Below are 55806 nucleotides of genomic sequence, written 5' to 3'. Positions count from 1 at the left end.
GCGGCTGCGACTCAGGCTCCGGATGCGGCCACGCCTGCGCCGGCCAACGAGGCGGCGGTGCCGGTCGGCCAGCGCGCGATCTTCTACGAGGAGCGCACCAGCGTCGCGCAGGGCTCGGCGGAGCCGGGGGCCACGGTCTGGTCCCTGATTCAGGAATCGCCGGGCAACGACCTCCCGCCGGAACCTGCGATCCGAGCCGAGGCGAGCGTGCCTGGCAGGGACATCCAGCTTCGGATGACGATCCGTCGCAACGCCGACAAGTCCTTGCCCGCCAGCCACATCGTCGAGTTGATCTTCATCACCCCGGAAAATTTTGCCGGCGGCGCCATCGACAATGTGCTTCGCATGACGATGAAGGAGACGGAGGAATCGGCCGGAAGTCCGCTCGCCGGCATGACGGCCAAGATCGCCGACGGCTTTTTCCTTCTCGCTCTCAATGACGAAAAGCAGGCGCGGGACGCCAACAATTCGCTTCTGAGCCGCCAGAACTGGATCGACGTGCCGATCGTCTACAAGTCTGGCCGCCGCGCGCTCATGACGATGGAGAAGGGCATTCCCGGTGAGCAGGTGTTCGAACAGGCACTGCGGGCCTGGCAGGAAGCGGACAGCGGCTGACGCGGGAGCGGCCCGCTCGGACGTATCGTCAGGCGGCGAGCCTGATCTGCCTGGGCGCTGGAAGGCTCATGAAGCCTGGGCGTGCGATGACGTAGCCCTGCAGATGGTCAATCCCCAGGTCGCGCAGCACCTCGTATTCTTCCGGAGTCTCGATGCCTTCGGCGATCAGCGTGATTCCCAGATCCTTCGCCATCACCACGATGCCGCGCACGATGGCGCGGCGTGCCCGGTCGGCATTGATGTTGCGGATCAGGTCCATGTCCAGCTTGACGATGTCCGTCTGGAAGTTGGCGAGCAGGCCAAGCCCCGCATAGCCCGCGCCAAAATCGTCGAGCGCTGTCAGGAAGCCGAACGAGTTGTAGGCGCGCACGATCTCCTTCACGTGGCCGGGGTCGCGGATCATCTCGTTCTCCGTGAATTCGAAGATGATGCTGGACAGCGGGAAGCCGGTTTCGCGAGCAGTCTCCAGCGTCACCCTGATGCAGGCCTCGGCCTTGTAGACCGCATTCGGCATGAAGTTGATCGACAGCCGTGCACCGAGTTCAGCGAGGCCAAGTCCTGCCGCGCTCCTGATCGCGGTACGGCGGCAAGCCTGGTCGAAGGCGTAGCGGTTTTCCTCGGACACCCGCGACAGGATTTCGCTGGCACCTTCGCCATTCTCGCCGCGCACCAGCGCCTCGTAGGCGAAGATCGAGCCATTGGCGGCCGCAACGATCGGCTGAAAGGCCATGGCGATCCCGAAGGAAAGGGCTTCTCCATCGCGGCATCCCGCACAGGCCTGATGGTGGGATTTCATCGGTCGGGCGATCCTCGGTTACATGGCGCCGGACGCGTTCGGTCGCTTCACAACAAGTGATCGCCCAGAATTCTGAAATCCTGGTTAGCAACACGGGAATCTTTCGCCGGAAGCAACGGTGGCGCGAGCCGACTTCAGGCCGTCACGAAAACGCCGCCGGATCGTTGATCCGACGGCGTATGAATCACATGAACATCGGCTGGCAAACCTCGCCAGGGTGGGTCAGGCTTCGGCGCCAGCGTCGATGGTGCGCAGCGCCTGCGCCTGGCGCCGGGCGGCGGCCTTGACCGCGTCCTGCACCTTTTCGAACGCGCGGACCTCGATCTGCCGGACGCGCTCCCGGCTGATGTCGAACTCGGAGGACAGTTCCTCCAGCGTCAGCGGGTCTTCGGAAAGCCGCCGCGCCTCGAAAATGCGGCGTTCGCGTTCGTTGAGCACATCGAGCGCGCCGGACAGCATGCCGCGGCGGTTCTCGAGCTCGTCCTGCTCGACCAGCATGTCTTCCTGGGACTGGCTGTCATCGACGAGCCAATCCTGCCATTCGCCGGATTCGCCTTCTGTCGCGCGGATCGGGGCGTTCAGTGACGCGTCGCCCGAGAGGCGACGATTCATCGACACCACCTCTTCCTCGGACACATTGAGGCGTGTCGCGATTTCCGTGATCTGCTCGGGCTTCAGGTCGCCTTCCTCGAGCGCCTGGATCTTGCCTTTGACCTTGCGCAGGTTGAAAAACAGCCGCTTCTGATTTGCGGTCGTGCCCATCTTCACCAGGCTCCACGAACGCAGGATGTACTCCTGGATGGAGGCCTTGATCCACCACATCGCATAGGTGGCGAGACGGAAGCCCCGATCGGGCTCGAACTTCTTCACCGCCTGCATCAGGCCGACATTGCCTTCGGACACCACTTCGCCGATCGGCAGTCCATAGCCGCGATATCCCATCGCAATTTTCGCTACGAGGCGAAGATGGCTTGTGACGAGCCTGTGCGCCGCCGCGGTGTCGGCGTGCTCGTTGAACCGCTTGGCGAGCATGTACTCTTCCTGCGGCTGGAGCATCGGAAAGCGACGGATTTCTTCCAGGTAGCGGGCAAGCCCGCCTTCACCGGAAACGATACTGGGCAATGACTGGGCCATGGAGCACCCTTCCTCTTTTCCTGTCGGTCCCCGGAAACCGGCGGACCAGCGGTCGCGGTCGTGCTTCGGACGCACCACGACCTCGACGTCATATAGGGACGAATTCTGGCGATTTCACGGTGAATGTCAGGATGACACGCTGTGTCACCTGCACGTGAACGAGCCTGACCGGTTGTCTGGGCCGACGACCTTCAGTTTCGGCGCTTGGCAGACAAACCCTCGAACCCCGCCACGAGTTCCGACATGTCGGGCGGCAGGTCCGTTTCGAACGTCATCGCTTCGCCCGTGGCGGGATGGCGGAACGCCAGCAGGCGGGCATGCAGGGCCTGGCGCGGAAAGCCGCTTGCTAGGCTCCTCAACGGCTCGGGCAGGCGATTCGCCTTGGTGCGGAAGGCGCCGCCATATTCAGGATCGCCGATCAGCGGATGACCGATATGGGCCATGTGTACGCGGATCTGATGAGTGCGCCCGGTCTCCAGGCGGCATTCGACGAGCGAAGCCACGTCTTCCTTGCCGGCCAGCACGAAGCGCTTGTCCACCCTGAAATGCGTCACCGCATGGCGGGCGTCCTCGCGGTTTTCGTTGACGACCGCCCGCTTGGTGCGATCCTTCCCGGATCGGCCGAGCGCGGCGTCGATCGTGCCGGAATTGCGCGGCGGCACGCCCCAGACCAGCGCGGCATAGGCTCGTTCCAGATCGCCGCTGCGTCCGTGGTCGGCGAAGGCGTCCGACAGCGCGCGGTGTGCCGCGTCGGTCTTGGCGGCCACCATCACGCCGCTGGTGTCCTTGTCGAGCCGGTGAACGATGCCCGGGCGCTTCACGCCGCCGATGCCCGACAACGAGGCGCCGCAATGATGGATCAGCGCGTTGACAAGCGTTCCGGTCCAGTTGCCCGAGCCCGGATGGACGACGAGCCCGGCCGGCTTGTCGATCACGATCAGGTGCTCGTCCTCGAACAGGACGGTCAGCGGAATGTTCTCGCCCTCGGGCTCGGCCGGTTCGGCTTCAGGCACTGCCAGCGTGATGCGGTCGCCATCAGCAATCTTGCGCTTGGGCTCCGTCACCACGGCCGGCCCCACGCGAACCGCTCCGTCCCGGATCAGCGACTGGACGCGACTGCGCGAGAATTCGCCGCCCAGTCTCGCGGTCAGCCATTGGTCGAGCCGCTCGCCTGCTGCGGTGGAATCAGCGACGAAGACGCTTTCGCCTTCCAAAACGGGTTCGGCTTCGATATCAGGGGCTCGCGACAGGGACTTGGCTCCGGAAAAAATGCAGAAACCGACCCTCGATCATGAACTCGACGAACAGCCGCTCGATCCGGCTGCCGAGCGGGTTCAGCGCAAACTCATGCGCTTCGTCGTCATCAACATCGGCATTCTGCTGGCCGCCGTTATGGCCGTGCTGGGCGCCGTTGTCTACAAGTCTGGTGTCTTCTCGTCGACGAGCGCGCCATCGCCGTCCAGCGCCGCCGTTCCGTCCTCGGCCGACATGCCGTTCGTGGAAGGCGTCATCGCCCTGCCGGCCGGCGCACGCGTCGTCTCCCAGGCGCTGTCCGGCGACCGGCTGACGCTGCATGCCGAACTGCCGGGCGGCACCACAGCGATCTATCACTACGACCTGGCCCAGCGCCGGATGCTCGGCCGCTACGTCATCGCCGAATGACGGCCAAATCTGCGCGGCGCATCGCCACCGTTGCCTTGCTCGTCGCCGACTATGGCGCGGCGATCGACTGGTATCGCGATTGCCTGCGTCTGGACCTCCTGGAAGACGTCGACCTGGGCGGCGGCAAGCGCTGGGTGGTCATGGGAACGCCCGATGGAGGCGCCCGCGTGCTTCTGGCGAAGGCCGACGGAGACGCGCAGCGGGAGCGCATCGGCGACCAGACCGGCGGCCGTGTCTTCCTGTTTCTCGAAACCGACGATTTCGGCCGCGATCATGCGGCGATGGCCGCCAAAGGGGTTGTCTTCCTCGAAGCGCCGCGCCACGAATCCTATGGCACGGTGGCCGTCTTCGCGGATCTTCATGGCAATCGCTGGGACCTGATCGAGCCGAAGCACGGCGCCTGAAGCCTGTTTTTCTGGACCTTCGCCCGCAAACTAACTATAAGCCCGCCAAATCCTGAAAAGACCACGACAGGGGTGCCATGGCTGGCCATTCACAGTTCAAGAACATCATGCATCGCAAGGGGCGTCAGGACGCCGTGCGGTCGAAGATGTTTTCCAAGTTCGCACGCGAGATCACCGTCGCCGCCAAGATGGGGATGCCCGATCCCGACATGAACCCGCGCCTTCGCCTCGCCATCCAGGCGGCCAAGGCGCAGTCGATGCCGAAGGACAACATCCAGCGCGCCATCAACAAGGCGGCCGGCGGCGACACCGAGAACTACGAGGAAGTGCGCTACGAGGGCTACGGCCCCGGCGGCGTCGCCGTCATCGTCGAAGCCTTGACCGACAATCGCAACCGCTCCGCCTCCAACGTGCGCGCGGCCTTTACCAAGGCCGGCGGCGCGCTCGGCGAAACCGGCTCCGTCTCCTTCATGTGGGACCGGGCCGGAGAGATCTATTACCCGGCCTCCGCCGGCGACGCGGACAAGGTGATGGAAGCCGCGATCGAGGCGGGTGCCGAGGACGTGCAGTCCGACGAGGAAGGCCACACGATCTATTGCGCCTTCGCCGACATCGGCGAGGTCTCGAAGGCGCTGGAAACCGCGCTTGGCGAGGCCGAGACGGTCAAGACGATCTGGAAGCCGCAGAACACGATCCCGGTCGACGAGGAACGCGCGCAATCGCTGATGAAGCTGATCGCCGTTCTCGAGGATGACGACGACGTCCAGAACGTCTACGCCAATTTCGAGGTCGACGAGGAGACGATGGCGAAGCTCTCCGCCGCATGAGCGGACGGCCGCGCATCGCCATCACCTACTGTACCCAGTGCCAATGGCTCCTGCGCGCCGCGTGGATGGCGCAGGAGCTTCTGTCGAGCTTCGGGGCGGACTTGGGCGAGGTGGCGCTGGTTCCGGGCACGGGCGGCGTCTTCGAGATCGCTTGCGACGGAGTCACGATCTGGGAGCGCAAGCGCGACGGCGGCTTTCCGGAAGCCAAGGTTCTCAAGCAGCGCGTGCGAGATCTCGTCTGGCCCGAAAGGGATCTCGGGCATTCCGACGCCAAGCCCGCCACCGCCTGAGCGACGGCATCGTTCATCGTCCTGTCTTGCCTGCAACAAAAAACCCCGCCGAAGCGGGGTTTCCGAAATCCGACCGGTTGTGTGCGGCTCAGAGGCCGAGGCCGGCGAACTTGCTCTTGAACTTGGTCAGACGGCCGCCGCGATCGAGCAGGGTCTGCTGACCGCCGGTCCAGGCCGGATGCGTGGAGGGATCGATGTCGAGGTTCATCGTGTCGCCTTCCTTGCCCCAGGTCGACTTCGTGAAGTACTCGGTGCCGTTGGTCATCACCACCTTGATGGTGTGGTAGTCGGGATGGATCTTCTCTTTCATCGCTCTCGTCCTGATGCTTGCGGCTTCCGCGCGGCCGGCGCGCCTGCGGCAATCTTGCCTGTGTGAAATGGTTGAAGCCGCGGCCAGCGAGGGCTACGGCTTCCAAAAACGTCGGCGAGCCTATACATCAGCCGAAACGGAAGCACAAGACCGGGCGCTCCAGCGCGCGACCGGCGGTCAAGGAAGCGAGGTCGGGATGGCGGATCTATCGGGCGAGGCGGAAAGACGCCGCCGCTCCCTAAAACCGCTTCGCAAGCTGTTTCCCTATCTCCTGCACTACAAGGGCCTCGTGGCCGGGGCTCTGGTCTTCCTTGCGGTTGCTGCCGGAACCACGCTGACGCTGCCGATCGCCGTGCGACGCATGGTCGATCATGGCTTCTCGGCCTCCGATTCCACCTTCATCGCGAATTATTTCTCGATGCTGATCGTCATTGCCCTGGTGCTCGCGCTTGCCTCGGCCTGCCGTTACTATTTCGTCATCACGCTCGGCGAGCGTATCGTCTCCGACGTCCGCCGCGATGTCTTTCAGCATGTCACCATGCTGTCGCCCGGCTACTTCGACACGGTGCAGTCCGGCGAAATCGTCTCGCGGCTCACGGCCGACACCACGCAGATCAAGTCGGCCGTCGGCGCCACCGCGTCGATGGCCCTTCGCAACACGATTCTGGGCATCGGCGCGCTCGGCATGATGGTGGTGACCAGCCCCAAGCTGTCGATGCTGGTCATCGGCGCCATTCCGATCGTGGTGCTTCCGCTGGTCGCCTTCGGCCGCTCGGTCAGGCGCAGGTCGCGGCTTGCGCAGGACACGCTGGCGGCCGCCTCCGCCTATGCCAGCGAACAGATCGGCTCGATCCGCACGCTGCAGGCCTTTACCAACGAGAAGCTCGTCTCGACGAAGTTCGCCGGCGCCGTCGAGATCGCGTTCCGGGCCGCGCAGTCTTCGGTCTTCGCGCGATCCTTCCTCACCTTCTTCGCCATCTTCATGATTTTCTCCTCGGTCGTGGCGGTGCTCTGGTTCGGGTCACGCGACGTCCTTGCCGGCACCATGAGTGCCGGTACGCTGGGACAGTTCCTGCTCTACTCGGTCTTTGCCGCAGGTGCGCTCGGCGCCCTGTCGGAGGTGTGGGGCGAACTCAGCCAGGCGGCTGGCGCTGCAGAGCGGCTGACCGAGCTACTCGCCGAGGAGCCGACGATCGCCGCGCCCGCCAATCCGACGCCCTTGCCGGCGACGCCCATCGGCTCGGTCGAGTTTCGCGACGTTCAGTTCGCCTATCCCACCGCGCCGGAACGGTCGGCCTTGCGCGGCTTCTCCTTCGAGGCCAGGCCCGGCGAGACCATCGCCATCGTCGGGCCGTCCGGCGCGGGCAAGACGACGATCTTCTCGCTCCTGCTGCGCTTCTACGACCCACAGGGCGGATCGATCCTCATCGACGGGGTCGATCTCGCCAAGACGGATCCGATCGAGGCCCGCTCGCGCATTGCCCTCGTCCCGCAGGACCTCACCATCTTCGCCGCCACCGTGCGCGAGAACATCGCCTTTGGCCGCCCTGGCGCGACCGACGCCGAGATCGAGGCGGCCGCAAAGGACGCGCTGGCCGACGAGTTCATCCGCGCCCTCGACAAGGGCTACGACACCCCGGTGGGCGAGCGCGGCGTGACGCTGTCCGGCGGCCAGCGACAGCGCGTCGCGATCGCCCGCGCCATCCTGCGCGATGCGCCGATCCTGCTCCTCGACGAGGCGACCTCGGCGTTGGACGCCCAGAGCGAGACCCTGGTGCAGGCCGCGCTCGAACGCCTGATGGAAGGCCGCACGACGCTCGTCATCGCGCATCGCCTCGCTACCGTGCTCAAGGCGGACCGCATTCTCGTGCTCGACGAGGGCCGCGTGGTCGAGGAGGGCACGCACCAGAGCCTCGTCATGCAGAACGGTGTCTATGCCCGGCTTGCCAAGCTGCAGTTCGAAACCGGCGCGGATGCGTTCAGGAAGGCGGCCGAGTAGGAACCGGCCACTGGCGGCGCCTCCTCTTTCCCCTACCCCAGCATCGTCCGCGCGACGCGCAGGAAGATGCGTGCGCCGATCGGGATCAGGTCGTCGGGAAAGTCGTAGTCGGGATTGTGCAGTTGCGGATGGGTTTCGCCGCTGCCGAGGAACAGCATCGCCGACTTCGCGCCATGGCCGAAACGGCCGAAATCCTCCGACGCGCGCATCGGCAATTCGGCCTCGTCGTGGACGATGCCTTCCGCGTCGAGCGCCGCCCTCAGCCGTGCCGTCGCATCCGGATCGTTCAGGCTCGCCAGGAAGATCTCGTGGTAGTCGACCGATGCGCTGAGGCCCGCGATTTCTTCCCGGTGAACGAGCGCTTCGGCTGCCGCGACGAGGTCGTCCATCCGCTCGTCCAGCCTTGTGCGCAGCGTGCAGAAGATTTCCGCCCGGCCGGGCGCAATACCGAACACCGCCTCGCCCATCGAAACGTGGCAGACCGTCACGAGGGCGAAGTCGTCGCGGCTGAAGTGCCCGGCCGACAGTCCGGTCAACGCCGGCATCAGACGGCTCACGGCCATCATCGGCGACACACCGGTCTCGGGCATGGAGGAATGCGCGGTTTTTCCCGACAGCACGATGCGCATGCCGCGCGAGGCGCAGTTCACCACCCCGGATTTCAGCCGGACATGACTGAGCGGCGTGCCCGGGAGATTGTGCAGCGAGAAGGCGAAGTCGGGCTGGATCTCGCCAAAGCGCGGATCGGCAATCACGCCGGCCGCGCCCTCGCCGGTTTCCTCTGCGGGCTGGAACATCAGCACCACACGACCGGTCTTCGGCCGCTGACGGGCGAGCTGGCGCGCCATGGCGGCCAGGATCGCGGTATGCCCGTCATGGCCGCACATGTGCGACTTGCCCGGCACCCGCGAGCGGTGCGGCGCGTCGGAAAGCTCCTCGATCGGCAGGGCGTCGAGTTCGGAACGGAAGAGCAGTGTCGGTCCCGGCGCGCCGCTGTCGAAAACCACCGCCACGCCGTGTCCGCCCATCCTCGTCAACACCCGATCCGGAGCGGTGTCGGCGAGGAAGGCCACCACCTCACGAGCCGTCCCCTCCTCCTCGCCGGAGATCTCGGGGTTTTCATGGAGCTTGCGTCGCCACGCCGTCAGTTCGGCGATGTCGGCATTGGTGAAGCCGTGATTCATCAGGTCCATACCGGTCTCCTCATCCCGCCGCGTGGCGGCCCGCATTCCTGCCCGAGAAGATGCAGCCGCCGAGGAAGGTTCCCTCCAGCGCGTTGGTGCCGTGGTAGCCGCCGCCACCGAAGCCTGCAACCTCGCCGGCCGCATAGAGGCCGGGGATCGGCTCGCCTGCCGCATCGAGCACCTGTCCGTCGAGGTTGGTGTGAAGCCCGCCCAGTGTCTTGCGCGTCAGAATGTTGAGCCTGACGGCGATCAACGGTCCGTTTGCCGGATCGAGGATCTTGTGCGGCTTGGCCGTGCGGATCAGCTTGTCGCCGAGATAGGCGCGCGCCCCTCGGATTGCCGTCACCTGAGCATCCTTGGAGAAGGGGTTGTCGATTTCCCGGTCGCGCGCCTCGATCTGCATCCGCAGCCGGCCGGCATCGATCATCGGCTCGCCGGTCATCGCGTTCATGGCCTCCACGAGCGCGCCCAGATCCTTTTGCACGATGAAATCGGCGCCCTTTTGCTTGAACGCCTCGACCGGCGGCGGAGCCGACGCGCCGCGACGGTTCTTGAGCACCGCCCGCCAGTCCTTCGCGGTGAAGTCCGGGTTCTGCTCTGAGCCCGACAGCGCGAACTCCTTCTTGATGATCTTCTGCGTCAGCACGAACCACGACCAGTCATGGCCGGTGGCGAGGATGTGTTTCAGCGTCGAGAGCGTGTCGAAACCTGGCATGCAGGGCGCCGGCAGCCGTTCGCCACGCGCGTCGAACCACATCGACGACGGCCCGGGCAGGATGCGAATGCCATGGTTCGGCCAGATCGGATCCCAGTTCCGAACGCCTTCGGTGTAGTGCCACATGCGGTCGCCGTTGATGACCGCCGCCCCTGCGGCCTGGCTGATGGCGACCATGCGGCCGTCGACATGATGTGGCACGCCCGCGACCATGGTCTTCGGCGCTGGCCCCAGCCGCTCGACCGGCCAGGCCTTGCGCACGAGATCGAGGTCGCCGCCGATGCCGCCGGATGTCACCAGCACCGCGCCTGCCGACAGTTCGAAGTCGCCGACGATGTTTCTGCCGGACTTCTGTCCGCGCGCCACCGTCGAGGGTTCGAGGATCTCGCCCGCGACCCCCGTCACCGCGCCGTTCGTCCGGATGAGCCTCGAGACACGGTGGCGGAACTTGAGCGTGATCAGGCCGGCGGTCGCATGCGCCCGAACGCGCTGCTCGAAGGGCTCGACGACGCCCGGCCCGGTGCCCCAGGTGATATGGAAGCGCGGCACCGAGTTGCCATGGCCGTGCGCGTGCCCGCCGCCGCGCTCGGCCCAGCCTACCACCGGAAACCATCGCATTCCCATCGCATGCAGCCATGGCCGCATCTCGCCTGCGGCGAAATCGATGTAGGCCTCGGCCGTCTTGCGCGGCCAGTGGTCTTCCGGCCGGTCGAACTGCGCCGAACCCAACCAGTCCTGCAGCGCCAGGTCGCGGCTGTCGCGGATCCGCAGCCGCCGCTGTTCCGGACTGTCGACGAAGAACAGCCCGCCAAGCGACCAGAAGGCCTGTCCGCCAAGCGAGTTCTCGCCCTCCTGCTCCAGGATGGTCACGCGCTTGCCGCGGTCGGCAAGCTCTGCCGCGGCCACGAGCCCCGCGAGCCCGCCGCCCACGATGATGGCGTCGCAATCCATGGCCGTTCCTCCCCATGTCACCGGGTCGAGTTACGCATGCGGCGCAAAGCCGATCAAGCGTGGCTCCCGCGGTCGATGCGTTGTGCACCGCCGCGCGACGCGCGCGGAGGGGGCAAACCCCTGCGGCTGCCCAGCGGGTCCTTGACGCGCGCATGACGCCAACGTCATGTCATCACACCGACAAAGGGGGGAGGGGAATGATCTCGACGATCCTGATCGCGCTGGTGGCGGCGCTGCACCTCTGTTTCATGTATCTGGAGATGATCGCCTGGGACACGCCGGCCGGGCACAAGGCCTTCCGGCTCGAGCCCGAATTCGCCGCACGCTCGAAGGCGCTGGCGATGAACCAGGGCCTCTACAATGGCTTCCTCGTCGCCGGGCTCGTGTGGGGCCTATGGCTCGGCGCGGACGGTTTCGCGATCAAGGTGTTCTTTCTCGGCTGTGTCATCGTGGCGGGCCTGTTTGGTGCCGCCACGGTGTCGCGCAGGATTCTCTACGTGCAGGCCGTCCCGGCGGCGCTGGCCCTGGCGGCGCTGCTGATCGCCAGCTGAGACTTCACCGCTCCGTCAGCTTGAGCTCGATGCGGCGGTTGCGGTTGCGCGCGTCGGGCGTATCGCCTTCGACCAGCGGCTGGAACTCGCCGAAGCCGGCGGCCACGAGGTGCACGGCGGGCACGCCCTGAGCGATCAGATACTTCACCACCGATACGGCGCGCGCCGAGGAGAGTTCCCAATTGTCGCGATAGCGGCCGGTGCCCGACAGCGGAACGTTGTCGGTGTGACCGTCGACGCGCAGCACCCAGTTGATCTCCGGCGGGATTTCGCGCCGCAGGTCGATGATGGCAGCGGCAAGCTTGGCCATCTCGTCGCGCCCGGCCTCGTTGATCACGTCCGAGCCGGACGGGAAAAGCACCTCGGATTGGAACACGAAGCGGTCGCCGACGATGCGGATGTTCTCCCGATCGGACAGGATTTCGCGCAGGCGTCCGAAGAAGTCGGAGCGGTAGCGGTTCAGTTCCTGCACGCGCTGCGCCAGCGCCACGTTGAGGCGGCGGCCCAGATCCGCGATCTTGGCATTCGATTCGCGATCCCGCGACTCCGAAACGTCGAGCGCGTCCTCGAGCGCGGCGATCTGGCGACGCAGTGCCGAAATCTGCTGGTTGAGCAGTTCGACCTGCGACAGCGCCCGCTGCGAGATCTGCCGTTCGTCGGCCAGTTCGCCGGTCAGCGCGCCGATCTGCTCGCGCGCCGCGGAGTCGGCTCCCGACCCGGCGGCAAGCAGGTTCTCCAGCCGCGAACGCTCGTTTTCAGCAAATGAGAGCGACGCCTGGAGACTGGCGAGCTGGTCTTCGGCGTCCTGCGTGTTCGATCGCTCGAGCGCGAGCAGCTGGGTCAGTTCGTTGATCTGCGAGTTCAGGCGATTCAGGACCTCGTCCTTGCCGGAAATCTCGCGCGACAGCAGGAACTGCGCCAGAACGAAGACCGACAGGAGGAACATGATCGCGAGCAGCAGCGTCGAGAGGGCATCGACGAAGCCTGGCCAGTAATCGACGTTGCGTTCGCGCCGCCGCCCGCGTGCCAGCGCCATGTCAGGTGTCTCCCCGCTTCTTCAGCGAATCCGCGATGCTCTCCAGAACCTCGCGGGTCGCCCGCTGTTCCTCGGCCTGCGCCTCCACCCAGTCGCGCATCATCTGCTGTTCGCTGCGCATGTTCTTGACCAACCCCGAGATACCCTCGGCAAGGTTTGCCATCGAGGTCGCGACACGCTGGCTTGAGCCGCCGGTCTCGCTGATCGAGCGAAGCTGCTCGGCCATGCGCCGCATTTCTTCCGACGTGGAACTGCGACTGGCGTCGAGGACCGGCGCATCGGAATCGAGATCGGTCACCGAGGAAAGCCAGTTTTCCAGTTCGGTGTAGAAGCGGGTTTGCGCCCGGCCGGCCTGCAGGTCCAGGAAGCCCAGGACGAGGGAACCGGCGAGGCCGAACAGCGATGACGAGAACGCGGTGCCCATGCCGGCGAGCGGCGCCGCCAGGCCGGATTTGAGCGCGTTGAGCACGTCATTGGTGTCGCCCGAGCCGGGATCGAGCGTCTGGATGGTATCGCCGATCGAGCCGATGGTCTGCAACAGGCCCCAGAAGGTGCCGAGCAGGCCGAGAAACACGAGAAGGCCGATCAGGTAGCGCGAGATGTCGCGGCTTTCATCGAGGCGGGTCGCGATGGAATCGAGGATCGTCCGCAGCGAGACGGTCGAGAGCGCCGTCGCTGAGGATCGGCCGAGCAGCACCTTCATGGGCGCGAGCAGGACGGGGTCGCGCGCCTCAGAGCCGGCGCGAAAGGAGTTTACCCAACGCACTTCCCGAAACAGCCGCACCACTTGGTTGAAGGCCAGCAGCACGCCAACTGCGAGGACGCCGATGATCAGGCCGTTGAGCCCGGGATTCGTGGTGAAGGCGGAGGAGATCTGACGGTAGAGAATCGCGGCGACGAAACCGGCGATGGCGACGAAGATCAGCATCGACAGAAGGAAGACCTGCGGACTGGACAGCTTCTGCGGGTCGTACTGCCCGCCCGAAAGCGCGTCCTCCGCCGTTGATCCGAACCATGCCATGCCAAGCCTCAGTCTCTGTCCCGCACCGATGGCGACTTTATCCGGAATTGTGACGAAAATGAAAGGACAGTCCCGCCGGTCATCACAACCGACACGGTCCTTCTCGCGTCAGAGGCGGTGGACGACCAGCAGGTCCATCATCGCCGCCAGGTGCAGACCCGCGCCCGAAACCACAAAGCCATGCCAGACCGCCGATTGAAAGCGGAGATTGCGCCAGACGAAGAATATCACCCCTGCCGAGTAGCAGATCCCGCCGGCCGTGATGTACCAGATCGTGCTGGGTGGGACGATCTCGGCGAGATCGCCCGCGACGACGATGCCGCTCCACCCGATTGCCAGGTAGAACACGATCGCCGCGCGGTCGAAACGGCCGGGGAACCGGAGTTTCAGGGTGATTCCGGCGATGGCGGCGCCCCAGACGAGAGCGAGCATGAGGCCTGCGGTCGTCCCATCGAGCTGGGCCAGCAGCGGCGTGTAGGTTCCCGCGATCAACAGGTAGATGGCGGAATGGTCGAAGCGCCTCAGGATCCATTTGGCGCGCGAGGCGGGCCAAAGGTTGTAGGCGCAGGAGACAGAGAGCACGGTCAGCAGCGAAACGACGTAGAAGATCGTCGCGATGTACTCCGCCGCGGCCGTGCGGCCAGCGGCGAGCCAGAGAAGAACGGCGCCGGCGGTGATCGCGAACACGATGCCGATGGCATGCACGATGCCGTCGGCCAGGAGTTCGGCACGCGTGATTCGCCGCCAATCGGCGTGAAGATGGAGATACGGGTGGCGGCGGGTCAACGTCATGCAGGAACCATATCCAGCCGGTATGACCGAATTATCGTCGCGGCCATGAGTGCGCGTCAACGCCGCAAGCGCCGAACCCGTTCCCGTGAATCTGTGATGGTCAGGCCGGGCGCGGGGAGAGTGGCTTCCTGAGCTGTCTGAGCAGGACGCGGTGGATCGTTTCGTTTCCGGCAACGACGGTGCCGGTGTCGAACATCTCCTGGCCTCCCTCGCGATCGCTGGCGAAGCCGCCTGCCTCACGAACCAGCAACAGCCCGGCGGCCATGTCCCAGGGCGACAGTCCGCTCTCCCAGAAGCCGTCCAGGCGACCGGCCGCGACATAGGCGAGATCGAGCGCCGCGGCGCCCATGCGGCGGATGCCGGACACCTCGCCCATGACGTTGCGCAACTCGATCAGCGCATTCCCGTGGTGGCCTCGGCCCAGATGCGGGATGCCGGTGCCAATGACACTGTCCGTCAGCTTGGTGCGTCCGGCAACGCGCAGTCGGCGGTCGTTCATGAAGGCGCCGCCGCCGCGTTCCGCGGTGTAGAGTTCGTCCATCGCCGGATTGTAGACAAGGGCCGCCTGAAGCTGCCCCTGGCGCTCCAGCGCGATGGATACCGCGAAGATCGGAATGCCATGCAGGAAGTTCGTCGTGCCGTCGAGCGGATCGACGATCCAGCGGTGCTGGGCATCGTCGCCTTCGACCACGCCGCGCTCCTCCATCAGGAAGGAATAGCCGGGCCGTGCGCGCGACAGTTCGGTGAAGATGATCTCCTCGGCCTTGCGGTCGGCCTGGCTGACATAGTCTCCCGGGCCCTTCATCGACACCTGGAGGTTCTGCACCTCGCCAAAATCGCGCGACAGCGAGCGGCCTGCCTTGCGGGCAGCCTCGACCATCACTCTCATGAGCGCGGAATACGCCATTCAATCGGTCCCGTTCGACTTTTGAGCGCGTCAGTCGGCGCGGCGGACGTAGGTCAGTTCGTTGGTGTCGACGAGAATCCGCTCGCCCGACGAGATGAACGGCGGCACCAGCACGCGGATGCCGTTCTCCAGCACCGCCGGCTTGTAGGACGACGCGGCCGTCTGACCCTTCACGACAGGATCGGCTTCGGTGATGGTGAGCACCACCTGGTCGGGCAATGAAATGCCGATCGGCTTTTCCTCGTAGAGCTCGACGGTGACGGTCATGCCGTCCTGCAGGAACGCGGCGCGGTCGCCGACGAAGTCCTTCTGCAACTCCAACTGCTCGTAGCTCTCGGAATCCATGAACACCAGCGCTTCGCCCTGTTCGTAGAGAAACGAGAAGTCCTTCTGCTCGAGCCGAACCTTCTCCACCGTTTCGGCGGAGCGGAAACGCTCGTTGAGCTTGGTCCCGTCGATGAGGTTCTTCAGTTCCACCTGGTTGTAGGCGCCGCCCTTGCCGGGCTTCACGGCATTGGTCCTGACCGCAACCCACAAGCCGCCATTGTGCTCGATCACATTGCCGGGACGGATTTCGTTGCCGTTGATCTTGGCCATTCTCGCATCTTTCAGAAGAGCTGGGCCCCGGAAGGCCGTTTCGGCGCTTCCAAGACCATAAAACGCACCGGTAGGCAAGAGTTTGCGGTGACAAGCATCGGCGGACAGGTCAGCGGAGCCGGTTCGCCCGCTCGATCGCCTGCTTCTGCTGTTCCGACGTCAATCCCTGGAGAAAGTCTTCCATCTCGAGGTCGCGCAGCCCGGCGCGGCGTGCCTTGATGTACCAGGCGGCTGCCAGGATCGGATCGGGATCGGTGCCGAGGGCGTAGACGTAGAGCTTGGCGAGCCGGTTCTGGGCGGCCACGTTTCCGGCTTCCGCCGCCCGCCTCATCCACCCGAAGCCGGCTTCATAATCGGTCCGTCCGCCACGTCCCTCGACCAGCCATGTGGCGAGGTCCAGCTGCGCCGAATCGAAATTCTGCATCGCGGCCAGCGCCAGAAAGTTGCGGGCCTTCAGGTCGTCGGGCGGGCCAAGCACACCTGCCGTATGGATTTGCGCCATGGCATATTGCGCATCGGCGAGGCCGGCGCGCGCGGCCATCTCGTAATACGGAACGGCCTTGTTCATTCCCGTCGGCCCCGGCTCCCGGTCCACCAGCATCTGGGCATAGTTGAAGGCGGCGAGACGGTTGCCGAGGTCGGCAGCTTCCTTCATCAACTCGAAGGCGCGCTCGCCGTCCTGGGGAGCGTGCTTTCCGTCGATCATCATCAGCGCATACTGGAACTTCGCTTCGGGGATGCCCGCATCCGCCGCCTTGCGATACCAGTCCGCTGCTTCCGACGGCTTGCGCGCCATGCCGAGCCCGCGCGAAAGGAGTTCGGCCACGAGCGTCTGCGCTGCGGGATCGCCGGCCTGAGCGCGGGGCAAGGCAAGATTGTAGGCGGTGATGTAAAGACCGCGCTGAAACGCCCCGAAAGCGTCGTCGGGCGCCTTCGTGCCGAAGCGCGACGGAAGCGCGGGCGCCGCCGGCAGCAGGCCGGCGGCTGTGCCGGGCAAGATCCGGGGTTCGACGGCCGGTCCGGCGTCGGGGCTGAGATTCGGCGGTTCGAGCTGTACAGAGGCCGGATCAGGCGGGCTTTCGGCGGCGCCGGCCGGGACCGGGCCGAAGGCCGCGGCCAGAACAAGCGCTGCCAAGGCCAGCCGGTTTGTCGTCATGCATCTTCCTCGACCACGGGGATGGCCTCGTCGAGCAGGCGATTCGCTTCGGCGACCGCTGCGGCCGGGTCTTCGGCGCCAAACACCGCGGCGGAAACGGCAACGAACTCGACGCCCGTCGATGCGACCTCGGCGACAGAGGCGAGTTCGCTGCCGGCCATCACGATGCAGGGAACCTCGATCATCTCGGCCCACCACGCTCCGAGCGTCAGGTTGCGATGATGCGGAGCAGGCGTGTTGTCGTAGCCGAAGCGCCCGAAGAACATGTAGTCCGGCCGCAACTCGCCGAGATCGAGCGCATCGTCGCGCGTCTTGGCGCCGCCCGCCCCGACCATCATCTTGTCCTGCAGCCGGTCGATGGCGTCGGCCAGGACCGGCGGCTTTCCTTCGACATGCACGCCGTCGGCCTTGACCCTGGCCGCCACGCGTGTGTCGCCGGCAATCATCACGGCGGCGCCCCGTGCCTGGATCACCGGCACCACGCTCTCGGCAAGCTTCTGGAACGTCGCGTCGTCGAGGCCGAACTGGGGCAGGATGACAGACGCCACGTCTCCGCCGGACAGCGCCGTCTCGATCAAGCGTACGAGGACCGAGGGTTCGGCGACGTCTGGAGCGATCAGCACGAGGCGGCAGCGGTTGGGGGACTGGTCGGTCATCTTGTCCATCTCGAACGAGGCTATGAAGCCGGATCGTGGTTTCAATTTGGCATAGAGGAGAGCGAGAGGCATTGCCAGCGATGGCATCGGCGCCTCATCGGCTCCGGTCACTGGCGGCCTGAAACCAGAACGGCGGGCCTAGGCCCGCCGTCCAGGTAACGGACGTTGAACGCCGCTCGCAATCAGGAGGCGGCTTCCTCGGCGGCGGCCCGCTCGGCAGCGAGCTTCGCGGCGAGTTCGTCCTCGGCCTTCTTCAGCATGGCGGCGCGCTCCTGCGCCTTCTTGCCCGGCTCGGCCTTCTTCGGGTTCGAGCGGGCCGGGCGCTTGACGATGCCGGCCTCGTCGAGGAAGCGCAGAACGCGGTCGGTCGGCTGGGCGCCATGCGAAAGCCAATGCTGGACGCGCTCGGCGTCGATCTTCACCCGCTCGCCGTCCTTCGGCATCATCGGGTTCCAGGCACCGATCGCCTCGATGAAGCGGCCGTCGCGCGGCGAGCGGGCGTCGGCAACGACGACATGGTAGTAGGGGCGCTTCTTGGAGCCCGCGCGGGCCAGTCTGATCTTCAGCGACATTGTTGGTTCTCCTGATGTCTTGCTTGGGTTTCTGGGCCTGCGGGCCCGATGCTCACGCGCCCGCCGTGGCGCTTTCCTGGTCGTTCGCGGCGCTTGCCGCGGCGATCATCTCGTGGTGGCGGATCACTTCCTTGACGATGAAGGAGAGGAACTTCTCCGCGAAGTCGGGGTCGAGCTGGGCGTCCTTCGCCAGCCTGCGCAGACGCTCGATCTGCGCCTGCTCGCGCGCCGGATCGGCCGGCGGCAAGCCGTGCTCGGCTTTCAGCACGCCCACAGCCTTGGTGCAGCGGAAACGCTCGGCCAGCATATGGATCAGCGCCGCGTCGATGTTGTCGATCGAGGCGCGGTAGCCGGAGAGGATCTCGCGGGCACGGGCGGTGGCGTCGTTCGTGTCGGTCAAGCGTTCCTCCCGCTCACTTCTTCCTCGGCAGGCCCGGCAGACCGCCGCCGCCGAGCCCGGGAAGGCGCGGCCCGCCCGGCAGGCCGGGAAGCCCGCCGCCGCCGAGACCGGGAAGGCCCTTCGGCATGCCGCCGCCAAGGCCCGCGGCTTCCGCCTGCTTCTTCAGCTGCTCGAGCTGCTTGGGGTCCATCTTCGACAGGTCCGGCAAGCCGCCGCCCATCATGCCGCCCAGGCCCATCTTCTGCGCCATGCCGCCCATCAGGCCGCGCATCATGCCGCCGCCCTTTCCCTTGCCGCCCATGGCCTTCATCATGTCCGCCATCTGGCGGTGCATCTTCAGCAGCTTGTTGATCTCTGCGGCATCGGTGCCCGAGCCGGCCGCAATGCGCTTCTTGCGCGAATGCTTGAGGATGTCGGGGTTGGCGCGCTCGGCCTTGGTCATCGACGAGATGATGGCGATCTGGCGCCCGAACATCTTGTCGTCGAGGCCGGCGGAGGCCATCTGGTCCTTCATCTTGCCCATGCCGGGCATCATGCCCATGATGCCGCCCATTCCGCCCATGTTCTGCATCTGGCGCAGCTGCTCGGCGAGGTCGTTCAGGTCGAACTTGCCCGACTGCATCTTCTTGGCCATCGCCGCCGCCTTCTCGGCGTCGATGGTTTCGGCGGCCTTCTCGACGAGCGAGACGATGTCGCCCATGCCGAGGATGCGGTCGGCGATGCGCTTGGGATGAAACTCCTCCAGCGCATCCATCTTCTCGCCGACGCCGATCAGCTTGACCGGCTTGCCGGTGACGGCGCGCATGGAGAGCGCCGCGCCGCCACGGCCGTCGCCGTCCATGCGTGTGAGCACGAGACCGGTGATGCCGACGCGTTCGTCGAAATTGCGGGCGAGGTTGACGGCGTCCTGGCCTGTCAGCGCGTCGGCCACCAGCAGGATTTCGTGCGGCGACGACACCTTGCGGATGTCGGCCATCTCCACCATCAGCGGCTCGTCGATGTGGGTGCGGCCGGCAGTATCGAGGATGACGACGTCGTGGCCGCCGAGCCGGCCGGCCTGGACGGCGCGCCTGGCGATGTCGACCGGCGACTGGCCGGCGATGATCGGCAGCGTGGCCACCTTCACCTGCTCGCCCAGCTGGCGAAGCTGTTCCTGCGCGGCCGGGCGGCGCGTGTCGAGCGAGGCCATCAGGACCTTCTTGCCCTGGCGCTCGGTCAGCCGCTTGGCGATCTTGCCGGTGGTCGTCGTCTTGCCGGAGCCCTGCAGTCCGACCATCATGATCACGACGGGGGCCGGCGCGTTGAGGTCGATCGCCTTGCCTTCGTCGCCGAGCATCGCGACGAGTTCGTCATGGACGATCTTGACGACCATCTGGCCCGGCTTGATCGACTTCACGACAGCGGCGCCGACGGCCTTCTCGCGCACCTTCTCGACGAAGGAGCGGACGACCTCGAGCGCCACGTCGGCCTCGATCAGCGCACGGCGAACCTCGCGCAGCGCCGCCGTCACGTCGGCTTCGGACAGCGCGCCGCGGCCGGTCAGGCCGTTCAGGATGGAGCCAAGGCGCTCCTGGAGGGATTCGAACATCCGGTTTCCTTCATCTCTTGCATCGGCGTGATGCCAGAGAGGTAATGCGTCCGCGTCGCGGATGGAACCGGCAGTCAAAGCCAAAAAGCACCCGGGGGCGCCTTGCGCTGCCGGGTGTTGGCCTCCGGGATCGATTTACACCGCTTGGGGTCCCGGTCGGCTGCTCGGAGTCATCAACTCGTCGCGGATTTGCGTGGCTCTAGACAGGAAAAGAGCGCGGGAGTCAAGGTCGCCGCGATTCCGCGTCAGATTCGCGCCAACGGTGCATCGGGGTCAGTCGCCGGCCGGCGTGGCCAACCACTCCGCCACGATCCGGGCGTCCTCCTCGCCGATCATGTGATCGGAGGGAATGATGCGGGCGTCGACCGCGGCGCCGCAGCTTTCGAGCAGTTCTTCCAGGGCCGGAGCGAAGGGCGCGTAGGTGCTGTCGGTCTCGCCGGCGATCATCAGCAGGCTGGCGCCCGCCAGCGCGGGCGTCGGCGGTCGGTCCAGGACGGACATCGGACGCAGCAGCGCCGCCTTGCGCACCAGCCCCGGATGCAGAAGCGCCGTCGCGGCGATCAGGTTGGCGCCGTTCGAATAACCCAGAAAGACCGTTCGGCTCAGGTCGATGTCCAGTTCGAGCGCCGTTCGGCCGAGGAAGCTCGCGAAGGCCTGCGATTCAGCGCGCACGTCGTCCTGGTCGAAGGTGACGGGATCGAGGCGCTTGTACCAGCGGGTGCGGCCGTCCTGCGTCACGCGCCCGCGAATCCCGAGCAGCGTGGCATGGGGAGCGATGCGCGACGCGAGCTTGACGAGGCTCGTTTCGTTGCCGCCGGAGCCGTGCAGCAGCACCATGGTCTGGCCGTTCGGCTTCTCGGGGCGAACCACCTCGAAGGCGAACTCGGCCGATTTGGAGAGCGTCGCCTGTTCGCCTTTGCCCTCGAGTGCCGCCACGACCAGCGGTCTGACGGCATCGTCCCGCGCCAGCGCATTCGGTGGCGTCAGCACGGCCAGCAGGATCGTCAGCGCGGGAATTGCCCGCATGAGCAGTCCGGTCATGGGTCTCGTCCAACGATGGATCGTCCGACGAGCCTTTCAGTCCTTCGACGCCAGCGCAATGACCGGCTTGCAACAGTGCCGCGTCAATCGCAGGGACCGCGCCGGTCATCACTGCCGCCGATGCAGCAACTCCCGGACATAGTCGAGTTTCTGCGCGACGGCCGGTGCAATCACGAAGGGGTAGAGATCGGGCACGCCCATGCATCGGTTGATGCCATTGACGACCTCCGTCAATGCCAGCCACCGCTTCAGCATTGCATCGATCTCCTGCGTCGGCGTTTCCGACCCGGCGTTTGCGGCTGCATCGATGCTCTCGACAGGAATGGCGAAGGCGTCGGCCATCTCCAGCGTGTCGGTCATGTGAAGATAGTGCGCCCAGGTCTCCGCCCAGTCTTCCCATGGGTGGCTTGCGGCATAGGGCGTCACGTGCCGATCCTGCCACCCGGCGGCGGGGCCCGCCTCGTAGTGTCGCTTCAGCGCTTCGGCATAGTCGGCGCGCTCGTCCCCGAAAAGGCTGCGGAACGCGTCGAGTTCCCCGTCATCGTCACGGATCAGCCGCTCCCAGTAATAGTGGCCGACTTCGTGGCGGAAATGGCCGAGCAGCGTCCGGTAGCGCTCGCCCATGGCCAGGCGCATGCGTTCCCGCTCGGCCGGATCGGCCTCGATCACGTTGAGTGTGATCAGCCCACCATCGTGGCCGGTCAAGACACGCTCGCCGGGCAGGTCGGCAAGGAACTCGAACGCCAGCCCTCGAGCGTCCTCGGGCCCTGTCTTCGGGTTCACGTCCAGGCCGAATTCCAGCAACGCATAGACAAGCCGCCTTTTGGCGCGCTCGATCCTGGCCCATCGATCCCGGTTCCCGTCGACGTCCAGATCCGGGATCGTCCGGTTCAGCGTGCAGGCGCGGCAATAGCCGCCATGGTCGGCGGAGGCGACCCAGTTGCAGCCGCATTCGGTCGTGTTGGCACAGGCCTCGGCATCCGCCCCGACGGCGACGAAACGCGACGCCTCCGGGGCGAGGGCGACGTCCGTGCCGCAGGCAAGGCAGCGGTCGTTCTCGAAATAGAGCCGGTTGCCGCAGGTGGGGCAGGCGAAGAGTTTCATGAAGACACCATTCGGAGGGGAACGGCCTGCAACGCCCGTGCCTCGATGCGGTTCCGGCCGTCCGCAAACTCCTTCGCATATCGGCATCGACGCACCGTCCGGTGCCGGGGCTAGATCCGATCACAACTGCGTCAACGCCGGCCAATTTCACACAGGCCGTTAACCTGCCAAACAATAGTCTTGTTTCTATTCTGGTACTCGCGTGGGCAGATTCGGCTTGGTGGGTCACTCCCGGCTTCGGCGTCGGGGTGCATGCGATGCCCGGTCTCGCGAGGTTCGTTGTCGAGAAGGAGATGGAACTGATGCCGAAGGGCAAACTGATCGCGTCGGCGCTGCTGGCGGTGGTGCTCGGGACCGGTGGCGCTCATGCGGCGCAGTGCGGAAACACGTCGTCCGGCTTCGATGCCTGGAAGCAGTCGATGGCGCAGGAAGCGTCGCGCGCGGGCGTCGGCCAGCGCGGTCTGGCTGCGCTGCAGGCGACCAGCTACAACACCGGCACGATTTCGGCCGACCGCAACCAGAAGAGCTTCAGGTACACCCTCGAGAAGTTCATGCAGGTGCGCGGTGCTCCCACCATCGTTGCCAGGGGCAAGAGGCTGAAGACGGAGAATGCGCAGCTCTTTCGCAACATCGAAGCGCGCTACGGCGTGCCGGCCGGCCCGCTTCTGGCCATCTGGGGCATGGAAACGGCCTTCGGCGGCTTCATGGGCGACACCAACCTGATCTCCGCAACGGCGACGCTGGCTTATGATTGCCGTCGGTCGGAATTCTTCACCGGCCATCTCATCGCTGCGTTGCAACTCGTCGACCGCGGCGTCGTCTCGGCCAATTCCGTCGGTGCGAAGCACGGCGAACTCGGCCAGACGCAGTTCCTGCCCGGCAGCGTGCTGCGATACGGCGTCGATGGCGATGGCGACGGCAAGATCGACCTCGTTCGCTCGCGCGCCGATGCGCTCGCATCGACGGCCAATTTCCTGCGCGCCCATGGCTGGAGGCCGGGCGCCGGCTACCAGCCGGGGCAGCCGAACTATGTCGCGATCCAGGGCTGGAACGCGGCGACTGTCTACCAGCAGGCCATCGCCATCATGGGCAAGCAGATCGACGGTTGAAACGACGCGTCAATCGCCGGGCTCACAAAGGGTCGCGCTTGGCGCGGCCCTTTTTCGTTCAGCCGGCGTAGACGATCAGCAAGTCCTTGGCGTCGATCTGGTCGCCCGCATGCACCAGCACTTCGGCGACCGTGCCATCTCGCTCGGCGTGCAGGGCGGTCTCCATCTTCATGGCCTCGATCGACAACAGCACGTCGCCGGCCATGACCGCCTGGCCCGCTGCGACCGCCAGCGTCGACACCACGCCGGGCATCGGCGCGCCGACATGGGTTTCGTTGCCCAGTTCCGCCTTGCGGCGCACCTTGCCGCCTCCCGCCCCATGCGCACGGTCGGGCACCTTGACGCGGCGCGGCTGGCCGTTGAGCTCGAAGAAGACGGTCACCATGCCTTGCTCGTCGGGCTCGCCGACGGCCAGGCAGCGGACCACCAGCGTTTTGCCGCGCTCGATGTCGATGAAGATCTCGTCCTCCGGCGCCATGCCGTAGAAATAGGTCGGGGTCGGCAGCACGCTCACGGGCCCGTAGGCCTCCTGCGCGGCGGCAAAGTCGGCGAAGACCTTCGGGTACATCAGCGAGGAAGCGAACTCGAACTCGTCGATCTCCCGGCCGATCCTGGCCTCGACCTCCTTGCGAATTGCGGCAAGATCGGCAGGTGCCAGCAACGACCCTGGCCGCACGGTGATCGGCGCCTCGCCCTTCAGCGCCTTCTTCTGAAGCGCGTCTGGCCACCCCGCCGGCGGCTGGCCGAGGTCGCCCCGCAGCATGGAGACGACCGAGTCCGGGAAGGCGATGTCGCGCGCCGGATTCTCGACGTCCGCCACGCCCAGGTCCTGGCTCACCATCATCAGCGCCATATCGCCGACGACCTTCGACGAGGGGGTCACCTTGACGATGTCGCCGAACATCAGGTTCACGTCGTGATAGGCCTGCGCCACCTCGTGCCAACGCGTCTCGAGCCCGAGGGAACGGGCCTGTTCCTTCAGGTTGGTGAACTGTCCGCCCGGCATCTCGTGCAGATAGACCTCGGAGGCCGGCCCCTTCAGGTCGCTCTCGAAGGCGGCATACTGGTTGCGAACCGCCTCCCAGTAGAAGGAAATCCTGCGGATCCAGGCCGGGTCGAGGCCCGGGTCCCTGTCGGTGCCCTTCAGGGCCTCCACGATCGAGCCAAGGCAGGGCTGCGAAGTGTTGCCGGACAACGCGTCCATCGCCGCGTCGACGGCATCCACACCGCTCTCGACCGCCGCGAGGACGGTGGCGGCCGCGATGCCGGACGTGTCGTGTGTGTGGAAGTGGATCGGCAGCGCCGTCTCCTCGCGCAAGGCCTTGAACAACACGCGCGCGGCAGCGGGCTTCAGGAGGCCGGCCATGTCCTTGAGCGCGATGATGTGGGCGCCGGCCGCCTCGAGCTCCCTCGCCAGGGCGACGTAGTACTTCAAGTCGTACTTGGCGCGGGCCGGGTCGAGGATGTCGCCGGTGTAACAGATCGCCGCCTCGCAGAGCTTGCCCTCCCCGATCACCGCGTCCATCGCGACCCGCATGTTCTCGACCCAGTTCAGACAGTCGAAGACGCGGAAGAGATCGATGCCGCCGGCGGCCGCCTGGCTGACGAAGTGCTTCACCACATTGTCGGGATAGTTGGTGTAGCCGACGCCGTTTGCGCCGCGCAGCAGCATCTGCAGCAGCAGGTTGGGCGCGCCCTTGCGAACCAGCGAAAGCCGCTCCCACGGGTCTTCGGTCAGAAAGCGCATGGCCACGTCGAACGTCGCGCCGCCCCAGCATTCGAGCGACAGGAGTTGCGGCAGGGCGCGGGCATACGCGCCGGCGACGCGAGCGATGTCGTGCGTGCGCATGCGGGTCGCCAGCAGCGACTGATGGCCGTCGCGCATCGTCGTGTCGGTCAGGAGAACCTGCGGCTGCTCACGCATCCATTCGGCGAACTTCACCGGCCCGAGGGCGTCGAGGCGCTGCTTCGTCCCGTCGGGAACATCGCCGCCGACGAAGGGAACCACGGGTGCGGCCGCATCGGCCTTCGGCTTTGGGCGCCCGCGCGCTTCCGGATGGCCGTTGACGGTCACGTCGGCGAGATAGTTGAGCAACTTGGTCGCGCGGTCGCGCCGCTTCACCTGGGTGAAGAGTTCCGGCGTCGTGTCGATGAAGCGGGTCGTGTAGCTGTTGTCGCGGAACTTCGGGTGCCCGATGATCGCCTCGAGGAAGGTCAGGTTGGTCGCCACCCCGCGGATGCGGAACTCGCGCAGCGCGCGGTCCATGCGGGCGATCGCCTCCTGCGGGGACGGCGCCCAGGCGGTCACCTTTTCCAGCAACGGATCGTAGAAGCGCGTGATGACCGCGCCGGAATAGGCCGTGCCGCCGTCGAGGCGAATGCCAAAGCCGGTCGCGCCGCGATAGGCGGTGATGCGGCCATAGTCGGGGATGAAGTTCTGCTCCGGATCCTCGGTCGTGATACGGCATTGCAGGGCGTGGCCGTTCAGCCAGATCTTCTCCTGCGGTGGCACGCCGGATTCTGGGGTGCCGATCGCGTGGCCGTCGAGGATGTGGATCTGCGCCTTGACGATGTCGATGCCGGTCACCTGCTCGGTGACGGTGTGCTCGACCTGGATGCGGGGGTTCACCTCGATGAAGTAGAACTTGCCGGTGTCGGCATCCATCAGGAACTCGACGGTGCCGGCGCCGACATAGTCTGTCGCGCGGGCGATCTTCAGGGCATGGCCGCACAGTTCTTCGCGCCGCGCATCGTCCAGATAGGGCGCGGGCGCGCGTTCGACGACCTTCTGGTTGCGGCGCTGAATGGAGCAGTCGCGCTCGAAGAGATGGACGACATTGCCATGCGTGTCGCCCAGCACCTGCACCTCGACGTGGCGGGCGCGTTCCACGAGTTTTTCGAGATAGACCTCGTCCTTGCCGAAGGCGGCCTTGGCCTCGCGCTTGGCTTCCACCACCTCGCGGGCCAGGTCGGCCTCGGCACGGATGGCGCGCATGCCGCGACCGCCACCGCCCCAGGAGGCCTTCAGCATGACCGGATAGCCGATCTCGGCAGCCATGCGGCGCACCGTTTCCATGTCGTCGGGCAGCGGCTCGGTGGCCGGCACCACCGGCACGCCGACCTCGATGGCGAGGTTGCGAGCGGCGACCTTGTTGCCGAGCCGGCGCATCGTATCCGGCGTCGGGCCGATGAAGACGATGCCGGCTTCGGCGCATGCCTCGGCGAATTCGGGGCTTTCCGACAACAGGCCGTAGCCGGGATGGATGGCATCCGCCCCCGAGAGCTTGGCGACGCGGATCACCTCCTCGATCGACAGGTAGCTCTCGATCGGCCCCATGTCCTTCGCCAGATGCGGGCCGCGCCCGATCGGGTAGGACTCGTCGGCCTTGAAGCGGTGCAGGGAATACTTGTCTTCCTCGGCCCAGATGGCGACTGTCCGGATATCCAGTTCGTTGGCGGCGCGGAAAATGCGGATCGCGATTTCGGAACGGTTGGCGACGAGGATCTTGGAAATCGGCAAGGTCCGGCTCCGGAAGTGGAAGGGGTGGGCGGCGGTTTTTATGATGAGCTTGAAAATGCTGCAGTGCAAACATTTTCGGTCGTAGCTTCGAGCACCTGCCGTGCATGTAAAAAAAGGCCCCGGCGCGTTGCCGCGCCAGGGCCTTCCGTGCAGACGTCAGTCGTCCATTACTGGACGAGATAATCGTACTTGCCGTCCTTCCACTCGTAGAAGACGTAGCCCGGCAGGGTCACGTCGCCCTTGTCGTCGAAGTCGAGCGAGCCGAGCACGGTGTTGAACGTGCCTTCGTCGAGCGCCTTGACCACCGCGTCGAACTCGACCGAGCCGGCCGTCGTGGCAGCCTGCGCCCAGGCCTGGATCGCCGCGTAGGTGTAGAGCACGTAGCCTTCCGGCTCGACGCCCTTGGCGCGGAACTTCTCGACCAGCGGCGCGGCATCCGGGTTCTTGCGCGGGTCCGGCGAGAAGGTCATCAGCGTGCCTTCGCCGGCATCGCCGGTGATCGCCCAGTACTCGTCGGTGACGAGCGCGTCGCCGGAGACGAGCACGGTGTCCATCCCCTGCTCCTTCATCTGCCGCGCCATCAGGCCGGCCTCGGTGTGGTAGCCGCCGACGTAGAGAACGCCCACGCCTTCGGACTTCAGCTTGGAGACGAGCGCCGTGTAGTCCTTTTCGCCGGCGGTGTAGGCTTCATACATCGCCGGCTTGCCGCCAGCCGCCTCGTAGGCCGCCATGGTGGCGTCGGCGAGACCCTTGCCATAGGCGGTCTTGTCGTGGACGAAGGCCACTTTCTTGTCGCCGTAATTGTCGACGAGGAACTTGCCCGCCACGTCGCCCTGCTGGTCGTCGCGACCGCACACGCGCATGACGCCCGGGCCCGGACGCTCGTCGGTGAACTTCGGGTTGGTCGAGGCGGGCGAGATCTGAACGATGCCTTCCTCGGAATAGACCTGCGATGCCGGGATCGACGAGCCCGAGCAGAAGTGACCGGCCATGAACACGACGCCGTCGCCGGCCATCTGGTTGGCGACCGCCACGGCCTGCTTCGGATCGCAGGCATCGTCGCCGATCACGAGCTTGAGCATTTCGCCGTTGACGCCGCCGGCGGCATTGATGTCCTCGACGGCCTGTTCGGCGCCGGCCTTCATCTGCGCGCCGAAGGACGCGTACTGACCCGTCATCGGACCCGCGGTCGCGATGAGGATGTCAGCGTAGGCGGCCGTCGACATAGCGAAGGTCATCGCGACCCCAGCCAAGAGTGCCTTCTTCATGATAACTCCCTTTAACACCTGATAATGCAGCAGCCGGCGGCGATGGTGTTCTGGCTCCCCGGTCCGGCTTGTGCGGGCGTTCCCTGACCCGCTTGACGACATAAAAGCCCACTTTCATTGCGAAATAAAGGCTTTCAGTCGAACTTCGTAAATGGTCGCGAGACCATGTTACAATTGATGGTTCAGCGGCGCTTCCAGTTGAAGGGGCCGCTGCGGTCGTAGGCAAAGCGATACTGCGTCGCCATCTGTTTCGCCCGCGTGATGCGCATGCCGACGAAGCCGATGGCGAGCAGCGCGATCAGGTCGATGGCATAGTAGTAGAGCGACAGAAGCGAGCCCGAAAACAGCGCGAAATGGATGAAGCGCGTGGCCGCCGCCAGCAGCACCATGTAGACGACGAGCTGCCATTTCGGCATCCAGCCCCGGGCGGCCGCGCGCCCGGTCATGAAGGCCGCGCCACCGGCGAGGATGAGGGTGACGAAGACGAATTCGGTCGCGCTGACTTCCCAGAGAAGGGCCAGTTCGTTTTCCATGCTCAGTGCCTCCCGCCTTCCAGGTAGGCGGCGCGCACTTCCTCCCGCTTGAGAAGCTCGGCGCCCGTGCCGCTCATGGTGATGTTGCCGTTGACCATGACATAGCCGCGATGGGCGAGCTTCAGCGCATGGAAGGCGTTCTGCTCGACGAGGAAAACCGTCAGGCCATCGGTGCGGTTGAGTTCCTTGATGACCTCGAAGATCTGCTTGACGATGAGGGGCGCGAGGCCGAGCGACGGCTCGTCGAGAAGCAGAAGCTTCGGGCGGCTCATCAGGGCGCGCGCAATGGCCAGCATCTGCTGCTCGCCGCCCGAAAGCGTGCCGCCGCGCTGGCTGGAGCGCTCCTTCAATCGCGGGAACAGCTCGAAGATGCGCTTCAGGTCGCCGTCGAAATGCTCTGCGGCGACGAGCGAGGCGCCCATCTGCAGGTTTTCCATCACGGTCATTCGCGGGAAGATGCGACGACCCTCCGGCGATTGCGCGATGCCCTTGCGCATGATCTCGTGGGTGGGCGTCGCGGTGATGTCCTCGCCGTCATACAGGATCTGGCCCGCCCTGGCCTGCGGACTGCCGCAGATCGTCATCATCAGGGTCGACTTGCCGGCGCCGTTGGCGCCGATCAGCGTCACGATCTCGCCCGGATAGACGTCGACGTCGACGCCGCGCAGCGCGACGATCTTGCCGTAGTAGGTTTCGACCTTGCGGACGCTGAGGAGTGGCTGGCGCTCGTTCATGACGCGCTCCCCTCGTCGGAGGCGGCCTGCTCGACCTCCTCGAGGTCCTTCCTGACCTCGGGGATGTCTATCTCGGCCTCGTCGTCGACGCCGAGATAGGCGGCAATGACCTTGGGGTCGTTCTTCACCTGGATGGCGTCCCCGTCGGCGATCTTCACGCCATAGTCGAGCACCACGACATGGTCGGAAATCTCCATGACCACGCCCATGTCATGCTCGATCAGGAGGATCGAGGTGGCATGCTCGGCGCGAATGAACTGGAGCAGCTCATTGAGCTCGGCCGATTCGCGCGGGTTGAGGCCCGCGGCGGGCTCGTCGAGACACAGGAGGTGCGGTTCGGTGCACATCGCGCGTGCGATCTCGAGGCGACGCTGGTCGCCATAGGGCAGGTCGGCGGCCGGGTCGTCGGCGCGCTCGATGAGCCGCGTCCGCTCCAGCCAGTAGACGGCTTTCTCCTTGGCCGCCTTCTCCGCCACCCGGTAGCCGGGCAGGCCGATGAGGCCGCCGATCGTGTAGATCGAGGCGGTCATCAGCGTGTTGTGCTGGGCCACCATCAGGTTTTCCAGGACGGTCATGCCGCCGAACAGGCGGATGTTCTGGAACGTTCGCGCCACCCGCGCGAACTGCGAAATCTCGAAGTCCGGCATGCGTTCGAGCAGGAACACGGCCTTGTCACCATCGCGAATGGAGCGCAGCCCGCCCGCGGTCACCTCGTCCACCATGTCCTGCAACAGGCCAGCGCCATGGCGCATCACGGTGCGGCCCTCGGTCGGCTTGTAGAAGCCGGTGACGCAGTTGAAGACCGTGGTCTTGCCGGCGCCGTTGGGGCCGATCAGCGCGGTGATGTCGCCGCGGCCGACGTTGAAGGACAGGTCATTGACCGCGACCAGGCCGCCGAAGCGCATGGTCAGATGCTCCACGGTCAGGACCGGATCGATGTCCCATTTTCTCTGTTCGCCCGTCATGGGCGCGGCTGCCGGTGCAGCGCTCTGGCTTGCGGAGACCATCAGTGACCTTCACCCTGTGCGACCATGTCGGCGCCAATGCGCTTCTTTTCCTTCAGGACCGCTGTCGGTTCGCGTGTCGAGACGAGACCCCGCGGCTTCCACACCATGATCAGCACCATGGCGATGCCGAAAATCAGCATTCGGTACTGGGTCGGCTCGAAGTTCGGTCCGAAAATCTGGGAGAGGAAACCGAGATTGCGCAGCAGTTCGATGCCGCCGATCATCACGATCGAGGAGATGACGACGCCGATCTGCGATCCCAGACCGCCAAGCACGACGATCGCCAGGATGATTGCAGACTCCAGGAAGGTGAAGCTCTCCGGTGAGATGAAGCCCTGCCTCGTGGCGAAGAAGGAGCCCGCGAAACCGCCGAACATGGCGCCGAGAGCGAAGGCGGTGAGCTTCGTGTTGGTGGTGTTGATGCCCAGCGAACGGCAGGCGATCTCGTCCTCGCGCAGCGCTTCCCAGGCGCGACCCACCGGCATCTTGCGCAGCCGCAGGGTCACCAGGTTGGTGATGATCGCGAGGATGAAGATGATGTAGTAGAGATAGATGAACCGGTGGATGTTGTGGAAGGGGATGCCGAAGAAGTCGGCAAACCCGCCTTCACCGCGCACGAATTCCAGCCCGAAGAAGGTCGGCTTGGGGATGCCGGAGATGCCGTCGGGACCGCCGGTGAACTCATACCAGTTGAGAAGGACCACGCGTATGATCTCGCCGAAGGCGAGGGTCACGATGGCGAGGTAGTCGCCGCGAAGACGCAGCACCGGGAAGCCTAGAATGATGCCCCAGAAGGCCGCCAGCAGGCCGGCGAGCGGCAGGGCGGTCCAGAAACCGATGAATTCGAAATGCTGCGCCAGCAGGGCGAAGGAGTAGGCGCCGACCGCGTAGAAGGCGACATAGCCGAGATCGAGCAGGCCGGCGAGACCGACCACGATGTTCAGACCCCAGCCGAGCATGATGTAGGTCATGATCAGGATGGCGAGGTCGATGTACTGGCGCTCCCGGCCGGGGAAGAAATAGGTGAAGAAGAAAGGCAGGATGACGGCGAAGGCAAACAGTGCGCGGCCGAGCCATTTTCCCAGGTTCGGAAAGGCGCGACCCTGCGCGGAAATGGCGCCGCCCATCCTCTGCGTCAGCGGCCTGGCGGTGCGGAACACGAAGATGTTGAGGAGCAGCCGGGCGCCGAAGACGATCGCCACGGCGATGGCCAGCAGACCCCAGCGGAAGGTCAGCGTCAGGCCGCCGGGCGCGATGTCGGAGCGGACGCCGAGGAAGAAGAAGCCGAGCACGAAGACGAGGAATGCGGCCGTGGCGGCGTCGCGCAGCGAGCCGGCCATCGAGGTGCGGTGATCGGCGGCCGGGGGCATGTCGCCCCGTTCCTCCAGGGCGCGCTGCGCGCCTTGCGGACGGTTCGACGCGGTTGGCGCAGTGGGCGTTCCAGCGGCCATCAGACCTTCTCCACTTCGGGCTTGCCGAGCAGCCCGGAGGGCATGAAGATCAGGACGATGGCGAGGATCGAAAAGGCCGCGACGTCCTTGTATTCGATGGTGAAGTAACCCGACCAGAAGACTTCGATCAGCCCGATCAGCAGCCCGCCGAGCATCGCGCCGGGAAGCGATCCGATGCCGCCCAGAACCGCGGCAGTGAAGGCTTTGACGCCAGCGAGGAAGCCGATGTAGAAGTCGATGACGCCGTAGAGCAGCAGGAACATCAGGCCGGCCACCGAGGCCAGCGCCGCACCCATCACGAAGGTCAGCGAGATGGTGCGGTCGACGTTGACGCCCAGCAGCGCGGCCATCTTGCGGTCCTGCTCGCAGGCGCGCTGGGCGCGGCCGAGCGGCGTCTTCGTGATCAGCAGCGTGAAGCCGATCATCAAAAGCACGGTCGTGGCGATGATGATCATCTGCATGTAGGAGAGCTGGACGGCGATCCGCCCGTTCTCGGTCATGCCTTCCATGATGGTGATGCCGCCCTGGATCTGCGGCGGAATGGGCTTGTTTCGGGCGCCCTGCGTCACCTGGACGAAGTTCTGCAGCACGATCGACATGCCGATGGCGGTGATGAGCGGCGCCAGCCGGAAAGAGCCGCGCAACGGCCGGTAGGCCAGCCGCTCGACCGTCCAGCCCCAGGCGGAGGTGAACAGCATCGCCACGATGAGCACGATCAGCAGCACGACCGGCAGGAAGACGAAGCCGAAGACGGTCGTGAGGATCAGGAACGTCGCCAGCGCGATGAACGAGCCGATCATGAAGATGTCGCCATGGGCGAAATTGATCATGCCGATGATGCCGTACACCATCGTGTATCCGATCGCGATCAGGCCATAGATCGACCCCAGCGTCAGCCCGTTGATAAGCTGCTGGACGAAATACTCCATCGTCTCTCTGGCTCCCCTGGCGCGTGCTGCGTGGCCCGCACCTCGTTGATGTTCCCCTAGTCGTAGCCCGTCGAAACGCGATTGCAACGGGAAAATAACCCGTCTGCACTTACCATCCGTCAGGCTGGACCATCGCGGAACCTATCACTGGCCTATCGCAATGTCCTTGCCTAAAACGCTTTCCAAGGCACGAAAATCAGAGATTTCTTCGAAAAACGCACGCAAGTGTCGAATAACCTTGCGGGCCGCCGCTGGAATGTGGCGACCGTAAGACAGGGCGATGCTGGCCCTATGCGACCACGAATCCATGCGCGAAGGGGTCGCGGTCGTCGATGAAGATCGTGTTGTAGCCGGTCATGCGGGCCCACCCGCCGACCGAGGGGATGATGGCCTTGCGGCCAGCCAGGTCGAGCTCTCGCTCCACCCGGCCCTTGAACAACGAACCGATGATCGATTCATGGACGAAGTCGTCGCCGGCCTTCAGACGCCCCTTGGCGTGCAGTTGCGCCATGCGGGCCGACGTGCCCGTGCCGCAGGGAGACCGGTCGATCGCCTTGTCGCCGTAGAAGACGGCATTGCGGGCATGGGCGCCGTCGACGGTCGGCTTGCCCGTCCAGAGAATGTGCGACAGGCCTTGGATCGACGGGTTCTCCGGATGTTCGAAGGTGTAGGCCTCGTTGAGCCGCCTGCGCAGCACCGGGCTCCAGCCGATCAACTGGCCGGCGGTGTAATCGGCCATGTCGCGGAAGTTTGTCTGCGGCTCGACGATGGCGTAGAAATTCCCGCCATAGGCGACGTCCACGGTCAGGGTGCCGAGGTCGGGGCACTCGACCGTCAGGCCCTCAGAATGCAGGAAGGACGGGACGTTGGTGATGCGGACTTCCTCCACATACTCGCCAACCTGGCGATACTCCGCCACGACGAGGCCCGCCGGCGTGTCGAGGCGCAGAACGCCCGGCGTCTTCGGCCGCACGAGGCCGTGCTCGACCGCCATCGTCACCGTGCCGATCGTGCCGTGGCCGCACATCGGCAGGCAGCCAGACGTCTCGATGAACAGGATGCCGACATCGCAGTCCTCGCGGGTCGGCGGGTAGAGGATCGACCCCGACATCATGTCGTGGCCGCGCGGTTCGAACATCAGGCCCGTGCGGATCCAGTCGAACTCGGCGAGGAAGTGCGCCCGCCGCTCCATCATCGTCGATCCGTCGAGCAGGGGGCCGCCGCCCGCGACGAGGCGGACCGGGTTGCCGCAGGTGTGGCCGTCGATGCAGTGGAAGGAATGGCGCGCCATGAGGGGACTCGCGAAGGGGTGCGGTTGCGGGCTCGGCTCAGAACCGTGTCGGGCTGAACGGAGAGAGGTCGATCGCCGACGGCTTGCCCGAAACCAGGTCGGCGATCAAGCGCGCGGTGGCCGCGGCCTGGGTGAGGCCGAGATGGCCGTGTCCGAAGGCGTAGAAGACGCTCGCGCTGCGCGACGCACGGCCGATGACGGGCAGCGAATCGGGCAGCGAGGGGCGATACCCCATCCATTCGCGCCCGCCGTCGGCCTGCAGGCCGGGGAGGAAGCGTTTGGCCTTTTCGAGCATGGCCTTCGATCGGGCGTAGTTCGGCGGCGCGTCGAGGCCCGCCAGCTCCACCGCGCCGCCTATGCGCAAGCCGGTCTCGAGCGGCGTGACCACGAAGCCGTGGCCCGAGAAGATCAGCTGGCGCCGGACGTCGAAGGCGCCAGGCGGCAGGGTGGTGTTGTAGCCACGTTCGGTCTCGAGCGGGATGTGGTCGCCGAGCTGGCGGGCGAGGCGGTGCGACCAGGCGCCCGTCGCGATCACCAGCCTGGAGGCAGCGACGGCCGTGCCGTCGGCCATCGTCGCGCGCGCGCCGTTCGGGCCGGCTTCGACGCCGGTCACGCTGTCCTGGCGGAAGCGGACGCCGAGGCGCTCGGCATGCGCCCACAAGGCCTTGCCGAGCAGCTTCGGATCGGCCACCGTCTTCCAGCCCGGGACGAAGGTGCCCTTGACGAACTGTGCCGACAGGCCCGGCTGCAGCGCGGCCAGTTCCGCCCCCTCGACGTGGCGGAAGTCGATGCCGAAGCGCTCGCGCGCCGCCCAGCCCGGCAGGCTGGCATTGAATTCCGCGTCGCTCTCGTAGAGCTCCAGCGAACCATTCTCGCGCAGCATCGCGCGGGTGCCGCTCGCGTCCATCAGCGCCATCCATTCGGACTCGGAAAGCGTCATCAGGCCGGCCTGCGCCGCGAGCGCCGGCTCGTAGACCGCCGCCCGGCCGGCGCGCCAGAAGCGGAACAGCCAGGGGGCGAGGCGCGGCATGTAGGATGGCGGGATCGACAGGGGTCCGAGCGGGTCGGCCAGCCATTTCGGCAGGTTGCGAATCATGCCCTTCTGGGCCAGTGGCAGGACGTCGGAGAAGGCGAAGGCGGCTGCGTTGCCGGAACTCGTCTCCTCGCACACGCCGGTTCGGTCGACGACGGTGACGGACGCGCCCCGTTGGGCGAGGCGGATCGCGGCGCAGATGCCGATGATGCCGGCTCCGACGATCAGCGTGCCTTGCGGCCTTCCGTCGGGGCCATTCTCGTCCATGTGTTTTGCACTCGATCGCGGCTTGATATATCACTGATATATCTGGCTGCCGCGGCGGCGTCAAACGCCCCAGCGAGCCGGCCGAGAGGAACCAGGAAGGATTGCAGGGGCATGCACCAGAGCGGCGATCTTGCCCAGCAACCGGCTGCGGCCCGGGCGTATCGCGCGCTGGAACGCATGATCGTCATCCTCGATCTCGCTCCGGGATCGACGACGACGGAAGGCGCGCTGATCGAACGGCTGCAACTGGGCCGCACCCCGGTGCGCGAAGCGATCCAGCGGCTGGCGTGGGAAGGACTTCTGGAGGTGCGTCCACGCGCCGGCATCGCCATCGCGCCGCTCCGTCCCGGCGACTGGCTGCGCGTCGTGGAAGCACGCCACGGGGTTGAGGTCGCCATGGCCCGGGCGGCTGCCAGACATGCGACCCACGAAGCGGGGGGGCAGTTTGCGCAGGCGGCGAGCGCCATGCAGCGCGCGGTCGTCAGCGGCAACGTCATCGCCTTCATGGAGGCGGACAAGAGCCTCGACGAGGCGATGGCGCTGGCGGCCGACAATGCGTTCGCAGCCCGCCTCGCCGCACCGCTCCAGACGCACAGCCGCCGTTTCTGGTTCCGCTACAAGGCCGATACCGGCCTGGCGGTCGCGGCCGAACACCATGTCGCGATCATCCGGGCGGTGCTCGACGGCGATGACGAAGGCGCCGCGCGGCAGGCCGCGCGCCTGATGGCGCTGCTCAGAAGCCACGCCGAGGCAGCCGGGCGGCGATAGACGGGGATCAGGCGCCGACGCCGGTGATGCGCGGCGGCGCGGCATCGAAGCCTTCGCCCACGGCCATGACGCAGGACAGACCATCGGTTCCCGTGGCGAGGATCGTCCAGGTTCCGCCGGGCGACACGAAGATCTCCATAACGGCGTCCTGGTCGACGAGGCCCGAGGCCAGCGGCTGCTCGCGGAACTCGCGGTCGAGGTCCTGCACCATCTGCTCGCGCTCGCCGCACAGATTGAGACTGGCGGTCGGGCCGGAGGGCTGGGACACCGAAGCCGGCTCGGAATAGGCGAAACGCTCCGGGAGCGGCGCGGTGTCGGGACGTGCGTTGTCCTGTGCGGCGATGGCCACGGCGCTGACGGCGATGATGGCGGTGAACGCGGCGGCGGCGGGAAGATGCTTCATGGTACAGGTCTCCTGTCGCTGCGCATGCGCGCAGCGTCGCGGCGCCTTGCCGGCGCGGTTGCGATTGGTCTGATTCCATTCGCCGAGGTAGCGATCTCAGCGGTCAAGTAACGATTTGAACCGTTAAGTCACGGAGACGGCCCTGCGTTCCATCGAATCGTTCACGAAATCATGACGCGGCGCAACGGAACCTTGCCTGGTGCGGCACTGGAGGGGAAAGCACGTTGGCTTGCGTGCGGAATGGCGCCGGCGACATGCGCTGCCATCGAGGGGTCAGCGAGGGTCTGCCGCACGGTCGGACATGATCGAGGGGCGCGACCGGGTCGCGCCCCTCCTCATCGAGTATCGGGATAGGCTGGTTACTTCATCGTGGGGATGACGAATTCCGCGCCGTCCTTGACGCCGGAGGGCCAGCGCGAGGTGACGGTCTTGGTCTTGGTGTAGAAGCGGAAGGCGTCGGGGCCGTGCTGGTTCAGGTCGCCGAAGGCCGAGCCCTTCCAGCCGCCGAAGGTGTAGTAGGCGATCGGCACCGGGATCGGCACGTTGATGCCGACCATGCCGACCTGGACGCGAGAGGCGAAGTCGCGGGCGGCGTCGCCGTCGCGGGTGAAGATCGCGACGCCGTTGCCGTATTCGTGCTCGTTCGGCAGCTTCAGAGCGTCCTCGTAGGTGGCGGCACGGACGACCGACAGCACGGGGCCGAAGATCTCCTCCTTGTAGATGCGCATCTCGGGCTTCACGTCGTCGAAGAGACAGCCGCCCATGTAGTAGCCGTTCTCGTAGCCCTGCATCTTGAAGCCGCGGCCGTCGACGACGAGCTTGGCGCCTTCCTCGATGCCGAGATCGACGTAGCCCTTGACGCGGTCGAGCGCCTGCTGCGTGACCAGCGGGCCGAAATCGGCGGAACTGTCGGTCGAGGGGCCGACCTTCAGGCTCTCTACGCGCGGGATCAGCCGCTCGATCAGGCGGTCGGCGGTCTCCTTGCCGACGGGCACGGCGACGGAGATCGCCATGCAGCGCTCGCCGGCCGAGCCGTAGCCGGCGCCGATTAGGGCGTCGACGGTCTGGTCCATGTCGGCGTCGGGCATGATGATCATGTGGTTCTTGGCGCCGCCGAAGCACTGGGCGCGCTTGCCGGTCGCCGCCGCGCGCGAATAGAGGTACTGCGCGATCGGGGTCGAGCCGACGAAGCCGACTGCCTTGATGTCGGGATCGTCGAGGATGGCGTCGACCACCTCCTTGTCGCCGTTGACGACGTTGAGGATGCCGGCCGGCAGGCCTGCCTCGAGGAAGAGTTCGGCGATGCGCATCGGCACGCCCGGATCGCGCTCCGACGGTTTCAGGATGAAGGCGTTGCCGCAGGCGATGGCCGGGCCGATCTTCCACAGCGGAATCATCGCCGGGAAGTTGAACGGCGTGATGCCGGCGACGACGCCGAGCGGCTGGCGCATTGAGTAGACGTCGATGCCGGGGCCGGCCGCGTCGGTGAACTCGCCCTTCATCATGTGCGGGGCGCCGATGCAGACCTCGATCACCTCCAGGCCGCGCTGGATGTCGCCCTTGGCGTCGGCGATGGTCTTGCCGTGCTCGCGGGCGAGCAGTTCGGCCAGCGAGTCGTATTCGTTCTGGACGAGTTCGAGGAACTTCATCAGCACGCGCACGCGGCGCTGCGGGTTCATGGCGCCCCAGGCCGGTTGCGCCGCCTTGGCGTTCTCGACCGCCTGGCGCAACTCGGCCTTGGAGCCGAGCGCGACGCGCCCGCGCACCGTGCCGTCCATGGGCTGCATGATGTCCTGCTCGCGCCCGCTGGTGCTGGCTACGTGCTTGCCGCCGATATAGTGCCCTACGACCTGCATGGTTTCACTCCCTGGAAATACGGATTTGCGGGGTTTTCTGATCGCCATTGTCCCGCGTCGCGACCGCGAAAGCAATGCGAAGGGCAAAGCACCTGTTGTGCGGAAAACGGCACTCGAAGGGCGGTGGACTTTAATCGGCGCAAATGCTCTGCTTCGCAAGAGGAGGCGGACCGGCATGAACTGGGACGACGTGCGCATCTTTCTCGCGGTTGCGCGGGCGGGACAAATTCTCGGCGCGGCCCGGCGGCTCGAGCTCAACCACGCGACGGTGTCGCGCCGGGTCGCCGCGCTGGAAGACAGCCTCCGGACGAAGCTTTTCCGGCGGCTGACCACCGGCAGCGAACTCACGCAGGCCGGTGAACGCTTCCTGGCGGTGGCGGAGCGCATGGAAGCGGACATGATCGCCGCGCGCGCCGACCTTGCGGACGAGGATGATGCGGTGTCGGGCATCGTGCGGATCGGCGCTCCCGACGGATTCGGGACGGTGTTCCTGGCGCAGCGGCTCGGCGGTCTCACCGCGCGGCATCGCGACCTGTCCATTCAGCTCGTGCCGGTGCCCCGCTCCTTCTCGCTGTCGCGCCGCGAGGCCGACATCGCCATCACCGTCGAGCGGCCGACCGAGGGTCGGCTGGTGGCGTCGAAGCTCGTCGACTATTCGTTGGGGCTCTATGCATCGCGCGCCTATGCCGAGGAGCACGGCTTGCCCGCCGATCCATCCGAACTGGGCCGGCACCGGCTCGTCGGCTATGTCGGCGACCTGACGATCAGCCCAAGCCTCGACTATGCCGCCGAATTCGACCCGGGCTGGGCGGCGCGGTTCCAGATCTCCTCGGCGCTCGGCCAGACCGAAGCCGTGCGCGCCGGGGCCGGCATCGGCATCCTGCACACATTCATCGCGCGCATGCATCCGGAACTTGTGCCGGTGCCGTGCTCGCCGCCGATCCGCCGCGCCTACTGGCTGGTCTATCACGAGACGGTGCGGCCGCTGCGGCGGGTCCAGGCGGTCGCGTCCTTCATCAGCGGCGAAGTCGAGAAAGCCCGCGGACAATTCGCCTGAAACGCCTGCCGTTACGGCATTAAGGCAAAATTCAGCGAAACCGCGCAGGATCGATCGTGACTGGGGACTATGCCATGTACAGGTTCGATCCTGCTGGACGGCGGGTTGCCGATCCGCAACGACCAGCGAGCGACGATACGCGCCTTCGCGACAATCTCGCACGCCTCGCCTTGGCCCACGAACGCGCGGCCGCACAGCTCGAGCGGGTCGACCCCATCACCGGCCTGCCGACACGGGCGCGCTTCATGGCCGACTTCGCCGGCGCCATCGACGATGGAAGCCGCTCGCTCGTTCTGGTGACCCTCGCCGACGGGCGGCACTTCAACGAATTGCAGCGCGCGCTCGGCCATTCCTACTCGGAAGACTTCATCCGCGCGGGTGCTGATCGTCTCCTGGCGCTGCTGCCGCCGGAAACGACGCTCTACCAGGTCAGCTTGCTGACCTTCGCGGTGTTCTGCCGCGAGGCGGCCCAGTCCAACGCACCGATCGAACTGGTGGGAGAGATCGCACGGGCGTTCCGCCCCTCGATCGTCTGCAACAACATTCCCGTCGACACGCGGGCCGGCATCGGCGTGGCGGCGCTGACACCAGGCGCGTCGCCCGGAGAACTCCTGCGGGCCACGCTCGCCGCCGCACAGGACAGCCGGAAGGGGTTCGCCGGTTGGGCGCTCTATGACCGCGGGTCCGACGAGGCGCAGCTGCGCGCCTTCCGCCTGTTGTCCGACCTGCCGGGCGCCTTGCGCTGCGAAGGGCAGGTGGACCTGCATTTTCAGCCGCGCATCGCCATGCAGGAAGGCGTTTGCGTCGGCGCCGAGGCGCTGATCCGCTGGACCCACCCGGAGTTCGGCGCCGTCCGGCCCTGCGAGTTCGTGCCCCTGGCGGAATCCACGGCTCTCATCGGGTCGCTGACGCGATGGGTGGTGTCCCGTGCCATCAAGGTCGCGTCTCGCTGGCAGGACGCCGGTCGCGACCTGCGGCTTTCGGTCAACCTGTCGCCGCGCAATCTGGAAGAGCCGCATTTCGTCGATTTCCTCGCAGCCGAGGCCAATCGCTTCGACGTCGATCCGTCCATGCTGGAGCTGGAGTTTACCGAAGGCGCCCTGGCATCGAACGCGGAGCTGATGCTGGACCAGATGTCGCGGCTCAAGCGGCTCGGCTTCACGATCGCGATCGACGATTTCGGCAGCGGATACTCGAACATGGGCATGCTCGGCGCCTTGCCGGCCCGAATTCTGAAGATCGACAAGTCCTTGCTGCAAGGGCTCGGGACCGACCGGCGCAAGCAGGTGCTGGTGCGCTCGATCATCCAGATGGCGCATGATCTCGACTACGAGGTGGTGGCGGAAGGGATCGAGAGCCGCGACGCGTTCCGCATGCTGTGCGGATGGGACTGCGACGCCGGTCAGGGCTACTTCATGAGCAAGCCGCTGCCGCTGGCCGATTTCGACCGCTGGTACGCTCAGCGCGGCAGCCGCCAGGTGTTCTACGACTGACGGCGACCGCCGTCAGGAGGCCAGCGTCGCCGTTTCGGGCGCATCAGCGCGGCTTCTGCCGCAAGGGACATACCTCCGTGGCGCGCCTTACGCCGCGAAGGCACATGCCTCCATGGCGCGGCTTACGCCGCGCCGGCCGACCGCTGCTTTTCGAAGCGCTTGCGCTCGTTCGGATCGAGATAGAGCTTGCGCAGGCGGATCGACTTCGGCGTCACTTCCACCAGTTCGTCATCCTGGATCCAGGCGAGCGCGCGCTCCAGCGTCATGCGGATCGGCGGGGTGAGGCGCACGGCCTCGTCCTTGCCGGCGGCGCGGATGTTGGTGAGCTTCTTGCCCTTGAGCACGTTCACTTCGAGGTCGTTGTCGCGGCTGTGGATGCCGATGATCATGCCCTGATAGACCTTGACGCCCGCGTCGATCACCATCGGGCCGCGGTCCTCGAGGTTCCACATGGCGAAGGCGACGGACTCGCCCTGCTCGTTGGAGATCAGCACGCCGTTGGTGCGGCCCGGCAGCTCGCCCTTGTAGGGCTGGTAGGAATGGAACAGCCGGTTCATCACCGCCGTGCCGCGCGTGTCGGTCAGCAGTTCCGACTGGTAGCCGATCAGGCCGCGCGTCGGCGCATGGAAGACAAGACGCTGCCGGTTGCCGCCGGAGGGGCGCAGCTCGACCATGTCGGCCTTGCGCTCGCTCATCTTCTGCACGACGATGCCCGCGTGCTCCTCGTCGACGTCGATGACGACTTCCTCGATGGGCTCCAGCAGCTGGCCATTCTCGTCGTTCTGCATCACGACGCGGGGCCGCGACACGGCGAGTTCGAAGCCTTCGCGACGCATCGTCTCGATCAGAACCGCAAGCTGCAACTCGCCGCGGCCGGAGACGTAGAAGGAATCCTTCTCGGTCGATTCCTCGATCTTCAGCGCGACGTTGCCTTCGGCCTCGCGCAGCAGGCGGTCGCGGATGACGCGGCTGGTGACCTTGTCGCCCTCGGTGCCGGCCAGCGGGCTGTCGTTGACGATGAAGGACATGGTGACGGTCGGCGGGTCGATCGGCTGCGCATGCAGCGGCTCGCTGACCGAAGTGTCGCAGAACGTGTCGGCGACGGTGCCCTTGGATAGACCGGCAATGGCGACGATATCGCCCGCCTGGGCCTCGTCGACCGGCTGGCGCTCGAGGCCGCGGAAAGCGAGAATCTTCGAGATGCGACCGGTTTCCACCAGCGAGCCGTCGTTTGCGAGCACCTTGACCGGCTGGTTGGACTTGAGCGTGCCGGACTCGATGCGGCCGGTGATGATGCGGCCGAGGAAGGGGTTTGCCTCCAGGAGCGTGCCGATCATGCGGAACGGACCGGGATGCACCGTCGGCGCCGGCACGTGCTTGACGATCAAGTCGAACAGCGGCCCGAGACCCTGATCCTTCGGCCCCTCGGGGTTTTCGGCGACCCAGCCGTCGCGGCCGGACCCATAGAGGATCGGGAAGTCGAGCTGCTCGTCGGTGGCGTCGAGCGCGGCGAAAAGGTCGAACACCTCGTTGACGACTTCCACGTGGCGGGCATCCGGACGGTCGATCTTGTTGATTACAACGATCGGACGCAGGCCGACCTTGAGCGCCTTGCCGACCACGAACTTGGTCTGCGGCATGGGGCCTTCGGCTGCGTCGACCAGCACGATGGCGGAGTCCACCATCGACAGGATGCGCTCGACCTCGCCGCCGAAATCGGCGTGGCCGGGGGTATCGACGATGTTGATGCGCGTGTCCTTCCACTCCACCGAGGTGGCCTTGGCGAGAATGGTGATGCCGCGCTCTTTTTCGAGATCGTTGGAATCCATCGCGCGCTCGGCCACGCGCTGGTTCTCTCGGAACGAGCCGGACTGCTTCAGGAGATTGTCGACCAGCGTGGTCTTGCCATGGTCGACGTGCGCGATGATCGCGATATTGCGGAGGTTCATGATATCACTCGGGGGTACGTGGCGGGCGCGGCATGGGCGCACCGCAGTTCGTGTTGGGCCGGCTCATACAAGCTTTTTCGCATTTGCGAAAGGGGCAGGCGCAAAGGCTGATCCGATGGCCGCCGATTTTTCCGCCCGCGAGACGGAACGTTAACCTTGGCTGGTCGTTAATGGGCGTGATGACCCAAAATCCGCTCACCCTCCGCTTCGCGATCCTCGCCCTCCTCGCCGGAGCGCTCGTCGCATTCTCGCCGATCGGCGGGAGCGCGCGGCAGGCCGCTGACGACCCGGTGGTGGAGGCGCCTGCGCCGGAGATGGAAACCCTGGAGGAAATGGCCTGGGTCGATCCGGTCATCACCGGGCCGGTGTCGCCCGCCTACAGGCGCCTGCGCGAGCAGGCGGGCTGCGATACGGCCACCTGGCCGAACATCCCCCACATCTGCTTTCCCGGGCGACGCTGATCCCGCCGAAGGATCGCCCTGGCCTCAGTGCGCCATGGCGGCCGAGCGCAGCATCATCAGTTCGCTGATGTTCTCGAACGTCACATAGCCGATCAGCCGCTTCTCGCCATCGACGATGGCGACGGCCGGCGATCCGCTCTTTTGCAGCGCTTCCAGCGCTTCGGTCAGGCTTCCCGCCTCTCGCAACTGGGGAATAGCGCTGGTCATGACGTCCAGCACGGGCGTGCCCGGACCGCCCTGCGCGAGACCCTGAACCAGTGCGGAGCGGGTCAGGACACCGCGAAGACGGCCGGCGCCGTCGACCACCGGAAATTCGTGCTGGGTGGTGCGCAAGAGCGCATCGCCGGCGTCCTGAAGCGTCGAGTCCGGCCCCAGCGTCTCGAAACTCGTGATCATCGCCTCGCGGATGGTGACCGACCGGGCGGCGTCCTGAAGGCCGATGGCCTGCGTCTCGGCCGTCGCGGCCAGATAGACGAAAATTCCCACGAAGATCAGCAGCGGATTGCCGCCGACGAGACCGAGGAAGCCGAAGGCGAAGGCGGCAACCTGTCCCACGGTGCCGGCGATTTCGGTGGCGCGCACCCGCGAGTAGCGGGTCGCCAGCAAGGCGCGCAGGACGCGGCCTCCGTCCATCGGGAAGGCGGGAATGAGGTTGAAGAGCACCAGCACGACGTTGATCGACGCCAATCGGGCGAGAAAACCGGCTGCCGGGTTCTCCAGTGCTGCCAGCGCTTCGCCTGAGACCTGGGCCCCCAGGATGACGATCAGGACGCCTGCGATGACGACGTTGACCGCGGGACCGGCCAACGCCACGATGATCTCCTCCGACGGCTTTTCCGGCATGCGCTCGAGTTCCGCCACGCCGCCGATCGGTAGCAGCGTGATGCGCGGGGTACGGATCCCGTAGCGCTTGGCAGCGACCGCATGGCCGAATTCATGCAGCACCACACAGGCGAAAACTGCGATGATGAAGGCGACGCCCTCGACGGCTGCTCCGCTGCCGCCGCTCTGGTAGGCGGCGATTCCGATCCAGAGCAGCAGCAGGAAGAACGTCACGTGGATCCTGAGCTCGCTGCCGGCGATGCGCCCGATGGGAAAAGACCATTTCATCGCGGTGCAACTCCTCGATTATCGCTGGAGACCCATTGTCCGTTCCAACCTATGCCTTCAACGAGCGCCTGACGAGGTGGCGCGGTTGAAAGTCTCAGCAATAGCTCTCCGGACCGATCCCCTGCGCCTCCGAGTAACGCGCGCCGTGGGCGAAGCCGACGGGCAGGATGCGATCGATCTCCGCCATGTCCTCGGCCGTCAGGCGGATGTCGGCAGCGGCCGCGTCCTGCTCCAGATGCTTGACGGTGCGGGTGCCCGGGATGGGGACCAGATGGTCGCCGCGGTGAAGCGTCCAGGCGATGGCCAGCGACGGCACCGACCAGCCTCGCGCCCGCGCGAAGGCGCGAAACCTGTCGATATGGGCGGCATTGGCGGCGTAGTTGGGTTCCATGAAGCGTGGATTGGTCTTGCGAAAATCCGACTGGCCAAAGCTCGACGGATCGACCGGAACGTCCGAGAAGATGCCGCGACCGACGGGCGAGAAGGGGACGAAGGCGACACCCAGCCGCTTGCAGGCCTGGATCAGTCCGAGTTCCGGAAGCCGGGTCCAGAGCGAATACTCGTTCTGCACCGCCATGACGGGATGCACGGCGCAGGCACGCTCGAGCGTCGACGGCGCGACTTCGGAAAGGCCGATGCCGCCGATCTTGCCCTCTTCCTTGAAGCGGACCAGCGTTTCCATCGCGTCCTCGATCGGCACCTCCTGATCGCGGCGATGCAGGTAGAAGAGCTCGACATGATCGACGCCGAGGCGTTTCAGCGAGCCTTCCAGCGCCTCGCGCAGGTAGCCCGGCTTGTTGTCGAAATGGCGCGTCGGCTGGGTGCGGATGCCGGCCTTGGTCGCGATGGTGAACCGTCCGGGGTGATCCTTGATGAACGAGCCGATGATCTCCTCCGACAGGCCGTTGCCGTAGATGATCGCCGTGTCGAGATGCGTGACGCCGAGTTCCAGCGCGCGGTTCAGCACCGCCAGGCTCTCCGCCCTGTCCGCCGGGCCATAGGCACCGGCAAAGCTCATGCACCCCAGGCCGACGGCCCCGACCATCGGTCCGTCGCTACCGAGTTGACGCTGCTGCATTCCCTGTCCTTCTCGTCGATATTGCCTTGGGGCGATTTGAAACCGTGCTTCCCGAGGTCGATGCCTCCATCCTCCGATCGACTTTCGGCGCCGGATCGGGAGTGTCGGAGGAGCGTTCAGCCCAGTCCACGCTTCCTCATCATCGCATCGGGTGACGGCATCTTGCCGCGAAAGGCGGTGTAGAGCTCTTCGGGGTCGCGCGACCCGCCGGCGGCGTAGATATGCTTGCGCAGGCGCTCGGCCGTGTCCCTGTCGAACGGGTCGCCCGTCTCCTCGAAGGCCGAGAACGCATCGGCGTCGAGCACCTCCGACCACATGTAGGAATAGTAGCCGGCCGAATAGCCGTCGCCCGAAAACACATGAGCGAAGTGCGGTGTACGGTGGCGCATGGCGATGGCATCCGGCATCCTGAGGCGCGCCAGCATCTCCTGTTCGAAGGCGAGCGGGTCCTCGGGGGCGTCCTCGGCGGCATGGTAGGCCATGTCGATCAAGGCCGAGGCGGCGAACTCCACCGTTGCAAATCCGGCTCCGAAGGTTCTCGCCGCCGCCATGCGATCCATGAGTTCGCGCGGCATGGGCTCGCCCGTCTCGGCGTGTCGTGCGTGCTTCTCGATCACGTGCGGTACGGTCAGCCAGTGCTCGTAGAGCTGGGAGGGAAGTTCCACGAAGTCGCGCGAGACGCCGGTGCCGGACACCGATGGCCAGGTGACGTCGCTCAGCATGCCGTGCAGCGCATGGCCGAACTCATGGAACAGGGTGTGCGCCTCGTCGATCGAAAGCAGCGCTGCCTCGCCCTGCGGCGCCTTGGCGAAATTCATCACGTTGTAGATGATCGGTGTCGATCCGTCGCCGAGCGACCAGCCGCCGCGGAGCGAACTCATCCAGGCGCCCGAACGCTTGGAGGGACGGTTGAAGTAGTCGGCGAGAAAGACGGCCCGATGCGAGCCGTCGGCGTTCTTCACCTCAAACACGCGCACGTCCGGGTGCCAGGCGGCGATGCCCATCTTCTCCTCGAAGGTCAGGCCGAAAAGCTGGTTGGCGACGTCGAAGCAGGCGGCGATCACGTTTTCGAGCTTGAAATAGGGCTTCAGCTGCTGCTCGTCGAAGGCATAGCGTTCCGACCGCAGCTTTTCCTGGTAGTAGCGCCAATCCCACGGCGCCAGAGGCTCGTTCAGCCCGCCGGCCGTGGCAATCCGCGTCAGTTCGGTCTGGTCTTCTGCAACCTTCTCCAGCGCCTTTTCCCAGACGGGATCGAGAAGCCGGGCCACGGCATCCGGGGTCTTGGCCATGGTGTTGTCCAGCTTGAGTGCGGCGTAGGATGGATATCCCAGCAGCTTCGCCTTTTCGCTTCGCAGGCGAAGCATGCTGGCCACCACGCCGCGGTTGTCGCTGTCGCCTTCATTCTCGCCACGAGCGGCGAAAGCCCGAAAAGCCGCTTCGCGGAGGTCGCGACGGTCGGAAAAGGTCAGGAACGGTTCCAGGATGGACCGCGACAGGGTGACGGCGAACTTGCCGTCCTGGCCGCGTGACGAGGCTGCTTCCGCCATCGAACTGCGGAGAGAGTGCGGCAGACCCGCCAGATCGGTCTCATCGAGGAACAGCGCAAAGGAGCGCTCGTCGGCCAGCACGTTCTGCCCGAAGCGGGCGCCAAGCGAGGCCAGTTCCTCGTTGATGGCGGCGAGGCGCTTCTTGTCGGCGTCACCGAGCTTCGCGCCGGAGCGCACGAAACCTTTCCATGTCAGTTCCAGCACGCGAGCGGTTTCGGCGTCGAGGTCGAGTTCGGAGCGGCGGGCGTACAGGTCGTCGATGCGCGCAAACAGCCTCTCGTTCATGCCGATCGCCGAGTAGTGCCTCGCCATGCGGGGCGAAATCGCCCGCTCCAGTGCCTGGATCGTATCGTTGGTGTCGGCGCCGGCCTTGCACCAGAAGATCGCGGAGACCCGTCCGAGCGGCTTGCCGGCGAGTTCGAGCGCCGCCAGCGTGTTCACGATCGTCGGCGCCTCCGGGTTGGCGGCAATCGCCTCGATCTCCGCGTCATGCGCGACGAAACAGGCGTCGAAAGCTGCTTCGAAGGTGTCGTCGGTGATCTTCTGGAAGTCCGGGAGGCCCAGAGGACCGGTCCAATCGACAAGCGGAGAAGGGGCGGAGGCAGTCATGTCGATCATGCAGGGTTCCTTCGGGACTGGCCCCCGATGTAGGGCGGTGGCGCGCACCGCGCAACGGGCTTGACGGTTCCAGGCGTCTTTTGTACGTACGCCTTATTATAAGTCATGCTTATCATTAACGGTTCCGGTTCGATCATGTCGCAGCCCTTCGATTCCGACACGCTGGGGTTCCTCATTTCCGACGTGGCGCGGTTGTTTCGCGCCGAGGTGGAGAGACGCATCGCCGCCGCGGGCGTGGCCGTGACGCCGGGCGAGGGGCGAGCGCTGGCCAATGTCGCGCGCTGCGGAACCGTGCGGCAGAATGTGCTCGCCGAACGCATGGGCGTCGAGGCGATGACGCTGTCGGGCTATCTCGATCGGCTGGAGAGCCGTGGGTTGGTCACGCGGACGGCCGACCCGATCGATCGACGCGCAAAGCTCGTGCAGCTGACCCCGCAGGCCGAGGACGTGCTGGTGGAAGTTCGCGCCATCGGCGCGGCGATGCGGGAAGACCTGACCGGAAGGATGGGCGTCGAACGCTGGGACGAGCTCATCGGCGCGCTGAAGGTGTTGCGAGAGGAACTCTCGACGATGAAGGGCGACGCGCCGCGATCGGGAGAGCCGTCATGAACGCGCCGGTTTCCGTGCCGCCCACCGTGATGAGCGAACGCCGCGTCGGGCTCATCGGCGCGCTGATGGTCGCCGTCGGCCCGGTGTCGATGGCGCTCTACACGCCGGCCATGCCGGAGATCGTCCATGCCTTCGGCACCACCGAGGCGGCGGTCAAGCTCAGCCTTTCGCTCTACTTCGCCGGCTTCGCGCTGTCGCAGCTGGTCTGCGGCCCGCTGTCGGACGGGTTCGGCCGAAAACCGGTCGTGCAGGGCTTCATGGCGATCTATCTGCTGGCCAGCCTGGTGGCGCTGGTCGCGCCCACGGTCGAGATCCTGATCGCCGCCCGTTTCTTCCAGGGCGTGGGGTCGGCGGTCGGCATCGCGATCTCGCGGGCCCTGATCCGCGACCTCTTCCATGACGACCGTGCCGCGCGGATCATGAACCTGCAGGCCATCGTGCTCGCAGTCGGTCCCGCCTTTTCGCCGACCATTGGCGGCCTCATCATGATCGCGGCCGGCTGGCATGCCATCTTCCTGGCCATGCTGGCGCTCGGCATCGCCGTGGTTCTGGTGGTCCAGTTCGGCCTCAGCGAGACGGTCGAGCGGGACACCTCGCGGATCCGGCCCGCCGCTCTGGCAAAGTCCTATGCGACGCTGTTCGGCAGCCCCTATTTCGTCCTGTCCAGCCTTGTCATCACCGGCACGGTCGGTTCGCTCTATACGCTGGCCACGGTTCTGCCCTTTCTCCTGATGGATCGGGTGGGCCTGTCGCCCACCGAGTTCGGGCTCGGCATGCTGCTGCAGTCGGGCAGCTTCTTCACCGGTTCGCTCATCGTGCGGCGGTGTCTGCAGGTCATGCCCGCGCCGCGGCTGGTGCCTTTCGGTCTTGGCTGCGTCGCGGTCGCCTGCGTGGCCCTCGCGGTGCTGCTGCGCGTCGCGCCGCCGAGCTTTTTGTCCATCATGGTGCCCATCGGCCTCTTCGCCTTCGGCATCGCCTTCATCATGCCGGCCATGATGGTGGCGTCGATCGCGCCGTTTCCGCACATCGCGGGGGCGGCTGCGTCGATCTCCGGCTTCATGCAGATGGGCGGCGGGCTGGTCGGCGGCACGGCCGCGGCGATGATCGGCGAACCGGTGACCGCCGCCGCGACGGTGATCCCGGCGATGGGCTTCATCGCCATCCTGTCATGGCTGATCTGGCGGCTGTTGCCCGAACCGCCGTCCGTCGCGCGCCTGTCCGGCTGACCACCTTTCGGGTAGGGCAGCCGCGCCATTGGCGCGCGCTTTGCCCTTCGCGTCATCCCGGTGGTACAGCGATGCTTCCACTCCTCCACCGCGCGGGATCGATTCGATGATCGGGAAGCTCAAGGGAACGCTCGACGAGATCGCCGAGGACCATTGCGTGGTCGACGTGCATGGCGTCGGCTACGTCGCCTACTGCCCGGCGCGAACACTGTCGAAACTGCCCGGCATCGGCGAGGCCGTCGTCCTGTACATCGAAACCTATGTCCGCGAGGACATGATCCGGCTCTACGGCTTCGGCTCGGCGCTGGAACGCGAGTGGTTCCGCCTGTTGCAGAACAACGTCCCCGGCGTCGGCGCCAAGGTGGCGCTGGCGGTGCTGTCGACCCTGACGGCCTCCGAACTCGCCAACGCGGTGGCGCTGCGCGACATCGCCATGGTCGCCCGCGCACCCGGCGTCGGCAAGAAGGTGGCCGAGCGCATCGTCACCGAGCTGCGCGACAAGGCGCCGGCCTACACCGGTGAATCCGCGGCCGCGATGGGACTGAAGCAGGAGCTCGGCGAAGGCGTGGCGCCCGCGCCGGTGGCCGACGCGGTCTCGGCGCTGGTCAATCTCGGCTACTCGCGCGACGTCGCCGCGACCGCCATTGCCGCGGCGCTGAAGACCGCGGGCGACGGCGCGGATTCGGCGAAGCTGATCCGGGCCGGGCTGAAGGAGCTGGCGCGGTGATGTGCGTTGAAAAATGGTCGATTCCTTACTATCATTAAGCAAGTAAGGAGAGATGGCGATGTCGGCAAAGACCTACGAATCCCGCATCACCAGCAAGGGACAGACGACGATTCCGGTCGAGGTCCGCGAGCGTCTCGGGGTCGGCCCGGGGGACTCCATCCAGTTCGTCCTCATCGATGGACACTACGAGATCATTCCTCGAAACAGGCCGGTGGAGATCCTGTTCGGGCGCCTGCAGGACTATGCGATGCCGGATACGAGCCTGGCGGACTACCGGGATGCCGTCGAAGAGTATTTCGCAGGTCAGGATGGCGACCGTGGCGACAAGGACGAAGCCGCGTGATGCGTTTCGGCCTGGATGCCAACGTTCTGCTGCGGGCCTTGCTGAACGATCACCCTCGGCAGTCGCCGACGGCGCATGCTTTCCTGGCCAGCTTCGATGAAGAGCGGAGAGGCCATGTCGGCATCCCGGCCGTGCTGGAGATTTTCTGGGTCCTGCGCAGTCGCTACAGGGTGCCGCATCAGGCCCTCTGCGAGGCGATGCGCGATCTTCTGACGATCAGGTATCTCGAAATCGAAAACTCGGGCGCCGTGGCGCTGGCCCTGTCCATGTATCAGCGGCGCCGGTCGGGGTTCCAGGATGCCCTGCTCGCGGCACTGAACGCCGAGGCCGGCTGTGACTTCACCTACACGTTCGACTGTGACGCCGTGAAAGCCTTACCCGCCATGAAACTGCTCGAGGACGCTTCCTAGATGGGCTGGAAAGCAGCGAAACGCGCAGCGCAGGTCGAGCGGTGGCGATCGTCCGCATCGACGAAAGCCGAGCCATGACCACATCCCCCCGCCTCATCTCGTCGGAAAAGCGCGGCGAGGACGTCGACACCAACCTGCGGCCGCAGACGCTCGACGAGTTCGTCGGGCAGGCGGCGGCACGCGCCAACCTCAAAGTGTTCGTGGAGGCCGCGCGGGGCCGCGGCGAGGCGCTCGATCACGTGCTCTTCGTCGGTCCGCCCGGTCTCGGCAAGACGACGCTCGCCCAGATCATGGCCAAGGAGATGGGCGTCAACTTCCGCTCCACCTCCGGCCCGGTCATCGTCAAGGCGGGCGATCTCGCCGCCCTGCTCACCAATCTCGAAGACCGCGACGTGCTGTTCATCGACGAGATCCATCGGCTCTCGCCCGCGGTGGAGGAGATCCTCTATCCGGCGATGGAGGATTTCCAGCTCGACCTGATCATCGGCGAGGGGCCGGCGGCCCGCTCGGTCAAGATCGACCTCGCCCGCTTCACGCTGGTGGCCGCCACCACGCGGCTGGGGCTCATCACCAACCCGCTGCGCGACCGCTTCGGCATTCCGGTGCGGCTGAACTTCTACACCGTCGAGGAGCTGGAGCTGATCGTGCGGCGCGGCGCGCGCATCCTCGGCCTGCCGCTCAGCGACGACGGCGCGACCGAGATCGCGAGGCGCGCGCGCGGCACGCCGCGCATCGCCGGACGCCTGCTGCGCCGCGTGCGCGACTTCGCCACGGTGGCGGGCGCCGAGACGGTGACGCGCACCATCGCCGACGAGGCGCTGCTCAGGCTCGAGGTCGACGCGCTCGGCCTCGACAATCTCGACCGGCGGTATCTCTCAATGATCCTGCAGAATTTCGGCGGCGGGCCGGTCGGGATCGAGACCATCGCCGCAGGCCTCTCGGAACCGCGCGACGCCATCGAGGACATCATCGAGCCCTATCTGATCCAGCAGGGCTTCATCCAGCGCACTCCGCGCGGCCGCGTGCTCACCGCCAATGCCTGGAAGCACATGGGCCTGGAACCGCCGCGCAACATGGCGGTGGTGCAGGGACGGCTGTTCGAGGAGGAGTAGGGGGCCAATGGGGCCGGGCGCCCGACACTAAGGCGTCGGCAACCCCCGCACCACCTCCAGCACGTCGCCCTCCGCCGGCCGCCCGTCGAATTCCTCCACCACGCCGAACGCGCCGCCATAGCCCCAGATCGACCAGGAAAAGCCGTGGCTTTCGGCCAGCCGGATCATCGCGCGGTAGTAGGCGGCGCGCGACTTTGCCGGCATCACGAAGGCATTGTTCCATTCCTGGCGGATCATGCCGAATTCGCCGAGAAGAAGGTCGCGCGGGTCGATGCCGTGCCTGTCCGCCCATTCGGCGGCGATGCGGAAGGGCTCGCCCATGACTGCGTCCAGCTTCTGCGCGGTGTCGATGGTCGCCACCTGTTCGTCGAGATAGGCGAGCAGGCCCGCCCGGCGCAGTAGGGGCGCATTGCTTCGGATCGCGGCGCGGATCTTTTCCAGCGCGGCGTCGCGTTCGGCCTTGCTCGCCTCGTGCAGCGGAAAGGGCAGGCCGGTGACGTGTGGGATGAAGTCGCCGGCCCATGTTGCGCCCTGGTGGGTGAGCAGGAACGGCGCGTAGGAATGGAAGCTCCACAGGAGATTGTCGTCGGGCACGCCGCGCGGGTCGAGCCTCGCCAGTCCCTCGGCCGAGCCCCAGCAGCCGCCCGACAGCACCAGCGTCAGCCGAGTGGCGGCGGCGCGGGCGGCGGCGTGCAGGCGGCGCAGGCGCTCCGGCCAGAGGCTCTCGCCCGGTTCGCAGTCGATCACCGGCTCGTTCATGAGTTCCAGCGCCAGCATCGCCGGGTCCTCGCGCCTGAGCGTCGTGGCCATGCGGCGCACGAATTCGAGATAGCGGTCGAACAGCGCGGGATCGTCCATCACCTGGCCCATGCCGATCGATCGGTTGGAGCCGGCGGGGAAGAGGTGCAGGTCGACGATCACCTTCAGCCCGGCGCGGTTGACCATGCGGGCGGCTTCCAGCACCTCGTCGTAGAGCCGGTCGTGGAGGCGCGCGGAGGCCTGCGACAGGAAGGGCGAGGGGTCGACCGGCATCCGCAGGAAGTCGAAGCCGTCGGCCTTGAGTTTCGCCAGTCCCGCTCCGTCGAGTGTGCGGCGCCATTCGGGGTAGGGCAAAAGGGCCTCCTCCTCGCCCCAGCGGCTTTCGTCGGGCCAGGTCACCCAGATGTCGAGGTTGAGGCCGCGCCGCGCCTCGAAGGTCGCGGCGTGAACGGGCAGGACGGCCGCCAGCGTCATTGCCGCCAGCAGGAGCACGCGACAGAGCCGCGCCTTGATCGAGGCCGGCCGAAATGCCATCGAGGTCGGGAAGCGCCGCATGGCGGAACGAATGGCAGAGCCGACCGGCGAAGGAAAGCACGATGGCCGATCATGGTGAACGCGAGACCGGGCTGTCGGGCGAATTGACGCAGGAGGGGCACCGCCTGTCGGCGCGGGTCTATTATGCCGACACGGATTTTTCCGGTCTGGTCTATCACGCCCGCTACCTCGAGTTCCTGGAGCGGGGCCGTTCGGACTATCTGCGGCTGTGCGGCGTGCACCATACCGAACTGGCCGAGGGCGCGCATGGCGAACGGATCGTCTGGGTGGTCCGGCGGATGGAGATCGACTTCCGCAGCCCCGCCCGGATGGACGACGTGCTGACGATCGAGACCAGAACGGCGGAGATTTCGGGCGCCCGCATCGTGATGGCGCAGCGCATCCGCCGTGGCGAGGACGTGTTGATCGAGGCCCGGGTGGAGGCGGCGATCATCTCCGCCAGCGGCAGGCCACGGCGATTCCCCCGGGAGTGGATCGGACGTTTCCTGCCCACGGGGGATTGATCCCGGAGGCTGTGCTTCCTAACGAATGATTAACCATAATCATTCATGAATTCCTTCACGAAAATGCAGGTGACTGCCAACGCCTTCGTTTGACCAAGATTCACCGGATAAACCCCCGGATGGCGCAGTCGGCCGACGCTGGCACGTCTCGGGGAAGGCCTCCTGGAACTGCAGGCTTGCCGGCCGGGGCGCCGAACACACCATAGGACAGGATGTCGATGGAAACTCTTGCTCTCGCGGAGCCGCATGCCAACGTTTCGCTCTGGGCCCTCTTCTGGCAGGCCGGGTTCATCGTCAAGCTCGTCATGATCGGGCTACTTCTCGCATCGGTCTGGACCTGGGCGATCATCATCGACAAGGTCATTGCCTTCGGCCGGATGAAGACCGCGCTCAACCGGTTCGAAAAGACCTTCTGGTCGGGGCAGTCGCTCGAGGATCTGTACCGGACCTTGGCGGATCGCAGCACCAGCGGCATGGGCTCCATCTTCGTTGCGGCCATGCGCGAATGGAAGAAGAGCTTCGAGAAGGGTGCGCGCGCCCCGATGGGTTTGCAGACGCGCATCGACAAGGCGATGGACCTCGCGCTGACGCGCGAGATGGAAAAGCTGGAAGGCCGTCTCGGATTTCTGGCCACGATCGGCTCTGCCGCACCCTTCATCGGCCTCTTCGGCACCGTGGTCGGCATCATGACCTCGTTCCAGGCCATCGCCGGATCGAAATCCACCAGCCTCGCGGTGGTGGCGCCCGGTATCGCCGAGGCCCTGCTTGCCACCGCGATCGGGCTCCTGGCCGCCATTCCGGCGGTGATCGCCTACAACAAGCTGTCATCCGACGCGGGCAGACTGGGGGCTCGGATGGAAGGCTTCGCAGACGAGTTCTCCGCCATATTGTCGCGGCAGATCGATGAAAAGGTCGCGCAACGCGCCTGACGGAGTAAGCACGCCATGGGCATGTCGGTTGGAACGAGCGGCGGCGGCGGACGCGGGCACAGACGCCGCGGCCGCAAGCAGGTCCTGATATCGGAAATCAACGTCACGCCGTTCGTCGACGTGATGCTGGTGCTGCTCATCATCTTCATGGTGGCCGCGCCGCTGCTCACCGTCGGGGTCCCGATCGACCTGCCCGAGACGCAGGCACGGGCGCTCAACGCCGAGACGCAGCCGATCACCGTCTCTATCAACGAGGAAGGCCGCATCTTCCTTCAGGAAACCGAAATCCCGATCGAAGAGGTGGTGGCGAAACTCGAGGCCATCGCCCAGACGGGCTACGAGGAGCGCATTTACGTGCGCGGCGACCGCAATGCCGACTACGGCACGGTGATGCGCGTCATGGCGCGCATCTCGGCCGCCGGTTTCCGCAACCTCGGCCTTGTTACCTTGCAGGAGCAGGACAGCTGACGCAGATGCGTTTCGGTTTCGCCACCTCCGCGGTCCTACACGTTCTCGTTCTCGGAGCGGGCATGGTGTCGCTGTCGTCGCCGAAGCCCTATGACGTGCTCGACGTGGAGTCGCTGCCGATCGACATCGTGCCGATCGAGGAAATCACGCGGGTTCTGGAGGGCGACAAGCAGGCGCCGCTCGCCGAGACGCCCGCGCCGCGGCCGACGACGCGTCCCGCTGTCGTGCCGGACGCGCAGCGGTTCGGCGAGAATTCGCAGGACACCCAGGCGCCGCCGACCCCGGACCCGAAACCGCGCGAAGTCCAGACCGCGGCGCTGCCCCAGGCTTCGCCGGAACCCGCGCCGCGTCCCGAACCGGTCGTGCGTCCCGAAC

The 55806-nt window shown here is 66.1% G+C and carries 55 protein-coding genes and 1 pseudogene (1 of these 56 only partly in view); 22 read left to right on the top strand and 34 right to left on the bottom strand.

The genetic code is table 11. The features are described 5' to 3' along the window. On the top strand, positions 1-615 hold the 3' portion of the coding sequence (locus EJC49_RS00685) for a hypothetical protein (protein ID WP_126697525.1). Its footprint begins 1065 nt before the window's first position; the window shows 615 of its 1680 coding nt (coding positions 1066-1680); its start codon lies off the left edge, out of view; the stop codon is at positions 613-615. Between the two features lie 28 nt (positions 616-643). On the opposite strand, the gene EJC49_RS00680 is transcribed toward EJC49_RS00685, so the two are convergent. The 3 genes from EJC49_RS00680 to EJC49_RS00670 all read right to left on the bottom strand — a co-directional run bounded on the left by EJC49_RS00680 (position 644) and on the right by EJC49_RS00670 (position 3759). Further along, on the bottom strand, positions 644-1411 hold the full coding sequence (locus EJC49_RS00680) for an EAL domain-containing protein (protein ID WP_210211730.1): 768 nt from the start codon (positions 1409-1411) through the stop codon (positions 644-646). 222 nt (positions 1412-1633) lie between these two features. Continuing rightward, positions 1634-2545 (bottom strand): RNA polymerase sigma factor RpoH, encoded by a 912-nt coding sequence (gene rpoH / locus EJC49_RS00675; RefSeq protein ID WP_126697524.1) that lies wholly within the window; start codon positions 2543-2545, stop codon positions 1634-1636. Between the two features lie 191 nt (positions 2546-2736). Further along, on the bottom strand, positions 2737-3759 hold the full coding sequence (locus EJC49_RS00670; protein WP_126697523.1) for an RluA family pseudouridine synthase: 1023 nt from the start codon (positions 3757-3759) through the stop codon (positions 2737-2739). A 55-nt stretch (positions 3760-3814) separates the two neighbouring features. On the opposite strand from EJC49_RS00670, the gene EJC49_RS00665 reads away from it, so the two are divergent. The 4 genes from EJC49_RS00665 (at position 3815) to EJC49_RS00650 (ending at position 5728) form a co-directional block, all read left to right on the top strand. Further along, positions 3815-4207 (top strand): fimbrial protein, encoded by a 393-nt coding sequence (locus EJC49_RS00665; RefSeq protein WP_126697522.1) that lies wholly within the window; start codon positions 3815-3817, stop codon positions 4205-4207. Next, on the top strand, positions 4204-4611 hold the full coding sequence (locus tag EJC49_RS00660; RefSeq protein WP_126697521.1) for a VOC family protein: 408 nt from the start codon (positions 4204-4206) through the stop codon (positions 4609-4611). The genes EJC49_RS00665 and EJC49_RS00660 overlap by 4 nt, the downstream gene beginning before the upstream one ends. A gap of 77 nt (positions 4612-4688) precedes the next feature. After that, positions 4689-5438, top strand: coding sequence for a YebC/PmpR family DNA-binding transcriptional regulator (locus tag EJC49_RS00655; protein WP_126697520.1), 750 nt, complete (start codon positions 4689-4691; stop codon positions 5436-5438). Further along, the gene (locus tag EJC49_RS00650; RefSeq protein WP_126697519.1) at positions 5435-5728 is read left to right on the top strand and encodes an Rdx family protein; all 294 of its coding nucleotides are present in this window, start codon (positions 5435-5437) and stop codon (positions 5726-5728) included. The genes EJC49_RS00655 and EJC49_RS00650 overlap by 4 nt, the downstream gene beginning before the upstream one ends. Before the next feature lie 88 nt (positions 5729-5816). On the opposite strand, the gene rpmE is transcribed toward EJC49_RS00650, so the two are convergent. Continuing rightward, the gene (rpmE, locus tag EJC49_RS00645) at positions 5817-6038 is read right to left on the bottom strand and encodes a 50S ribosomal protein L31 (RefSeq protein ID WP_126697518.1); all 222 of its coding nucleotides are present in this window, start codon (positions 6036-6038) and stop codon (positions 5817-5819) included. Positions 6039-6234: 196 nt separating this feature from the next. On the opposite strand from rpmE, the gene EJC49_RS00640 reads away from it, so the two are divergent. After that, positions 6235-8037 (top strand): ABC transporter transmembrane domain-containing protein, encoded by a 1803-nt coding sequence (locus EJC49_RS00640; protein WP_126697517.1) that lies wholly within the window; start codon positions 6235-6237, stop codon positions 8035-8037. Between the two features lie 32 nt (positions 8038-8069). Here EJC49_RS00640 and EJC49_RS00635 read toward each other — a convergent pair whose 3' ends face one another. Together EJC49_RS00635 and EJC49_RS00630 are read right to left on the bottom strand one after the other, a co-directional pair. Next, positions 8070-9230: an amidohydrolase gene (locus EJC49_RS00635; protein ID WP_245453203.1), complete on the bottom strand. Its 1161-nt coding sequence runs from the start codon at positions 9228-9230 to the stop codon at positions 8070-8072. Positions 9231-9240: 10 nt separating this feature from the next. After that, positions 9241-10887 (bottom strand): FAD-binding dehydrogenase, encoded by a 1647-nt coding sequence (locus tag EJC49_RS00630; protein WP_126697516.1) that lies wholly within the window; start codon positions 10885-10887, stop codon positions 9241-9243. 197 nt (positions 10888-11084) lie between these two features. Here EJC49_RS00630 and EJC49_RS00625 point away from each other — a divergent pair, with 197 nt between their 5' ends. Beyond that, positions 11085-11438, top strand: coding sequence for a DUF1304 domain-containing protein (locus tag EJC49_RS00625; RefSeq protein WP_126697515.1), 354 nt, complete (start codon positions 11085-11087; stop codon positions 11436-11438). 4 nt (positions 11439-11442) lie between these two features. On the opposite strand, the gene EJC49_RS00620 is transcribed toward EJC49_RS00625, so the two are convergent. The 12 genes from EJC49_RS00620 to EJC49_RS00565 all read right to left on the bottom strand — a co-directional run bounded on the left by EJC49_RS00620 (position 11443) and on the right by EJC49_RS00565 (position 22308). Continuing rightward, positions 11443-12474 (bottom strand): peptidoglycan -binding protein, encoded by a 1032-nt coding sequence (locus EJC49_RS00620; protein WP_126697514.1) that lies wholly within the window; start codon positions 12472-12474, stop codon positions 11443-11445. Position 12475: 1 nt separating this feature from the next. Continuing rightward, the gene (locus EJC49_RS00615) at positions 12476-13495 is read right to left on the bottom strand and encodes a MotA/TolQ/ExbB proton channel family protein (protein ID WP_126697513.1); all 1020 of its coding nucleotides are present in this window, start codon (positions 13493-13495) and stop codon (positions 12476-12478) included. A gap of 108 nt (positions 13496-13603) precedes the next feature. After that, entirely contained in the window at positions 13604-14287 is a 684-nt protein-coding gene (trhA, locus tag EJC49_RS00610) for a PAQR family membrane homeostasis protein TrhA (protein WP_126697512.1), read from the bottom strand. Between the two features lie 100 nt (positions 14288-14387). Continuing rightward, positions 14388-15194, bottom strand: coding sequence for an inositol monophosphatase family protein (locus EJC49_RS00605; RefSeq protein ID WP_126697511.1), 807 nt, complete (start codon positions 15192-15194; stop codon positions 14388-14390). A 30-nt stretch (positions 15195-15224) separates the two neighbouring features. Then, on the bottom strand, positions 15225-15791 hold the full coding sequence (efp, locus tag EJC49_RS00600) for an elongation factor P (RefSeq protein WP_126697510.1): 567 nt from the start codon (positions 15789-15791) through the stop codon (positions 15225-15227). 109 nt (positions 15792-15900) lie between these two features. After that, on the bottom strand, positions 15901-16947 hold the full coding sequence (locus EJC49_RS00595; RefSeq protein ID WP_126697509.1) for an SEL1-like repeat protein: 1047 nt from the start codon (positions 16945-16947) through the stop codon (positions 15901-15903). Continuing rightward, positions 16944-17612, bottom strand: coding sequence for a thiamine phosphate synthase (locus tag EJC49_RS00590; protein WP_425358784.1), 669 nt, complete (start codon positions 17610-17612; stop codon positions 16944-16946). The genes EJC49_RS00595 and EJC49_RS00590 overlap by 4 nt, the downstream gene beginning before the upstream one ends. Positions 17613-17785: 173 nt before the next feature. Continuing rightward, positions 17786-18175, bottom strand: coding sequence for a 30S ribosomal protein S16 (gene rpsP, locus EJC49_RS00585; RefSeq protein ID WP_126697507.1), 390 nt, complete (start codon positions 18173-18175; stop codon positions 17786-17788). Positions 18176-18227: 52 nt separating this feature from the next. Then, entirely contained in the window at positions 18228-18575 is a 348-nt protein-coding gene (locus EJC49_RS00580) for a chorismate mutase (protein WP_126697506.1), read from the bottom strand. A gap of 13 nt (positions 18576-18588) precedes the next feature. Further along, the gene (ffh, locus tag EJC49_RS00575; RefSeq protein ID WP_126697505.1) at positions 18589-20163 is read right to left on the bottom strand and encodes a signal recognition particle protein; all 1575 of its coding nucleotides are present in this window, start codon (positions 20161-20163) and stop codon (positions 18589-18591) included. Between the two features lie 273 nt (positions 20164-20436). Continuing rightward, entirely contained in the window at positions 20437-21204 is a 768-nt protein-coding gene (locus tag EJC49_RS00570) for an alpha/beta hydrolase (protein WP_245453202.1), read from the bottom strand. A gap of 108 nt (positions 21205-21312) precedes the next feature. Beyond that, positions 21313-22308, bottom strand: a complete 996-nt coding sequence (locus EJC49_RS00565) for a zinc-binding metallopeptidase family protein (RefSeq protein WP_126697504.1) — start codon at positions 22306-22308, stop codon at positions 21313-21315. Positions 22309-22601: 293 nt separating this feature from the next. Here EJC49_RS00565 and EJC49_RS00560 point away from each other — a divergent pair, with 293 nt between their 5' ends. Next, on the top strand, positions 22602-23417 hold the full coding sequence (locus EJC49_RS00560; RefSeq protein WP_126697503.1) for a lytic murein transglycosylase: 816 nt from the start codon (positions 22602-22604) through the stop codon (positions 23415-23417). A gap of 58 nt (positions 23418-23475) precedes the next feature. Here EJC49_RS00560 and pyc read toward each other — a convergent pair whose 3' ends face one another. The 9 genes from pyc to EJC49_RS00515 all read right to left on the bottom strand — a co-directional run bounded on the left by pyc (position 23476) and on the right by EJC49_RS00515 (position 35450). Beyond that, positions 23476-26937 carry a pyruvate carboxylase gene (gene pyc, locus EJC49_RS00555; RefSeq protein WP_126697502.1) on the bottom strand — a complete coding sequence of 1154 codons (3462 nt, stop codon included), beginning with the start codon at positions 26935-26937 and terminating at the stop codon, positions 23476-23478. A 167-nt stretch (positions 26938-27104) separates the two neighbouring features. Then, the gene (locus tag EJC49_RS00550) at positions 27105-28205 is read right to left on the bottom strand and encodes a branched-chain amino acid ABC transporter substrate-binding protein (RefSeq protein ID WP_126697501.1); all 1101 of its coding nucleotides are present in this window, start codon (positions 28203-28205) and stop codon (positions 27105-27107) included. Positions 28206-28387: 182 nt separating this feature from the next. Next, positions 28388-28738 (bottom strand): DUF6867 family protein, encoded by a 351-nt coding sequence (locus EJC49_RS00545; RefSeq protein ID WP_126697500.1) that lies wholly within the window; start codon positions 28736-28738, stop codon positions 28388-28390. A 2-nt stretch (positions 28739-28740) separates the two neighbouring features. Then, positions 28741-29472: an ABC transporter ATP-binding protein gene (locus tag EJC49_RS00540; protein WP_126697499.1), complete on the bottom strand. Its 732-nt coding sequence runs from the start codon at positions 29470-29472 to the stop codon at positions 28741-28743. Further along, positions 29469-30437 (bottom strand): ABC transporter ATP-binding protein, encoded by a 969-nt coding sequence (locus EJC49_RS00535; protein WP_245453201.1) that lies wholly within the window; start codon positions 30435-30437, stop codon positions 29469-29471. The genes EJC49_RS00540 and EJC49_RS00535 overlap by 4 nt, the downstream gene beginning before the upstream one ends. Before the next feature lie 41 nt (positions 30438-30478). Next, positions 30479-31930 (bottom strand): high-affinity branched-chain amino acid ABC transporter permease LivM, encoded by a 1452-nt coding sequence (livM, locus tag EJC49_RS00530; protein ID WP_126697497.1) that lies wholly within the window; start codon positions 31928-31930, stop codon positions 30479-30481. Then, positions 31930-32859 (bottom strand): ABC transporter permease subunit, encoded by a 930-nt coding sequence (locus EJC49_RS00525; protein ID WP_126697496.1) that lies wholly within the window; start codon positions 32857-32859, stop codon positions 31930-31932. The genes livM and EJC49_RS00525 overlap by 1 nt, the downstream gene beginning before the upstream one ends. A 289-nt stretch (positions 32860-33148) precedes the next feature. After that, complete coding sequence (locus tag EJC49_RS00520; protein WP_126697495.1) at positions 33149-34150, bottom strand: 4-hydroxyproline epimerase; 1002 nt, start codon at positions 34148-34150, stop codon at positions 33149-33151. 37 nt (positions 34151-34187) lie between these two features. Beyond that, on the bottom strand, positions 34188-35450 hold the full coding sequence (locus EJC49_RS00515) for an NAD(P)/FAD-dependent oxidoreductase (protein ID WP_126697494.1): 1263 nt from the start codon (positions 35448-35450) through the stop codon (positions 34188-34190). A gap of 111 nt (positions 35451-35561) precedes the next feature. On the opposite strand from EJC49_RS00515, the gene EJC49_RS00510 reads away from it, so the two are divergent. Further along, positions 35562-36218: a GntR family transcriptional regulator gene (locus EJC49_RS00510; RefSeq protein WP_126697493.1), complete on the top strand. Its 657-nt coding sequence runs from the start codon at positions 35562-35564 to the stop codon at positions 36216-36218. A 7-nt stretch (positions 36219-36225) separates the two neighbouring features. On the opposite strand, the gene EJC49_RS00505 is transcribed toward EJC49_RS00510, so the two are convergent. Together EJC49_RS00505 and EJC49_RS00500 are read right to left on the bottom strand one after the other, a co-directional pair. Next, positions 36226-36621, bottom strand: coding sequence for a hypothetical protein (locus EJC49_RS00505; protein WP_126697492.1), 396 nt, complete (start codon positions 36619-36621; stop codon positions 36226-36228). 359 nt (positions 36622-36980) lie between these two features. Continuing rightward, positions 36981-38477, bottom strand: coding sequence for a CoA-acylating methylmalonate-semialdehyde dehydrogenase (locus EJC49_RS00500; RefSeq protein WP_126697491.1), 1497 nt, complete (start codon positions 38475-38477; stop codon positions 36981-36983). A gap of 175 nt (positions 38478-38652) precedes the next feature. Here EJC49_RS00500 and EJC49_RS00495 point away from each other — a divergent pair, with 175 nt between their 5' ends. Then, positions 38653-39534, top strand: coding sequence for a LysR family transcriptional regulator (locus tag EJC49_RS00495; protein ID WP_126697490.1), 882 nt, complete (start codon positions 38653-38655; stop codon positions 39532-39534). Between the two features lie 56 nt (positions 39535-39590). Continuing rightward, the gene (locus EJC49_RS00490; RefSeq protein ID WP_126697489.1) at positions 39591-41027 is read left to right on the top strand and encodes a putative bifunctional diguanylate cyclase/phosphodiesterase; all 1437 of its coding nucleotides are present in this window, start codon (positions 39591-39593) and stop codon (positions 41025-41027) included. A 122-nt stretch (positions 41028-41149) separates the two neighbouring features. Here the strand turns inward: EJC49_RS00490 and typA are convergent, their stop codons facing one another. Then, the gene (typA, locus tag EJC49_RS00485; protein ID WP_126697488.1) at positions 41150-42976 is read right to left on the bottom strand and encodes a translational GTPase TypA; all 1827 of its coding nucleotides are present in this window, start codon (positions 42974-42976) and stop codon (positions 41150-41152) included. Positions 42977-43008: 32 nt separating this feature from the next. Here typA and EJC49_RS00480 point away from each other — a divergent pair, with 32 nt between their 5' ends. After that, entirely contained in the window at positions 43009-43437 is a 429-nt protein-coding gene (locus EJC49_RS00480) for a hypothetical protein (RefSeq protein ID WP_126697487.1), read from the top strand. Between the two features lie 24 nt (positions 43438-43461). Here the strand turns inward: EJC49_RS00480 and EJC49_RS00475 are convergent, their stop codons facing one another. From EJC49_RS00475 to EJC49_RS00465, 3 genes are all read right to left on the bottom strand, one after another. Continuing rightward, positions 43462-44547 carry a site-2 protease family protein gene (locus tag EJC49_RS00475; RefSeq protein WP_126697486.1) on the bottom strand — a complete coding sequence of 362 codons (1086 nt, stop codon included), beginning with the start codon at positions 44545-44547 and terminating at the stop codon, positions 43462-43464. A 94-nt stretch (positions 44548-44641) separates the two neighbouring features. Then, positions 44642-45625, bottom strand: a complete 984-nt coding sequence (locus EJC49_RS00470) for an aldo/keto reductase (protein WP_126697485.1) — start codon at positions 45623-45625, stop codon at positions 44642-44644. Positions 45626-45741: 116 nt separating this feature from the next. Next, entirely contained in the window at positions 45742-47790 is a 2049-nt protein-coding gene (locus EJC49_RS00465) for a M3 family metallopeptidase (RefSeq protein WP_210211729.1), read from the bottom strand. Between the two features lie 135 nt (positions 47791-47925). Between EJC49_RS00465 and EJC49_RS00460 the strand changes: the two genes are divergently transcribed. The 6 genes from EJC49_RS00460 (at position 47926) to ruvB (ending at position 52217) form a co-directional block, all read left to right on the top strand. Further along, positions 47926-48399, top strand: coding sequence for a MarR family winged helix-turn-helix transcriptional regulator (locus EJC49_RS00460; protein WP_126697484.1), 474 nt, complete (start codon positions 47926-47928; stop codon positions 48397-48399). Next, a complete protein-coding gene (locus EJC49_RS00455; protein WP_126697483.1) occupies positions 48396-49625 on the top strand; it encodes a multidrug effflux MFS transporter in 1230 nt (409 codons plus the stop codon). Before EJC49_RS00460 ends, EJC49_RS00455 begins: the two co-directional genes overlap by 4 nt. 106 nt (positions 49626-49731) lie before the next feature. Beyond that, positions 49732-50352: a Holliday junction branch migration protein RuvA gene (gene ruvA, locus EJC49_RS00450; protein WP_126697482.1), complete on the top strand. Its 621-nt coding sequence runs from the start codon at positions 49732-49734 to the stop codon at positions 50350-50352. 58 nt (positions 50353-50410) lie between these two features. Further along, on the top strand, positions 50411-50695 hold the full coding sequence (locus tag EJC49_RS00445; protein ID WP_126697481.1) for an AbrB/MazE/SpoVT family DNA-binding domain-containing protein: 285 nt from the start codon (positions 50411-50413) through the stop codon (positions 50693-50695). After that, positions 50695-51105, top strand: coding sequence for a type II toxin-antitoxin system VapC family toxin (locus EJC49_RS00440; protein ID WP_126697480.1), 411 nt, complete (start codon positions 50695-50697; stop codon positions 51103-51105). Before EJC49_RS00445 ends, EJC49_RS00440 begins: the two co-directional genes overlap by 1 nt. A 74-nt stretch (positions 51106-51179) precedes the next feature. Next, complete coding sequence (gene ruvB, locus EJC49_RS00435) at positions 51180-52217, top strand: Holliday junction branch migration DNA helicase RuvB (protein ID WP_126697479.1); 1038 nt, start codon at positions 51180-51182, stop codon at positions 52215-52217. 27 nt (positions 52218-52244) lie between these two features. Here ruvB and EJC49_RS00430 read toward each other — a convergent pair whose 3' ends face one another. Then, the gene (locus tag EJC49_RS00430) at positions 52245-53510 is read right to left on the bottom strand and encodes a glycoside hydrolase family 5 protein (protein WP_126697478.1); all 1266 of its coding nucleotides are present in this window, start codon (positions 53508-53510) and stop codon (positions 52245-52247) included. Between the two features lie 62 nt (positions 53511-53572). On the opposite strand from EJC49_RS00430, the gene ybgC reads away from it, so the two are divergent. The 4 genes and pseudogenes from ybgC to EJC49_RS00410 all read left to right on the top strand — a co-directional run. Beyond that, complete coding sequence (gene ybgC, locus EJC49_RS00425) at positions 53573-54034, top strand: tol-pal system-associated acyl-CoA thioesterase (protein WP_126697477.1); 462 nt, start codon at positions 53573-53575, stop codon at positions 54032-54034. Positions 54035-54252: 218 nt separating this feature from the next. Next, entirely contained in the window at positions 54253-54963 is a 711-nt protein-coding gene (tolQ, locus tag EJC49_RS00420; RefSeq protein WP_126697476.1) for a protein TolQ, read from the top strand. Between the two features lie 15 nt (positions 54964-54978). Further along, positions 54979-55431 (top strand): protein TolR, encoded by a 453-nt coding sequence (tolR, locus tag EJC49_RS00415; protein WP_126697475.1) that lies wholly within the window; start codon positions 54979-54981, stop codon positions 55429-55431. 5 nt (positions 55432-55436) lie between these two features. Continuing rightward, a pseudogene (locus EJC49_RS00410) lies at positions 55437-55806 on the top strand (hypothetical protein); the annotation flags it as partial.

Origin of the sequence: Aquibium carbonis, from assembly GCF_003970795.1 — a bacterium.
In the GTDB taxonomy this organism is placed as follows: domain Bacteria; phylum Pseudomonadota; class Alphaproteobacteria; order Rhizobiales; family Rhizobiaceae; genus Aquibium; species Aquibium carbonis.
Note: the sequence above shows the minus strand (reverse complement) of the source record. Positions and strands in the feature narration are given on the sequence as shown.

Coding starts and splice junctions, on each gene's coding strand:
- EJC49_RS00680 (WP_210211730.1), bottom strand. CDS start 1,411: ATGAAATCCCACCATCAGGCCTGTGCGGGATGCCGCGATGGAGAAGCC.
- rpoH (WP_126697524.1), bottom strand. CDS start 2,545: ATGGCCCAGTCATTGCCCAGTATCGTTTCCGGTGAAGGCGGGCTTGCC.
- EJC49_RS00665 (WP_126697522.1), top strand. CDS start 3,815: ATGCAGAAACCGACCCTCGATCATGAACTCGACGAACAGCCGCTCGAT.
- EJC49_RS00660 (WP_126697521.1), top strand. CDS start 4,204: ATGACGGCCAAATCTGCGCGGCGCATCGCCACCGTTGCCTTGCTCGTC.
- EJC49_RS00655 (WP_126697520.1), top strand. CDS start 4,689: ATGGCTGGCCATTCACAGTTCAAGAACATCATGCATCGCAAGGGGCGT.
- EJC49_RS00650 (WP_126697519.1), top strand. CDS start 5,435: ATGAGCGGACGGCCGCGCATCGCCATCACCTACTGTACCCAGTGCCAA.
- rpmE (WP_126697518.1), bottom strand. CDS start 6,038: ATGAAAGAGAAGATCCATCCCGACTACCACACCATCAAGGTGGTGATG.
- EJC49_RS00640 (WP_126697517.1), top strand. CDS start 6,235: ATGGCGGATCTATCGGGCGAGGCGGAAAGACGCCGCCGCTCCCTAAAA.
- EJC49_RS00635 (WP_245453203.1), bottom strand. CDS start 9,230: ATGGACCTGATGAATCACGGCTTCACCAATGCCGACATCGCCGAACTG.
- EJC49_RS00630 (WP_126697516.1), bottom strand. CDS start 10,887: ATGGATTGCGACGCCATCATCGTGGGCGGCGGGCTCGCGGGGCTCGTG.
- EJC49_RS00625 (WP_126697515.1), top strand. CDS start 11,085: ATGATCTCGACGATCCTGATCGCGCTGGTGGCGGCGCTGCACCTCTGT.
- EJC49_RS00620 (WP_126697514.1), bottom strand. CDS start 12,474: ATGGCGCTGGCACGCGGGCGGCGGCGCGAACGCAACGTCGATTACTGG.
- EJC49_RS00615 (WP_126697513.1), bottom strand. CDS start 13,495: ATGGCATGGTTCGGATCAACGGCGGAGGACGCGCTTTCGGGCGGGCAG.
- trhA (WP_126697512.1), bottom strand. CDS start 14,287: ATGACGTTGACCCGCCGCCACCCGTATCTCCATCTTCACGCCGATTGG.
- EJC49_RS00605 (WP_126697511.1), bottom strand. CDS start 15,194: ATGGCGTATTCCGCGCTCATGAGAGTGATGGTCGAGGCTGCCCGCAAG.
- efp (WP_126697510.1), bottom strand. CDS start 15,791: ATGGCCAAGATCAACGGCAACGAAATCCGTCCCGGCAATGTGATCGAG.
- EJC49_RS00595 (WP_126697509.1), bottom strand. CDS start 16,947: ATGACGACAAACCGGCTGGCCTTGGCAGCGCTTGTTCTGGCCGCGGCC.
- EJC49_RS00590 (WP_425358784.1), bottom strand. CDS start 17,612: ATGGACAAGATGACCGACCAGTCCCCCAACCGCTGCCGCCTCGTGCTG.
- rpsP (WP_126697507.1), bottom strand. CDS start 18,175: ATGTCGCTGAAGATCAGACTGGCCCGCGCGGGCTCCAAGAAGCGCCCC.
- ffh (WP_126697505.1), bottom strand. CDS start 20,163: ATGTTCGAATCCCTCCAGGAGCGCCTTGGCTCCATCCTGAACGGCCTG.
- EJC49_RS00570 (WP_245453202.1), bottom strand. CDS start 21,204: ATGACCGGACTGCTCATGCGGGCAATTCCCGCGCTGACGATCCTGCTG.
- EJC49_RS00565 (WP_126697504.1), bottom strand. CDS start 22,308: ATGAAACTCTTCGCCTGCCCCACCTGCGGCAACCGGCTCTATTTCGAG.
- EJC49_RS00560 (WP_126697503.1), top strand. CDS start 22,602: ATGGAACTGATGCCGAAGGGCAAACTGATCGCGTCGGCGCTGCTGGCG.
- EJC49_RS00550 (WP_126697501.1), bottom strand. CDS start 28,205: ATGAAGAAGGCACTCTTGGCTGGGGTCGCGATGACCTTCGCTATGTCG.
- EJC49_RS00545 (WP_126697500.1), bottom strand. CDS start 28,738: ATGGAAAACGAACTGGCCCTTCTCTGGGAAGTCAGCGCGACCGAATTC.
- EJC49_RS00540 (WP_126697499.1), bottom strand. CDS start 29,472: ATGAACGAGCGCCAGCCACTCCTCAGCGTCCGCAAGGTCGAAACCTAC.
- EJC49_RS00535 (WP_245453201.1), bottom strand. CDS start 30,437: ATGACGGGCGAACAGAGAAAATGGGACATCGATCCGGTCCTGACCGTG.
- livM (WP_126697497.1), bottom strand. CDS start 31,930: ATGGCCGCTGGAACGCCCACTGCGCCAACCGCGTCGAACCGTCCGCAA.
- EJC49_RS00525 (WP_126697496.1), bottom strand. CDS start 32,859: ATGGAGTATTTCGTCCAGCAGCTTATCAACGGGCTGACGCTGGGGTCG.
- EJC49_RS00520 (WP_126697495.1), bottom strand. CDS start 34,150: ATGGCGCGCCATTCCTTCCACTGCATCGACGGCCACACCTGCGGCAAC.
- EJC49_RS00515 (WP_126697494.1), bottom strand. CDS start 35,450: ATGGACGAGAATGGCCCCGACGGAAGGCCGCAAGGCACGCTGATCGTC.
- EJC49_RS00510 (WP_126697493.1), top strand. CDS start 35,562: ATGCACCAGAGCGGCGATCTTGCCCAGCAACCGGCTGCGGCCCGGGCG.
- EJC49_RS00505 (WP_126697492.1), bottom strand. CDS start 36,621: ATGAAGCATCTTCCCGCCGCCGCCGCGTTCACCGCCATCATCGCCGTC.
- EJC49_RS00500 (WP_126697491.1), bottom strand. CDS start 38,477: ATGCAGGTCGTAGGGCACTATATCGGCGGCAAGCACGTAGCCAGCACC.
- EJC49_RS00495 (WP_126697490.1), top strand. CDS start 38,653: ATGAACTGGGACGACGTGCGCATCTTTCTCGCGGTTGCGCGGGCGGGA.
- typA (WP_126697488.1), bottom strand. CDS start 42,976: ATGAACCTCCGCAATATCGCGATCATCGCGCACGTCGACCATGGCAAG.
- EJC49_RS00480 (WP_126697487.1), top strand. CDS start 43,009: ATGGGCGCACCGCAGTTCGTGTTGGGCCGGCTCATACAAGCTTTTTCG.
- EJC49_RS00475 (WP_126697486.1), bottom strand. CDS start 44,547: ATGAAATGGTCTTTTCCCATCGGGCGCATCGCCGGCAGCGAGCTCAGG.
- EJC49_RS00470 (WP_126697485.1), bottom strand. CDS start 45,625: ATGCAGCAGCGTCAACTCGGTAGCGACGGACCGATGGTCGGGGCCGTC.
- EJC49_RS00465 (WP_210211729.1), bottom strand. CDS start 47,790: ATGATCGACATGACTGCCTCCGCCCCTTCTCCGCTTGTCGATTGGACC.
- EJC49_RS00460 (WP_126697484.1), top strand. CDS start 47,926: ATGTCGCAGCCCTTCGATTCCGACACGCTGGGGTTCCTCATTTCCGAC.
- EJC49_RS00455 (WP_126697483.1), top strand. CDS start 48,396: ATGAACGCGCCGGTTTCCGTGCCGCCCACCGTGATGAGCGAACGCCGC.
- ruvA (WP_126697482.1), top strand. CDS start 49,732: ATGATCGGGAAGCTCAAGGGAACGCTCGACGAGATCGCCGAGGACCAT.
- EJC49_RS00445 (WP_126697481.1), top strand. CDS start 50,411: ATGTCGGCAAAGACCTACGAATCCCGCATCACCAGCAAGGGACAGACG.
- EJC49_RS00440 (WP_126697480.1), top strand. CDS start 50,695: ATGCGTTTCGGCCTGGATGCCAACGTTCTGCTGCGGGCCTTGCTGAAC.
- ruvB (WP_126697479.1), top strand. CDS start 51,180: ATGACCACATCCCCCCGCCTCATCTCGTCGGAAAAGCGCGGCGAGGAC.
- EJC49_RS00430 (WP_126697478.1), bottom strand. CDS start 53,510: ATGGCATTTCGGCCGGCCTCGATCAAGGCGCGGCTCTGTCGCGTGCTC.
- ybgC (WP_126697477.1), top strand. CDS start 53,573: ATGGCCGATCATGGTGAACGCGAGACCGGGCTGTCGGGCGAATTGACG.
- tolQ (WP_126697476.1), top strand. CDS start 54,253: ATGGAAACTCTTGCTCTCGCGGAGCCGCATGCCAACGTTTCGCTCTGG.
- tolR (WP_126697475.1), top strand. CDS start 54,979: ATGGGCATGTCGGTTGGAACGAGCGGCGGCGGCGGACGCGGGCACAGA.